Below are 56782 nucleotides of genomic sequence, written 5' to 3'. Positions count from 1 at the left end.
ACATCGTGCTGATCTTCGGGATCGTCCTGTCGGCGTTCCCGCTGTACTGGATGTTCGTCGTGGCGACGCGGACCAACGCCGTCGTCGGCGCGGTGCCGCCGCCGTTCATCGCCGGTCAGCACCTCGGCGACAACCTGCGCCGGCTGTTCGACAACGAACAGGCGCACTTCGCCAAGGCCCTGGTGAACTCCGCGATCGCCTCGGCCGTCGTCGCCGCCTCCACGGTGTTCTTCGCCTCGCTGGCCGGCTTCGCCTTCGCCAAGCTGCGCTTCCGCGGCCGCAACGCGCTGCTCGTGGTCATCGTCGCCACCATGATGGTCCCGGTGCAGATGGGCATCATCCCGCTGTACATGGTGATGGTGCACCTGCACTGGACCGGCAGGCTCCAAGCGGTGATCGTCCCTTTCCTCGTCACCGGCTTCGGCGTGTTCATGATGCGGCAGTACGCCTCGCAGGCCATCCCCGACGAGCTGATCGAGGCGGCCCGCGTCGACGGCGCGTCGACGTTCCGGATCTTCTGGAGCGTGGTGCTGCCCGCGCTGCGCCCCGCCGCCTCCGTGCTGGCGCTGTTCACCTTCATGTCGACCTGGAACGAGTTCATCTGGCCGCGGGCCGTACTGAACCCGGACAACCCGACCGTGCAGTACTCCCTGGCGCTGCTGAACAACGCGTACTTCAACGACTACACGCTGATGTTCGCCGGCACCCTCGTGGCGACCATCCCCCTGTTCGTCGTCTTCGTCGTGTTCGGCCGCCAGATCATCGGCGGAATCATGGAAGGGGCCGTCAAGGCATGACGATCCAGAAATCACGGGCGGAGACCGAGATCAGGTTCCCCACCGACTTCGTCTGGGGCGCGGCGACCGCGGCGTACCAGATCGAGGGCGCCGTCACCGAGGACGGGCGCGGCCCGTCGATCTGGGACACCTTCGCCCACACGCCCGGCAGGGTGCTCGGCGGCGACACCGGCGACGTCGCCACCGACCACTACCACCGGTTCCGCGAGGACGTCGCGCTGATGGCCTCCCTCGGCCTGACCGCGTACCGGTTCTCGATCTCCTGGTCGCGCGTACGCCCGGACGGCAGCGGGCCGGTCAACCCCGAGGGCCTGGACTTCTACCGGCGGCTCGTCGACACCCTCCTGGAGGCGGGTGTTCGGCCCTGGCCGACCCTGTACCACTGGGACCTGCCGCAGGCCCTGGAGGACGCCGGAGGCTGGCCGGTGCGCGACACGGCGTACCGCTTCGCCGAGTACGCCCAGCTGGTGTCCGACGCCATCGGCGACCGGGTCGTCAACTGGACGACGATCAACGAGCCCTGGTGCGCCGCCTTCCTCGGGTACGCGTCCGGCGATCACGCGCCGGGCCGCCGCGATCCCGAGGAGTCCGTGCGCGCCGCCCACCACCTGCTGCTCGCCCACGGCCTGGCGGCGCGGGCGCTGCGCGGGGAGGGCGTCAACGTCGGCGCCTCGGTCAACCTGTACGCCGTGTCGCCGGCGAGCGAGGCCCCCGAGGACGTCGACGCCGCCCGGCGCATCGACGGGCTGCAGAACCGCTTCTTCCTCGACGCCCTGCTGCGCGGCCGGTACCCCGAGGACGTCCTCGCCGACCTCGACCGGTTCGACCTGGGCGTACGGGACGGCGACCTGGACCTCATCGGCGGGTCGGTCGACCAGCTCGGCATCAACTACTACAACCGGTTCTTCGTCACCGGTCAGGAGGGCGCGGCGCCCGCGATCACGTCGCCGTTCGCTCAGGCGTCGCCGTGGCCGGGCAGCGAGCACGTCGGCTTCGTCCAGGTGGGCCGCCCGGTCACCGCGATGGGCTGGGAGATCGACGAGTCCGGGCTCGCGGAGGTCCTCACCCGCGTGGCGGAGGAGTACCCGTCCGTGCCGCTCTACGTCACCGAGAACGGTGCGGCGTTCGACGACGTCCTCGCGGACGGCGAGAACGGCGAGGGGTCCCACGTCAGCGACCCCGACCGCGTCGCCTACATCGACGCCCACCTGCGCGCCTGCCACACGGCGATCAGCGCGGGCGTCCCCCTGCGCGGCTATTTCGCCTGGTCGCTGATGGACAACTTCGAGTGGGGGTGGGGGTACGCCAAGCGGTTCGGGCTCGTCTACGTCGACTTCCTGACCCAGGCGCGGATCCCCAAGACCAGCGCACAGTGGTACTCCTCGGTCATCGAGCAGGGCGGGCTCGGCAGAATGAGCCCGTGAACACTCTCGACCGACCATCGCGTCGCCCGCCGTCACGGGCACTTCCGCCGGACGAGAGGCTGTTCCTCCCGCTGCGGCCGGAGACCACGTGACGGGCGGGCGGCGACCGACCCTCGAGGCCGTCGCGGCGCGGGCCGGCGTCGGCCGCGGCACCGTCTCCCGGGTGATCAACGGTTCGCCGAAGGTCAGCGCGGAGGCGCGCGAGGCCGTGCTGCGGGCCATCGACGAGCTCGGGTACGTCCCGAACCGCGCGGCGCGCGCCCTGGTCACGCGCCGTACGGACACGGTCGCGCTGTTCGTGTCGGAATCGGAGGAACGCGTCTTCGGCGAGCCGTACTTCGCCGGGATCATCCGGGGGATCAGCGCCGGCCTCGCGGACACCGGGCTGCAACTGCTCCTGGTGATCGCCCAGTCGGAGGACGAGCACGCGCGGTTCGAGCGCTACCTCACCGGCCAGCACGTCGACGGGGTCCTGCTGATCTCGCTGCACGGTGACGACCCGCTGCCCCACCACCTGGAGGAGAACGGCGTGCCGACCGTGCTCGGCGGCCGGCCCGCCGGGGTCCTGCCGGTGAGCTGCGTGGACGCCGACAACCGAGGCGGTGCCCGCCAGGCCGTCGAGCACCTCGTCGGCCTGGGACGCCGCCGGATCGGCATCATCACCGGCCCGCAGGACATGCAGGTGGGCGTCGACCGTCTCGACGGGTACCACGACGCCCTGACCGCGGCCGGGCTCACCGGCCGAGTCGCGTACGGGGACTTCAGCGAGGAGTCCGGCGAGAGTGGGATGCGCGAGCTGCTCGCCCTCGACCCGGAGCTGGACGCCGTGTTCGCGGCGTCCGACCCGATGGCGGTCGGCGCCATGCGGACGCTCAAGGAACGCGGAATCCACATCCCCAGGGAGATCGCGGTCGTGGGGTTCGATGACTCCTCGACGGCGAGGCACACCGACCCGCCCCTGACCTCGGTGCACCAGCCGCTGGAGGCGATGGGCCGGGAGATGGCGCGGCTGCTCCTCGCCCGCATCCGCGGCGAGGAGCTCGAGCGCCCCGTCGTCATCCTCGACACGCATCTGGTGGCCCGGGCGTCCTCCCTCGGCGGCGCGAAGTCCGGAGCGCGCTGAAAGCCCGTGCGAAACGCGAAACTTGGGGAAGACTGTGCCGATGCAGTCGCTTCTGGCCGGCCGGTACCGCCTCCACGAGCGGATCGGCCGTGGTGGCATGGCATCCGTGTGGCTGGCCCGTGACGAGGTGCTGGTCCGGCAGGTCGCGGTCAAGCTCATCGACCCGCACCTGGCGCGCGACCCGGAGTTCCGGGCGCGGTTCCGGGACGAGGCCCGCGCCGCCGCCGCGCTCTCCCACCCGCACATCGTCACCGTGCACGACTACGGCGAGTCCGACGGCACGCCGTACATCGTCATGGAGCTGCTGACCGGCTCGACGCTCGCCGACGTGTACCCCGTGCCCGACGCCGAGCGGGTGATCGGCCAGATCGCCTCGGCGCTGGCCGCCGCGCACGGGGCGCGGATCGTCCACCGGGACATCAAGCCCAACAACGTCTTCGTGACGTCGGCGGGGGTGAAGGTCCTCGACTTCGGCATCGCCGGTGACGCGCGGATGGGAACGCCCGACTACCTCCCGCCTGAGCACGACCTGTCGCCGTCCGCCGACGTGTACTCCCTCGGCGTCGTGTGGTTCGAGGCGGTGAAGGGCCGTCGCCCGCAGCCGGGGGAGACCCTGGGCGGTCTCCAGGCGCGCTGTGTCGCCCACGCGGCGCCGGACCGGCCCGGTGCGGCCGAGGTCGCCCGGGAGCTCGGCGTGGGCGACGAGCCCGCCGTCGATCCCGAAGCCGTCACGCCGAGAAGGGCCTCGCATCCGATCACGCGGGTGCTCACCGCGCCGGCCGTCCGGCGGCGCCGGGTGCCGGTGGCCGCCGGTGCCGCCGCCGCGGTTACGACGGCGGTGATCGCCGTGGTGCTGAGCTCCGGCGACGTCGGTCCCAGGGCGGCGATGAGCTCCCCGTCCGGTCCGGTGGCGTCCTCGGCCCAGTCCGGTGTCCCGGGACCCGCCACGCCCGTCACACCCGTCGCGACGCCGGAGAGCAGGTCCGCTGGGCCGTCGACGGAGTCTCGCATGTCCAGCCCGGCGTCCCCGCCGCCCACCACCCGGCCGGCCCGGGCCCGCACCACGCCGAACCCCGCCGACGTGATCGACGCGCTGACCCGGATGCGGCGGACGGTGGACGAGGGCATGGCCGTCCGGGAGGTCCGCGCCGACGTGGCCGTGGACCTCGACAACCTCATCACCACCCTGACGAACGAAGTGGCCGCCGGACAGCACGTCGACCTGCGGCAGCGGGTGGCGGACCTCCGCCAGAAGATCTTCACCCGGCGCAGAGAGGGCGGCCTGACCAGGGGCCGTGCCGACACGCTCCTCTCCGAGCTGCCCGCCGTCTGATCTACCGGGCGGATCCGCCGAGTCCGAGCAGGGTGTAGGCGGCCATCGTGCAGCCGTCGACGATCTCGCCGTCGCGGATCAACCGCTCCAGATCCGGCCGGGGGACCCAGCGCTGCGTCATCTCCTGCTCCTCGGGGTCGCGGTCGGCCGCCTCACCCGGCGTCAGGCCGGTCGCGAGGAAGACGTCGCAGCGCTGGCTGGTGAATCCTGGGCCGATCGCGAACGAGCCGATCCGCTCGATCGCCGCCGCGCGCAGGCCCGTCTCCTGGACCAGCTCCGCGCGGGCCAGCTCCTCGGTGCTCGTCTCCCGGTCATCGGGCCAGGTGCCCTGCGGGAACTCCAGCGACCGGCGGGAGAGCGTGTAGCGGTACTGCTCGACGAGGTGGAACCCGTCATTCTCCATCGGAATGATCAACGCCGCCGTGGGCTTGTCCACCACGCCGTAGATGCCGGGGGAGCCGTCCGGATGCCGGATGTCGTCCTCCCGAACCGTCATCCACCGGTTGCGGTACACCACGCGACTGGAGATCTGGATCATGCCGTCAGCGTCTCACGGGGACGCTCAGAGATCGCGGATCAGGTCGATGTTCGGGGTCTCCTCGGGGTCCTCGCGCTCGGTCTCGAGGAAGGCCGTGACGCACTCGACGGCGACGTCGGGGGCCAGGCGCTTCAGGCTGAGCGCCAGGACGTTCGCGTCGTTCCAGAGCCGGGCGTTCCGGGCGATCCACGGCTCCCAGGCGAGCGCGGCGCGTACGCCGGGGACCTTGTTCGCCGCGATGGACGTGCCGGTGCCGGTCCAGCACATCAGCACGCCGTAGTCGGCCTCGCCGCTCGCCACCGCGCGGCCCGCCTCCCGCGAGAAGTCGGGCCACCTGTCGAGATCGTCGATCACCCGCAGGTCGGCCACCTTGCGGAGGTGCTCGATGACGGCGCGGGTGCATTCGTTCTCGTCGTCGGCGCCGAAGACCACCTTCATACGGCCACCCTGCCACGCCGCCATGGCGTCGCGCGAGGCCGACGGCTGGTAGACATTGGGGCGTGACCGAGGAGCCCACCTGGGCGATGCAACTGGCCCTGCGCATCGAGAAGGCTTCGCCGCCGACCCATCTGGCGATCTGTGAGGCCGCGGCGATGGCCGTCGTCGGCCTGCTCACCGACCCGCGTTCGGCACCCGATGGGGAGTGGCACGACGCGGTGGCGGCCTGGGAGGCACGGCACATCCGCAAGGTGGCGCGCCGGGCCCGAGGCGCGCGCTGGGACGCCCTCGCCGCCCTGCCCGGCGTGCTGGTCGACCACGATGGCGCGCCGGCGCGGGCCTTCGTGCCCGGACCGGTCACGGAGGTGCCGCCGGAGATCTCCAGGCTTCAGGTCGGCGGCACCGACCTGGCGCGTGACGACGAGCCGAAACCCCCGCCCGAGCCGCCGTACGCCCTGGTCACGTTGAACCCCGGCGTCGGGATGACCACCGGCAAGGCCGCCGCACAGTGCGGGCACGCGGCCCAGTTGCTGCTGCGCGCCCGCGGTGAGTGGCCGGGCCTGCGGGTCCGTGTGCTTGAGGCCGACGACTGGGCCCGCAGCGTGGCCGAGGCCGACGTGACCGTACGGGACGGCGGCTTCACCGAGGTGGCCCCCGGCACGATGACCGCCGTCGCCCGGCTCATCTCGTAGCGGTCACGCGGCCGACTGAGCAGCCGCACGGCCGCCGGCAGGGCGGCGGCGGGACCGACCGTCTGCGGGACCTGGCCGTGGGCCGCGCCGATCACCGTGTCACCGAGCCGCAGTGGCGCGGCAGAACGATGAGGAGCTCCTGGCCGCGATGGACCCGGAGGGGGTGGCGACGCTCCACCGTGCCCTCGACCGGATCGCCGCCGCGACCGGCCTGCCCAGCAGATCGTCCGTGACCAGCGCGGAACCGGGGGGCACCGTGATTAGGGGACGCCCGTCCGGGTAGGCGCATCAACATGCGCGTCGTCGTGACCGGAGCGACCGGGAACGTCGGGACCAGCGTGGTCGAGGCCCTCGCACGGGACCCCGGCGTCGACTCGGTGCTCGGCCTCGCCCGGCGTGAGCCCGACTGGACGGCTCCGAAGACCGAATGGGCGGCCGCCGACGTCGCGACGGCCGACCTCGTCCCCTTGATGCGGGGCGCCGACGCGGTCATCCACCTCGCCTGGGCGTTCCACCCGACCCACGACTCCGCGGCGACCTGGCGGACCAACGTCGTCGGGAGCGCGCGCGTGTTCGACGCGGTGGCTGCGGCGGGCGTGCCGGCCCTGGTGTACTCCTCGTCGGTCGGCGCGTACTCCCCGGGCCCGAAGGACCGCGCCGTCGACGAGTCCTGGCCCACGCACGGCTGGCCCGGTGCCTCCTACACCCGGGAGAAGGCCTACGTCGAACGCGTGCTGGACGCCTTCGAGAACGCCCACCCGGACCGCCGGGTCGTACGCCTGCGGCCCGGGTTCATCTTCAAGCGGGAGTCCGCCCAGGAGCAGCGCCGGATCTTCGGCGGCCCGTTGGTGCCGAACCTCCCGGCCGGGCTGCTGCCGATCGTCCCGGACATTCCGGGCCTGCGGTTCCAGGCGCTGCACACCGCCGACGTCGCCGAGGCCTACCGCCTCGCGGCGTTGGGCGACGCACGCGGCGCCTTCAACGTCGCCGCCGAACCGGTCGTGGGCACCGCCGAGCTCGCCGAGCTGCTCGGAGCACGGCCGGTCCGTGTCCCGGCATCGCTCGTGCGCGGCGTGATCTGGGCGGGCTGGCACCTCAACCTCGTACCGGCCTCACCGGGGCTGTTCGACGCCGTGCTGCGGCTTCCGATCATGGACATCGGCCGGGCACGCCGCGAACTCGGCTGGTCTCCCCGGCACTCCTCGCTCGACGCGCTCCGGGAGTTCCTCGACGGCCTCCGCGCGGGCGCCGGCCTCCCGACGCCGCCCCTGACCGCCCACCCGCCCGGCGGCCGACTCCGCGAACTGCTGACCGGACGCCGCTGATCTCGATCCGGCCACACCGACCGCCTGCGGGTCCGGCACGTCCTTCACCCGGTCAGGCGGTGCGGACGGCGGACAGCGCCTCGAGAAGACCGTCGAGAGAGACCGGCAGCCCCGCCAGGTTCGCGGCCCGGCTCGCCCAGCCCGTGTCCGGGTGCGGTCGGCGCGCGGAATGCTCGGTAAACGTGACCGCGAAGCGGGAGGAACAACCCAGAATCTCGCGCGCGATCCCGGCTTTACCGAGCAATGCCGCCTCACCCGTCCCGGTCGAGCAGCGTTTCGCTCGCATCGGCGGCATCGGCGGCATCGGCGGCGGCCGGCGGCTCGGCACCGCGCGGGCGGACGGGGAGGTCATTCCTCGTGGCGCCGGCGTCGTCCGTGGCGGGGTCCTCACCCTCGGACTTCTTACCGGCGGATCCGCCCCTGCGGACGGTGAGGTCCTGGCGGGTCGCGTCGCTCGGGGGCTCGGCGCCGTCCCGGCGGGCGTCGTCGTCGTCCGAAGCGTCGATGTCGCGGCGGGCGGCGTCGTCTTCCGAGTCTTCCGAGGCGCCAACGTCGCGGCGGGCGGCGTCGTCGTCCGGAGCGCCGACGTCCCGATGGGTGACATCGCTCTCCCTGATTCCGGCGTCCCGGTGGCCGGCATGTCGCGTGGGCTCGGCGACGTCTCGACGGGTGACGTCGCTCCGCGACGGACCGGCGTTCCGGGGCGGGGGGTCGCCGGCCGGTTCGCCGACGTCCTCGCGGTCGGCGTCACGGCCCTGCGCCCTGAGATCCCGGCGGGTGGTGTCGCTGCTCGGACGTACGGGCGCCTGTTCGGGCGCGACCCGCGGTTCGGGCGTCGCCTCTGCCGTGGTGACGGAGGGGCCGAGCGGCGCGGCCAGGGTGGCGAGCGCCGGCTGCGGGGGAGCCGAGACCACCGCGTCCGGGGCGCCGGGACGACCGGAGACGCGCGTGGCCCCGCTCCAGCGGTAGGTCGCCGCCAGCAGCCCGCCGAACGCCACGAGGAACAGACCGTGCTCGGCGAGCCGGGGGACGTCCCCGGCGACGCCGGCGACGACCGCCAGCACCAGGAACTCCGCCAGCCACCCGGCGAGCGCGACCAGCAGCCAGACGTCGCGGCGGCGGCTCACGGCGAGGACGGCGACGAGGGTGAGCAGCAGCTCGCCGACGGCCGACACGCCCAGCAGGGCGGTCACCGCCCCGTCGCCCACGCCGAGCATCCGGGCGGCGTCGCGGTGGCGCCCGGACCAGTCGAGCAGCGAACCCACCCGCGTGGCGCCGAAGACGATCAGAAACACGCCCACCGGATAGTGCAGGCGGTGCCACCCGGCACCCGGGACCGGCGAGTGTGATCCCGCGTCGAGTTCCATATGCGCCTCTCTTCTCCTCTACCGCCGACTACCGCCGACTAAGACGTGCGCACGGCCTGCTGAGTTGGCGCAGGGCGGAACATCCCGGTTAAAAGTCTTGCCTGCGAGCATGCCGGTCGGGAGAGGAAACGTGCCACCGGAACGGACCTTCCTCACCCCCTTCGGGCGCGCGTCGGGGAAGTTCATGCGTGTTCGGTGCTGCGCGTTGCGTGGTGTACATCACATCGGAATGCTGTCCACGGTCGGGACGGATCCGTTCCAGGAGGGGTGATCCGAGCGTGTCGAATGAGACCGCCGCCTTAGCGCGGACACGCATCACATATCTCGAAAGCCTCGGCGACGAGCTCCGGGGGCGGGGCTTCGCCGTACGGCTGACGGTGCCACGGGTCGGACCACCGAGCCTGCATGTGGTGAACCCACAGGTGTCGGTTCTCGCCGAGCACATCCTCGCCGAGAACTCCGACGATGGCTGGTGGTACTGGTGGTCGTGGGCCGAGCGGATCGCACGCGTCGATGATCTCGACGTCGTCGTCGAACGCGTCCTGCGGGTGCTCGCCACAACGGGAGAGCACGACTGAGGAGGCGGTGCTGGAGGCGACGAAAGGCCTCCAGCGCCGGCGTCAGATTCGCGGCAGGCCGAGAGTGCGCTCGGCGATGATGTTGCGCTGGATCTCGCTGGAGCCGGCATAGATGGTGTCGGCGCGGCTGAACAGGTAGAGCCGCTGCAGCTCCGACAGCTCGTACGGTCCGGCGTCGGCGACCAGGACCTCGTCGCCGAGGGCCGCCACGGCGAGCTCGCCGAGCCGCCGGTGCCACTCCGACCAGTACAGCTTGGCGATCGACACCTCGGGCCCGGGCTCGCCGGCAGCCAGGGACGACATGGTGCGCAGTGCGTTCAGGCGCATGATCTCCAGTTCGATCCACGACTGGACGAGCCGGTCGCGCAGCACGGGATCCGCCGCCGCGCCGCTGCGCCGGGCCGCGGCGACGACCTGCTCGAACTCCCGCCGGAACCCGATCTGCTGACCGAGCGTCGAGGCGCCGCGTTCGTACCCGAGGGTCGCCAGGGCGACGCGCCAGCCGTCGCCGGGTGCGCCGAGGATGTTCGCCTCGTCGGTACGGGCGCCGTCGAAGAACACCTCGTTGAACTCGCTGGTGCCGGTCAGCTGGACGATCGGCCGTACCTCGACGCCGGCCTGGCGCATCGGCACGAGCAGGTACGACAGGCCGTGGTGCCTCCGGGAACCCGGCTCCGTACGGCAGAGGACGAAGCACCAGTCCGAGAGGTGCGCGAGGGAGGTCCAGACCTTCTGCCCGGTGATCACCCATTCGCCGGCGTGTGGCTCCGCCCGCGTCCGCACGTTCGCAAGGTCCGATCCCGCCCCCGGTTCGGAGTAGCCCTGGCACCACAGCTCGTCGCCGCGCTGGATCGGCGGCAGGAATCGCCGCCGTTGCTCCTCGGTACCGAAGTCGATGATCGTCGGTCCGATGAGGCCCTCGCCGATGTGGCCGACGCGGTGGGGCGCGTTCGCGCGGGCGTACTCCTCGTGGAACACGACCTGCTGTTCCAGCGTCGCGTCGCGCCCGCCGTACGCCTTGGGCCAGCCCAGGCAGGTCCAGCCCGCCTCGCCGAGCCGGCGTTCCCAGGCGCGGCGCAGGTCGAACCCCTCGTGCTCGCGTCCGGGGCCCCCGAGCCCGCGAGCCCCGGCGAACTCACCGGTGAGGTGCGCCTCGAGCCAGCCGCGCACCTCGGCCCGGAAGCCCGTGTCCATCACCGGTTCAGCCGTCGAACCGGCCGTAGGAGCCCTTGTAGAAGACGAGGGGATCGCCGTCGTGGTGTTTGTCGAGATGGTGGACCTGGGCCACGACGATGACGTGGTCGCCGGCGACGTACTCCGCCTCGACGGAGCACTCCAGCCAGGCGAGCGCGCCGTCGATCACGGGGCTGCCGCCGGGGGACTTGGTCCACTCCAGGCCGGCGAACTTGTCCCCGCCCTTCGTGGCCAACTGCAGGCAGACCTCGCGCTGCGGCTCGGAGAGGATGTTGACGCAGTGACGGCCGGCGTCGCGCAGCCGGGGCCACGTGGAGCTGGTGTGCGCGACGCAGAAGGAGATGAGCGCCGGGTCCAGCGACACCGAGGTGAAGGAGTTGGCGGCCAGGCCGGTGGGCCGGCCCGTCTCCGGATCGATCGCGGTGATGGCGACCACGCCGGTGGCGAAGCGGCCGAGGATGTTGCGAAAACGCATCGTGTCGATGTCGGTGACCTGCTCGGTCGCGCCCGGACGTGGCGTTCCGTTGGGCGAGTGGGGTGCGCGCCGTGGCGTGTTCTGGCCGGAGGATCGCGCAGCCGAGCCTCGGGGGATCGACGTGGCGGCGGTCGCGCCATCGGGCATGACCGGTTCCCTTCTCTTAGCCAAGCGCTTGCTTGGACGATAGGCGGCCCCGTCCGGGGGTGTCAAGCTGACCGGATGCCGCCCACTGCTCCACATCTCCCAGTAAAGCGTCGCCGTATCCCCCGAATTCCGGACGAGCGGTGAAATCGGCCGAAAGTCCTACGCCTCACGCACCTCAGTGTTCGGCGTTCCGGTAGACCCGCGTTGGTTGCTAGGGTTGACCGAGCGCTTGTTCAAACGACGAAGGGCGGCTCATGGGGTTGCGGGATCGGGCGGCGATCGCCGGGGTCGGGTACACGCCGTTCAGCAAGGACTCCGGCGTCTCCACGCTCACCCTCGCGATCGACGCGATCCTCGCCGCGCTGGACGACGCGGGGCTGGCCGTCGACGACGTCGACGCGCTCGCGACCCACCGTGTCGGCGACTCGACGCCGCCGTGGGTGGTCGCCCCGGCGCTCGGGGTCCCCGAGGTGAGCTGGTACCTCGACCAGTTCGGCGGGGGCAGCGTCTCGCACGCGGTGATCGGGCAGGCGGCCATGGCGGTCGCCACCGGCGTCGCCCGCACCGTCGTCTGCTACCGCGCGATCAACGCGCGCTCGGAGTTCCGCATGGGCGGCACCGGCCGCGGCGCCGCCCCGGTCTTCGACGCGCAGTACCAGGCGCCGTACGGCTACTTCGCGCCGCCGCAGCAGTTCGCGATGGCCACCCGTGCCCACATGATCAAGTACGGCACGACGCACGAGCAGCTCGGCCACATCGCGGTCGGCCAGCGCGCCAACGCCGTGAAGAACCCCCGCGCCCTGAAACGCGACCCGATCACGCTCGACGACTACCTGGCCTCCCGGTGGATCGCCGAGCCCCTCCGGCTGCTCGACTGCTGCCTGGAGACCGACGGGGCCTGCGCGGTCGTCGTCACGTCGGCCGAGCGCGCCCGGGACCTGGCCACCCCGCCGGTCCTGATCTCCGGTGCGGTCTGGGGCGGCGGCGACAGCTTCTTCTCCGGTCAGGGCGGCGACTTCACCGTCTCCGAGGCCGCGCGGATCGCCCCCCGCCTGTACGCGATGGCGGGGGTCGGGCCCGAGGACATCGACGTCGCCGAGCTGTACGACTGCTTCACCTACTCGGTCCTCGTCCAATTGGAGGACTACGGCTTCTGCGCCAAGGGGGAGGGCGGCCCGTACGCCGCCTCCGGCGCGACCAGCCTCGACGGCCCGCTGCCCGTCAACACCCACGGCGGCTTCCTCTCGGAGGGATACGTGCACGGCATCAACCACATCGCCGAGGCCGTCGCGCAGCTGCGCGGCACGGCCGGCGACCGGCAGGTGAGCGGCGCCGAGGTGGCGCTGTCGACGGCCCAGCCCGGCTACGTCCTCGCCGGCACGTCGGCGCTGATCCTCCGGACGGACGCATGAGCCTCGCCGAGCGGCCGAGGCCGCAGGTCGACCGGGACTCCGTGCCGTGGTGGGAGGCCGTCCGGCGGCACGAGCTGCTGGTCCAGAAGTGCGGCGGCTGCGGCACGCTGCGCTTCCCGCCGCGCGCCATCTGCGGCCGGTGCCGGGCACGGGAGAGCGGCTGGGTCCCGATCGAGGGCACCGGGCGGGTCGCGAGCTGGATCGTCTGCCACCAGGTCTTCATGCGGGCCTTCGCCGACGAGGTGCCGTACGCCGTGTTGCACGTCCGGCTCGACGATGCCGAAGATCTTTTCATGTACGGTGATCTCACCGAGGGTGACCCGGCCGAGGTCACGGCGGGCATGCCGGTCGAGGCGGTCTTCACCGACGTGGACGAAGACCTGACGCTCGTCCGGTGGCGGCCACGATGAGCCGCCCGGCACGTTGAGCCGTGTTTTTCGCCGGGTCGGTGTGTCGCATTGGGGGCGATCCGGTATTTTCGTGAGCCGTGGGCCGATGCCATCGCACGTCTCCGCCCAGCTCACAGGCGTCACCTGATCACGACGGCGCCCCCATATCGCGCCGCTTTCCCCCGTAGCCCAGGAGGCTGCTTGTTCTTCGGCATCATCCTCGCCTTGGTGGCGACGGTCCTGTACAACGCCGGCTTCGTCCTCGAGAAGCGGGCGCTGCGCGACCTGCCGCCGATCGACGCGCACCGGGTGGGCCACATGGTCCGCGTGCTGTGCGGCAGCCGGGCGTGGGTGACCGGGTTCCTCGTCATGGGCATGGGCCTGCTCTGCCAGGTCGGCGTCATGTCGCTCGTGCCGCTCAGCGTCGGGCAGCCGATCCAGCTCGCCGGCCTGGCGCTGCTCGTCGTGTTCTCGGCGGTGTTCCTGGGCGAGCGGACCACTTCGCGCGAGTGGACGGGGCTCGGCGTGCTCGCGCTGTCGCTGCTGCTCGTCTGCATGTCGATGGAGCCGACCCGGCTCGGGGTGCGCGCCGACACCGGCGTCATGCTGGCCGTGTCGGCGGGCACAGTCGTGCTCGGCCTCGGCGCCTTCCTCTCGGCGACGCGCTCCGGGCGCCGCACCGGGCGGCCCGTTCCCGGCGTGCTGTACGGTGCCGCCGCCGGCCTGCTGTACGGCGCGGGAGCGCTGCAGACCAAGGGCGTCGCCGGCTTCCTCGCCGACGGGTCCGGCGGTTTCATCGGGCGGACGTTCGCGTCGCCCTACCCCTACCTGTACCTCCTGCTGTCGGGAGCGGGCCTGGCGCTGTTCCAGACCGGGCTCCAGCGCGGCCGCGCCTCCATCGTGGTGCCGGTCTCGAGCGTCGTCGGCAGCGTGTACACCGTCATGGCGGGCACCGCGGTGTTCGGTGAGCCGCTGCCGCACGATCCTCTCCGGCTCGGGCTGCGGACGGCCGGGTTCGCCGCCTCGATGGTCGTGGTCGTGCTGATGCCCCGGCACGACGAGGAGCCGGTCGAGGTGCTCGGCGCCCCCGCGCTGGTCACCGACCGCATCGGCTGAGCGCCGTCGCGGTCCCGGGCCGGTCTTCCCACCGGCATGCGCCGCGCCTACGCTCGGTCCGCCCGGTTCCGCGGTGATGCGCGCTGCTCCGGCACAGTGAGGCGGTCTCGATGCCCGGATTGATGGAATTGGCACGCGGCAGCGGCCTCAGCGGGCGGCGGTGCGGGCGCGGAGGGCCTGCTTGTCGACCTTGCCGTTGACGTTGGCGGGGAGCGCGTCGACGAGCGTGACGCGCCGGGGGACCTTGTAGTTGGACATGTGCTCGCGCGCCCAGTCGATGATCTCGGCCGGCTCGACCGGGGCGGCGGGGACGACGAACGCCCAGCCGACCTCGCCCAACGTGTCGTCGGGCACGGCGACCACGGCGGCCTGGGCGATGGCCGGATGGTGGAGCAGCAGCGCCTCGATCTCGGCGGGGTAGGCGTTGAAGCCACCGACGATGAACATGTCCTTCTTCCGGTCGACGATCGCGAGGTCGCCCCGTTCGTCGAGCGTGCCGATGTCGCCCGTGTGCAGCCGGCCGTCGGCGTCCACGGCCTCCGCCGTGCGCTCCGGATCGTCCCAGTAGCCGCGCATGACGCCGTACCCGCCGACGAGGATCTCCCCGCGTTCGCCGGCCGGCAGGTCCTTCCCGTCGTCGTCCACGATGCGCACGGTCACGCCGGGCACCGGTCGCCCGGTGGTGGCGGCGATCACCTCGACCGGGTCGTCGGCCCGCGTCATCGACACGACGGTGCCCTCCATCAGGCCGTACGCGTTGATCATCCGGTCCAGGCCGACGCGCTCGACCAGCCGCCGGATCAGCTCCGGCGGCACCGCCGCCGCCCCGCAGATCGCCACCCGCAGCGAGGACACGTCACGGCCGTCCAGCTCCTCCAGGATCCGGTGGAACAGCGTCGGCGGACCGGCCAGGACGCTGATCCGGTCCCGCTCGATCATGTCCATCAGGGCGTCGGGCGCGAACACCGAGATCGGCATCATCGTCGCGCGTTTGAGGACGCAGGCCAGCAGCCCGGCGTTGATCCCGAATCCGTGGGAGAACGGCGCGATGATCGGATAACGGTCGTCCGCGCGCAGCGTGACGATCGACGCCCAGTCCCAGTAGCCGCGCAGCAGCTGCGCGTGGGGCAGCATGACGCCCTTCGGCGCGCCGGTCGTGCCGGACGTGGCCATGACCTCGGCCAGGTCGTCCGGGCGTACCGCCAGCGCGCGCTCCTCGGCGTCCGCCACCTCCTCGCCGCCCGCGAGGAGGTCCTCGTACGAGAGCGCCGGCGGCCGGGCTCCGGTCCCCGCCAGGGTGACGACTTGCCGCAGCTCCGGCAGGTCGCCGAACGGGCGGCCCCCGACCGGCCCGCCGCAGGTCTCCTGCAGTGCGCCGAGGTAGGAGAAGCCCAGGAACCCCTCGTCGACGAAGAGCGCCCGCGCGCCGGTCCTGCGCAGCATGGCGGCGGCCTCGATCCCGCGGAACCGCGTCGACAGCGGCATGATGATCGCCCCGGCGTCCCAGACGCCGTACGCGATGACCGCCCAGGCCGCGGAGTTCGGCGCCCACACGGCGACCCGGTCGCCGCGCTGGACACCGAGCGCGATCAGGCCCCGGGCCACGCGCGCGGCCTCCTCCCGCAACGCGCGCAGCGTCAGCGTCGTGTCGCCGTCCACGACGACCACGTCATCCGGATGGCGCACCGCCTGATCGCGCAGCATCCGCGGGATCGTCCCCCAGTCCGGCACCGGTTTCATGACCTGCCTCCGCTCGGAAAACGGGCCGGGTCACTCCGCGACCGCTGACCGGTCACGGCCGAGATGGTGGCCGCGCAGATCGGTGACCGAACCCGGCCGGGCCTGCTCCGCGACGTCGTCCTCGACGACGACCTCGATGGTCACCGGGGTGATCGCGACGAGGGCCTGGTGGATGCGCGACCGCCACATCGGGCTCTTCACGAGCGTCGCGCGGTTGAACGTGACGTGCAGCGCGGCGGCGTCGAGCGTGCCCTCGCGGGCGGCGCGCAGGTCCCAGTGGGCGATGCCGTCGATCCGGGACAGGGCCTCGGCCACGCGCGGGATCGACAGCCACCGCCCTCGCAGGAGGATGTGCTCGCCCACGGTGTGCTCCGGAGCGGGAATCCCCGCGCCCTCGGTCAGGCGCACGACCTGCCCGGTGCGCAGCGTCGTGCCGGCCAGCGTGGAGTGCCAGGCGGGAGTGACCACGATCTCCGCCGTTCCGGGCGGGTACGGCGGCTCCAGCAGCACGTCCTTGCCGATCGGCGCGAGGCCCAGCAGGCCGTCGCGGGCCGGGGTGTACGCGGCGTCGCGCGGGGACCGGTACGCCGACGGGAGCCCGAAGTACGGGTCGGCGTACAGCTCGCCCACCTCCGCCTCGAATTCGGACGCGAGCTGTCCGGCGGTGCCCGGCGACGGGATCTCGCCGGTGAGCAGGACCCGGCGCAGGCCGAGGTCGAGCGGGTCGAGGAGGAACTCCAGGTGCAGCCGGGCGAGCAGGTCCATCGCCCCCGTGGGCGTCGCGACGAGGGTGGTGGCCCGTACGGCCTCCAGCGCGTGGTGCAGGCGCAGCCGCCCCCGGGGCCCCGGAGCGGCCGCGGCCTGGGCGATCTCCGCGCACGCCTGCGCGATCAGCGTGCCGGTCGCCTCGCCGTCGTTGCCCAGCGCGACCACGACCCGGTCGGACGGGCCGACGCCCGCGGCGCGCAGCGTCGTCGTCGCGATGTCCAGCGCGGCCGCGCGGTCCCCGGCGGTCAGCGGCACCACCACGTCGGCCTCGGGGGAGACGAGCAGCAGCCCCGCCGCGTCGCGGGGAGTCGCGAGGGCGCCTCGGGTGCTCCAGGTCATGCGCTCTCCTTCGGTCAACCCATCACCTCGTCCATGAACAGCCGCATCGATCCGGTCACGTGCTCGTTCGCCAGGCCGCCGACCTGGGCCTGGAGGATGAGATCGGTGGCGCCGGCGGCCTGGATGCGCTCGACGGCCTTACGGGAGCCCTCGACGTCGTCCACGACGACCATGTGGTGCTCGCGCAGCGTCTCCATGGCCTCCTCGGGCGGCAGGCCGGCCGCGAGCTGGCCCAGCACCCGATGCGTCGCGTGCCGGGCGTCGTAGTAGTCCGGGGGAGTGACGAGGTTCACCTGGCGGCGGATGTACCACAGGATCGCGTCGGCGGCCCTGGAGATCGCCTCGTCCTTCGACGGCGCGACGTGCCAGGGGATCATCAGCGCGACACGCCGGGTCTCCGGGTCGAACCCACTGCTCGCCAGGCACTCCTTGTACTTGGCGATGTCCTCGGCGACGTCGTCGAGGCCCTTCAACATCGTCATGCCGAGCAGGTTGTAGCCCTTGCGCGCCGCCGCGAGGTAGCCGTCGAGCGAGGTGGAGGCGACCCAGACCGGCGGATGGGGCTCCTGCGCCGGGCGCGGGTAGACCGCGACGCCCGGCACCTCGAAGAACTCGCTCGACCGCGTGACCGGCTCGCCGTCGGCGTTCCAGATCGCCAGCACCGCATCGAGGGTGTCCTCCCAGATCTGCCGGGACTGCTCGAAGGGACGCTGGAACGCCTGGTACTCCAGCGGGGACGCCCCGCGCCCGGTGCCGAACTCCACCCGCCCGCCGCTGAGGACGTCGAGGGTCGCGACTCGTTCGGCGGTGCGGACGGGATGCTGGAACGGCAGGAGCACGACGCCCAGGCCGAGGTGGATGCGCTCGGTCCGCTGCGAGCAGGCGGCGAGGACGAGGTCGGGCGCGGACGAGTGGGAGAACCCGCGCGTGAAGTGGTGCTCCACGAACCATGCCGTGTCGTAGCCGAGGCGGTCGGCCAGAACGACCTGGTCGATGACGTTCTCGAAGGCCCGCCGCTCGACCTCGCGGGTGCGCCCGCGCACCTCGAGCTCGTAACCCACGCTGACCCGTAGGGACATCACGCCTCCGGCAGTGTGCTGCTCCAAAATGACCAAGCGCTCGCTTGGGAAGCGTAGCAGCGGGATCGTACGGCAACAAGCCGTGAGAAGCGGTCACGCGGGTGCGACGTGTCGAGTGGGCCGGACGGATTCCGCGGCCCCAAGGCCAGGTCAGGGCCGGGCGGATTCCGGGGAGTCGGGAACCGGGGGAGCGGGGGCGGCGCAGACCATCGTGAGCGACGGGGTGTACAGCGACGTTCCCAGGTCGCCGAACGTCTTCCGCAGGCGGAGGCGTGTCCCGTCGTCCTCGCCGACCTTGACCGCCAGCCAGGCGAGCCAGCCGGCGCCGATGACGCCCCAGAAGGACACGAGCCGGTACAGGGCCACCGCCGCCCCGGCCGGGACGGCGAGTGCTCCGAAGGCGACCAGCGACGCCGCCAGGCTCGCCTCGATCGCACCGAGCCCGCCGGGCAGCAGCGGCAGGACACTGCCGGCGGCCTGCGCGGCGAAGTACGCGAGCGTGACGGCGTAGAGCGGGGTGTGCACGCCGACCGCGCGCTCGGCGGTCGCGAGGGAGAGGATGTCGAACGCCCAGTTCAGTACGGCCATCAGGCCGAGCACGCCCCAGTCGCGTGGGCTCAGGCGCAGCGCGCCCCGGCCCTGCCACATCTCGGTGAGCGGAGCCATGAGCCGGTGCCGCAGCAGCGGACCGAAGGCGCGCAGCGCCAGGCGGTTCACCGCTCCCCGCTTCCAGTTCCAGAGCAGGACGAGCGCGCCCGCCGCGCCCACCAGGGACGCCAGACCCGTGATGGCGAACGACCGGGAGTTCGGTTCGGCGATCAGCGCGGTCAGGCCGACGGCGGCATAGCCGAGGTTCATCACCACGCCGCCGAGCACGATCACGGCCGTCGCCGACCGCGCCGTGGCTCCGGCGCGGCGGAACTGACGAAAGCCGAACGCCACGCTGACCGCCGGACCCACCGGGAGCGTCGTCGAGAGCGCGTTGCCCGCGTACGTGATCTGCAGCGCCCTGGGCAGCGACATCCGGACTCCGCCCGCCCGCAGCAGCCGTCGCTGCACGCGCGTGAACATGCTCATGGAGGCCAGCTGGGTGAGCACCACGACGGCCAGCCAGCCGGGGTTCGCGTGCGCGGCGGCGTGCACCAGGGCTCCGGCGTCGGGCAGCTGGTCGCGGAACGCCCAGGCGGCCACGCCGATCGCCCCGAACATGGCCGCGCGCCCCGCCCAGCGCAGCCACCGGCGCCGCGCCGACGGGCGCGGCACCGATGAGGTCTGGGCAGGCGTCAGGGAAATGTCGATCACTGGGGGGCACCTCGTGGGGAGTCTCCTCGGAGCAACGAGCCGCGTCCGGGCCGCATTCCCGGCGACCGCCGTCCGGGCCGACCGGAGGCCGGGCCGGACGGCGGCCACAACCCCACGGCTGCGGCCGGCCGGGCGCGGTGGGACTCCGGGCTGCCGACCAGCGGGCGGTAGCAACCCCAGGGCCGTGGCCGGCCGGGTGGGGTGGAGGGGTCCGGGCGCTCCCGGGCAGCGGGCGGCTAGAGCCCCACGGCCGCGGCCAGCCGGGCGCGGTGGGACTCCGGGCTGCCGAACAGGCGCGCGGACGCGGTCGCCCGCTTGAAGTGCAGCTGGGCGTCGTGCTCCCAGGTGACGCCGATGCCGCCGAGGACCTGGATCGTCTCGCCCGCCGCGTGGAGATGGGCCTCGGCGCAGTACGACGCCGCGAGCGCGGCGTACACCGGCAACGACTCCGGCTCGTGATCGGCGACCCGCGCGGCCTCGTACGCGGCCGAACGCGCCGACTCGACGCGCAGCAGCACGTCGGCCAGCTTGTGCTTGATCGCCTGGAAGGAGCCGATGGGCCGGCCGAACTGGACCCGCGTCTTCGCGTACTCGACCGCCGTCTCCAGGCACCACTGCGCGCCGCCCACCTGCTCTGCGGCGAGCGCGGTCAGGGCGATGTCGCGCAGGCGGGTCACGTCTCCGTCGATCGGCTCGGCCGGTGTGCGGTCGAACCGCAGGCGGGCCAGCCGCCGTGTCTGGTCGAGCGTCACGTACGGGGTCCGCGCGACGTCCGCGCCCCGTACCGCGTACACCCGGCCGCCGGCCGCGCAGACGATCACGTCGGCCAGGTGCCCGTCGAGGACGTACGGCGCGGTGCCGGTCAGGCGATCGCCGTTCGCCGTGAGGTCCCCGTCGAGGACGACGGTCGCGATGAGGGAACCGTCGGCGATCCCGGCGAGCAGGTGCCCGTCGCGTACGGCGTGCGCCGCCAGGACGGCCGTCGCCAGGTACGGGACGGGGGTCAGCGCCCGGCCGAGCTCCTCACAGACGACCGCGAGCTCGCCGAGCCCGCACCCCGCCCCGCCGTGCTCCTCGGGAACGGCCAGCCCGGTCAGCCCGAGTTCGCCGGCGAGCCGCCGCCACAGCGCCGCGTCATGCGCCGCCGGGTCGGCCATGAGCCGCCGTACGGCGGTGGGCGGGCACGCTTCGGCCAGGAAGGCGCGGACGGTCGCTCGCAGGTCGTCGAGTTCGTCGCTCACCGGAGGATGATAACCAAACGATTGGTCAAGAGATAAGGGCTGATCACCGTGATCGCGGCGTACTGAGGAGCCGCATCTGCCGGTGACCATGCTGAACGGCCGCTCCGCGGGCAGCGCGAGGCCCGGCCGGCGACGCCTCAGTAGCCGCGCGTGCGGCGGGCGGCGGGACGGGCGCCGCGACCGGAGACGCCCAGGCCGACCCGCTGGAAGGCGCGCACGAACTCACCGCCCAGGTTCACCCCCGCGCCGAGGGCCAGCGCGATGGACATCCCGCCGATCAGGCTCAGCACGCCGTCCTGGGGCAACCCGAGGTTCAGCTCGATCATCCCGCGGTACAGCGCCGTGCCGGGCAGCAGCGGCGCGATCGAGGGCACGATGTACGGCAGCGCGGGCTCCTGACGGCGGCGGGCCAGCAGGTTCCCGAGGAGCCCGACGAGGATCGCGCCGACCGCCGAGGCGAGCACCGGCGTCACGCCGGCGCCGCGGGCCAGGACGTACACCACCCAGATCAGCGCGCCGCCCAGTGAAGCGGCGGGCAGCACCCGTCGGGGGACGGCGAGGGACACCGCGAACGTCAGCGACACGGCCGCCGCCGCGATGACCGTCACCGGCAGCAGGGCGACGGGAGCCGAGGGCAGGTCGCCCACGTCGACCTGGATGCCCAGGCGAACGGCGAGGTACACGACCATGCCGAGCCCCGACACGATCGCCGCCACGATGAAGAACACCTCGAGCAGCCGGGCGCCCGCGCTGATGAGATCGCCGGTGATGCCGTCCTGGATGCTGGCGACGAGCGGCCGTCCCGGCAGCAGCGCCAGGATCGCGCCGGTCACGATGGCCGACGCGTGGGCCGGGGCGCCCACCGCGAGCACCAGCGAGGCGCTCGCCGCGCCGATGGCGGCGGCCACCGTCAGCTGGAAGAACTCCGCGACGCCACGACGGGCCAGGGCGGCCGCGGTCCGGTCGCCCAGGACCGTGGCAACGAAGGCCGTGCCGGCGACGAGCGGGCCGCCGCCCACCATGACGCTGGCGGAGGCGGCGATCAGGCCGAAGCAGACGACGATCAGCCAGGGCGGGTAGGGCGGCGGCATCCGCTTGATCTCCGCGAGCCGGCGGTGGGCCTCCTCGACGTCCAGAACGCCGAGAGAGGCCTCCAGGACTAGCGAGTGCAGCGCGACCAGGCGCCAGTACGCGGGAAAGCGGCGCCGGATCGCGCGCCCGCCGGTCACCGGCAGCGCGCCGTTGCCAGGGTGGACGTTCACCGTGATGACGGTGAAGCTGACCGCGACGTCCGCGCGGGGCAGCTCGTACGCCACCGCGAGGCTGAGCATCGACTCGTTCACGCGTTCGGTGGCCTCACCGCTGGCCAGCAGCAGCTCGCCGACGCGCAGGACGAGGTCGAGGGCCCGAGGAGAGACGGAGTCGCCGGCCTCCTCATCGGGAGGTTCGGCGGACACCTCGCCCATCAGCGTCCGCCACGTGTCCCGGAGTCGATTCGCCGCCACACCCATAAGTCGGCCCGTAACCTCCAATATCGGTCGTCCCGGGCAGGCTATCGCTCAGGGGGAAACGGACGGCTGTTTCTCAAGGGGAAACGGGCGGCTAACGCTCCGGCTTGGGAGACAGGGCGCTCGAGGGAAGGCCCGGGAAGGCCTCCGTCGGCGGCGAACCCCGCCAGCGGACCGCGCGCACCGCGGCCTCCTGCATCGCCAGGGCGGCGTAGCGGCGAACGGCCGGATCGCTCACCCCCGCGAGCACCGCGTACCCCGCGACCACGCCGTCCTCCAGCGCGGCGGCGAGTCGTGCGGCGCCGCTCGCGGACGTGACCTTGAACGGCAGCCGGTAGGCGGCGGCCGCGGCCACCGGACGGCCGCCGGCCGCCTGGACGTAGCCGCGCAGGCGGTCGCGCCGGGCGCGATGGGCGTTCCACATCTGTGTGACGCTCTGGCGCTGCGCCGGCGAGACGTGACCGCCGAGAACGCCGTATCCGAAGACGGCGACGTGCTCGGCCGCGAGCGCCGCCTGCAGCGCGGCCACTGTGTCCTGCGCGCCCATCACACGCCTCCGGCCAGGGCCTGGGCGTGGCCGGCCTCGCAGGCGCCGATGGAGGCGAGCAGCTGGGCGAGCCCCGGGCCGGCCCGGCGTACGTCGTCGGCGCGGGCCGTGGCGGCCTTGTGCTCGGCGGACCGCAGCGCCGCGAGGGCGCGTGACTCACCGTCCGGCGCCGTGGCCGTGGCCCCGGGGGACGGTGGCGCCGTGCCGGTCTTCGTGCCGGGGACGTAGTGGCGTCTCAGGACCGCGAGGTGCTGCGTGTGGTGGTCGTGCAGCGGCTTGAGCCGGTCGGCCAGCGTCTGGTGCGCGCCGAGCACCGCCTCGTACAGGGCGATGAGGGCCGTCTCGCTCGCGATGGCGGCGGTCAGCACGGACACGTCGGGACCCGGCACCGGAGCCTCCGCCTGCCCCACACTGGTGCATCCGGCCAGCGCGGTCAGCGTCGCCGCGGAGCCACCGAGCATCACCGCGCGCCGCGTGGGATTCGAGAACCGCAGCGCGTCCAAGCGTGCCTCCGTTCGTGATCTCTTGCACTCCGCTGCGCAAGCATTCCACAAGGCTGTACCCGGCTGCTGGCGATGCGGGCACCCGGCCCCCTCGGCTGTGGATAGTCTTGGGTGCGGAGTGGGCGCATCGGGCGGCCACCGTCCCATCAGGCATGAAGGAGGCCCACATGAGCGTGGACGGCCGCCATGGCAGCGCTCAGGCGGGCCGGCGCGGGTCCGGGCACGAGACGCGGGCCGCGCTGATGCGACTACTCGAACCGGTGGTCGCCGGTGCCGGGTTCGACCTCGAGGACGTCATCGTGACCCCCGCCGGCAAGCGCCGGCAGGTGCGGGTCATCGTCGACGCCGACGGAGGGATCAGCCTCGACGGCGTCGCGGACGTCAGCCGGGAGATCTCTGCGCTCCTCGACGACAGCGACGAGATGGGCTCCGGGCCGTACGTCCTGGAGGTCACCTCACCGGGCGTCGACCGGCCGCTCACCCAGCCACGGCACTGGCGGCGCGCTGTCGGCCGTCTCGTCCGCGCGACGCTCTCCGAGGACGGGGAGATCACCGGCCGGGTCACGAGCGCCGACGACACGACCGTCGTTCTGGACGGTGACGGCCAAGAGCGCCGGCTGGGTTACGACGAGCTCACCCGCGGACTGGTCCAGGTGGAGTTCAACCGCCGGGGCGATGACGCCGCCGGCGACGAGGACTAGGGGGGAGGCCTCGTGGACATCGACATGACGGCCCTGCGGAGTCTCGAGAGTGAGAAGGACATCTCTCTCGATCTCGTGGTCAAGGCGATCGAGGAAGCACTGCTCATCGCGTACCACCGGACCGAGGGCGCGGCGCCCAAGGCACGCGTCGAGCTCGACAGGAAGACCGGTCACGTCACCGTTTGGGCGACGGAGACCGACGAGGAGGGCGTCGGCGTACGCGAGTACGACGACACACCGACCAATTTCAGCCGGATCGCGGCGACCACCGCGAAGCAGGTCATCCTGCAGCACCTGCGCAACGCCGAGGACGAGCTGACGTTCGGGGAGTACGCCGGGCGCGAGGGCGACATCGTGGCGGGCGTGATCCAGCAGGGCAGGGACCCGCGCAACGTCCTCGTCGACCTCGGCAAGATCGAGGGCGTGCTCCCTCCGGAGGAGCAGGTGCCGGGCGAGAGCTACGAGCACGGCGAGCGGATCCGTTCGTACGTCGTGCAGGTCAAGAAGGGGCACCGCGGGCCGCTGATCAAGCTGTCCCGCACCCATCCCAATCTTGTGAAGAAGCTGTTCGCGCTCGAGGTCCCGGAGATCGCCGACGGCACCGTGGAGATCGCGGCGATCGCCCGCGAGGCCGGCCACCGCACGAAGATCGCCGTACGGTCCCGGAAGTCGGGGGTCAACGCCAAGGGCGCCTGCATCGGGCCGATGGGCAGCCGGGTCCGCAACGTGATGCACGAGTTGCACGGCGAAAAGATCGACATCGTCGACTGGTCGGACGAACCGGCCGATTTCGTCGGGAATGCCCTGTCTCCGGCGCGGGTTAACCACGTCGAGGTCGTCGACGCCGAGGGGCGCGTCGCCCGGGTGGTGGTCCCCGACTACCAGCTGTCCCTGGCGATCGGTAAAGAGGGGCAGAACGCCCGTCTGGCCGCCCGGCTCACCGGGTGGCGGATCGACATCCGGCCGGACACCGAGGCCGGGTCTTCCACCGAAGGGGAGCATGCGGCAGGTCCCGCCGACGCGTCGACGCGGTAGACTCATGAATCGTGGCCGAGCGGCCCCGCGGCGCACGTGTGTGGGCTGCCGGGTTTGCGCGGCCAAGTCCGACTTGCTACGCCTGGTCGTGATCGAGGGCTCCATCGTCCCCGATCCGCGAGGGCGGCTGCCGGGCCGGGGTGCCTCCCTGCACCCCGATCAGGCATGTCTCGAGCTGGCTGAGCGTCGTCGGGCGTTCTCGCGGGCGTTTCGCCTGCCGGGTCCGCTCGACGTCAGTGCGCTACGGCACTGGCTCGAGTCACAGCAGGGCGGTTCTGTAAGCGACGTCTAGTCGGAAGCAGGTCGAGATTGCTATGAGCGCTCGATGAGCACGCAGCGATGATTACCGCAAGGTAGCGACGGTCCGAGGACGCGTTTCCCCGGGCCGAGTAGGGAGTGCAGTGGCAAAGGTCCGGGTGTACGAGCTCGCCAAGGAGTTCGGTGTAGAGAGCAAGGCCGTCATGGCCAAGCTCAACGAAATGGGCGAGTTCGTCCGTTCGGCGTCCTCGACGATCGAGGCGCCGGTCGTACGCAGACTTAAAGAAGCATTCGGTGGCGGACCGGCAAAGCCGTCCGCCGACAGAAGGTCGGCCCCGGTTCCGAAGCCGGGTCCGAGGAAGCCGGTTCCGGGTCCGAAGCCGGCCGCGCCGAGGCAGGAGCCGAAGCCGGAGCCGACGCAGGAACTGAGGCCGGAGCCGACGCAGGAACTGAAGCCCGAGCCCAAGCAGGATCTGAGGCCCGAGTTCAAGGCGGAGGCCGCGCGCCCTGAGGCGCCGTCCGCGCCCCAGGGTCCGAAGCCGGGTCCCCGTCAGCCGGCGCCGCGTCCGGCGACGCCTGATTCCGCTCCCGCCGCCGAGCGTGGCGGAAGCACCGCGCCCAGGCCCGGTCCCCGTCCGGGGCCCGCGGCCGGTCGGCCCGGTTCCTCGCCGAAGCCGGGCCCGAGCTCGCGCCCGGGTGGCACGGGCGGTCCCGGTGGTGCCGGCGGCTCTGGTGGGCAGCGTTCCGGCGGGGGACGTCCCCGTCCGGGCAACAACCCGTTCTCTTCGACCAACACCGGCATGGGCTCGGCCAAGCCGGGTCCGCGTCCGGGTCCCCCCGGGCAGCGTGGCGATCGCCCCGCGGGTCCGCGCGGCGACCGTCCCGACCGTCCCGGTGGACCCCGTGGTGACCGTCCCGGCGCACCGCGTGGTGACCGTCCCGCGGGCGCGCCGCCGCGTCCGGGGGCTCCCGGTCGTCCGGGTGCGCCCGGCGCCGGTGGTCCGCGTCCGAACCCGGGCGGCATGCCGCCCCGGCCCGGAGGTGGAGGCGGAGGCGGCCCGCGGCCCAGCCCGATGAACATGCCGTCCCGTCCGCAGCGTGACAGCGGTGGCCCCGGCGGTCCCGGTGGTGGCGGCCGCGGTCGTCCCGGTGGCGGCGGTGGCGGTGGCGGTCGTCCCGGTGGCGGCGGTGGCGGTGGCGGTCGTCCCGGTGGTGCCGGTCGTCCCGGTGGCGGCGGTGGCTTCGGCGGCCGTCCCGCGGGTGCCGGCGGTGGTGCCGGTCGTCCCGGTGGCGGCGGTGGCTTCGGCGGTCCGCGCCCCGGTGGCGGCGGTCGCGGCCGTGGCGGCACGCAGGGCGCGTTCGGCCGTCCGGGCGGGCGTCCCACGCGTGGCCGCAAGTCCAAGAAGCAGCGGCGTCAAGAGTTCGACAACATGCAGGCGCCCTCGATCGGCGGCGTCCGCGTCCCGCGTGGCAACGGCCAGGCGATCCGCCTGCCGCAGGGTGCCTCGCTCACCGACTTCGCCGAGAAGATCGGCGCCAACCCGGCGTCGCTCGTCGAGGTGATGCTGCACCTCGGTGAGATGGTGACGGCGACCCAGTCGGTCAGCGAGGAGACGCTGCAGATCCTCGGCACCGAGCTGGACTACAACATCCAGGTCGTCAGCCCGGAGGACGAGGACCGCGAGCTGCTCGAGTCCTTCGACATCGAGTTCGGTGAGGACGAGGGCGGCGACGAGCACCTCGTGTCGCGTCCGCCGGTCGTGACCGTCATGGGTCACGTCGACCACGGTAAGACGAAGCTGCTCGACGCCATCCGTAACGCCAACGTGGTCGCCGGCGAGGCCGGCGGCATCACCCAGCACATCGGTGCCTACCAGGTCGCGACCGAGGTCGACGGCCAGGAGCGCAAGATCACCTTTATCGACACCCCGGGTCACGAGGCGTTCACCGCCATGCGTGCCCGTGGTGCCGAGACGACCGACCTGGTCGTGCTGGTGGTCGCCGCCGACGACGGGGTGAAGCCGCAGACCACCGAGGCGATCGACCACGCCAACGCGGCCGGAGTGCCGATCGTCGTGGCGGTCAACAAGGTGGACAAGGAGGGGGCGGACCCGCAGCGGGTGCGCGCCCAGCTCACCGAGTACGGCCTCGTCGCCGAGGAGTTCGGTGGCCAGACGCAGTTCGTCGACATCTCGGCGAAGCAGCGGCTGGGCATCGAGGAGCTCCTCGAGGCGGTCGTGCTGACCGCCGACGCCGAGCTCGACCTGCGGGCCAACCCCGAGCAGGACGCGCAGGGCGTCGCGATCGAGGCGCACCTCGACAAGGGCCGCGGCTCCGTGGCGACCGTGCTCGTACAGCGCGGCACGCTCCGGGTCGGCGACTCCATCGTCTGTGGCGAGGCCTTCGGCCGCGTCCGGGCGATGCTGGACGAGAACGGCAACAACCTCGAAGAGGCGCTGCCGTCGCGTCCGGTCCTGGTGCTCGGCCTGTCGGCCACCCCCGGCGCCGGCGACAACTTCATCGTCGTCGACGACGACCGGATGGCACGGCAGATCGCCGACCGCCGTCAGGCGCGCAAGCGCAACGCCGAGCTGCTCCGCAGCCGTGGTCGCCGCACCCTCGAGGAGCTGTTCAAGGACCTCGAGAAGGGCGAGCTCCAGGAGCTGCTGCTCGTCGTCAAGGGTGACGTGTCCGGTTCGGTGGAAGCCCTCGAGGACGCACTGCTCAAGATCGACGTCGGCGAGGAGGTCGGTCTGCGGGTGATCCGCCGCGGCGTCGGCGCCATCACGCAGGACGACGTGAACCTCGCGCTCACGTCCGAGGGCACCGTCATCATCGGCTTCAACGTCCGGCCCGAGCGCAACGCGCAGGAGCTGGCCGACCGCGAAGGCGTCGACATCCGCTACTACTCGGTCATCTACCAGGCGATCGAGGAGGTCGAAGCCGCACTCAAGGGCATGCTCAAGCCCGAGTACGAAGAGGTGCGGCTCGGCACCGCGGAGATCCGCGAGATCTTCAAGGTGCCGCGCATCGGCAACGTCGCCGGTTCGATGGTCCAGTCCGGCACGATCAACCGCAACAGCAAGGCGCGGCTGGTCCGGGACGGTGTGGTCATCTCCGACAACCTCACCGTGTCCTCGCTCCGCCGGTTCAAGGAGGACGCGACCGAGGTCCGCGAGGGCTTCGAGTGCGGTATCGGCGTCGGGTACGGCGACATCAGGATCGGTGACATCATCGAGACCTTCGAGATGCGGGAGAAGCCGCGCGGCTGATCCTGATCGGACGAAGGGCCCGAGAGGCCTGATCTGACGTGGCGAGAGGTGGCGTGCGGCTTCGTCGCCCCCCACCTCCGCTGTTGGCACTCGGGTGACGACCGATAGCGGATGGCCGGAACCGATCGCGGGGGATGACCGTTGTGTATGTGGGATCGCTGACTCTGGACCTGCTGCTCGGCGACATACAGTCGCTCAAGCAGAAGCGCGCCGTCATCCGTCCGATCGTCGCCGAGATACGGCGGCGGTTCCCGGCGGTCGCGGCGGCCGAGACCGGCCACCTGGAGCTGCACCGTCGCGGGGAGATCGCCGTGGCGGTCGTGTCCGCCACGGCGGGTAACTGCGTCGAGGTGCTGGAGGCGTGCGAACGCCTCGTCGCCGGTCGGCCGGAGATAGAACTGCTGTCCGCCAGACAGCGGCTCTTCAGTGATGAGGAGTCCTGAGTGACGTTCGCGAGGCATCGGTGAGGGCACGTCCCGGCCGGAACCGGTCGAGCGGGCGAATGACGATGGAGGAACTGTGACCGACCCCGCGAGGGCTCGTAAGCTCGCCGATCGCATTCAGCAGATCGTCGCGGAGATGCTGGAGCTGCGGATCAAGGATCCGCGGCTCGGCTTCGTCACCGTGACGGACACGCGGCTGACCAACGATCTGCGGGACGCGACGGTCTACTACACGGTGTACGGCAGCGACGCCGAGCGCGCCGACAGCGCCGCGGCGCTGGAGAGCGCCAAGGGCGTGATCCGCTCGGAGGTGGGCAAGCGCACGGGAGTGCGGCACACGCCCAGCCTGACCTTCGTGCCGGACGCGCTGCCGGACAACGCCCGCCAGATCAACGACCTGCTCGCCAGGGCGCGCGCCGCCGACGAGCGGGTCGCGAAGGTGGCGGAGAACGCCCGGCCCGCGGGAGACGCCAACCCGTACCGGGAGACGCTCGTCGAGGACGATGTTGACGAAACCGACGGCGGCGGTGGCGGCGACGCGGGATACTCCCGGTCGTGAACTCCGCGCCGGGTAAGGTCGCAGCCATCGCCGCCGATGAGTGGGACAGGGCGGTCGATTCGATCCAGCGGACGGACGAGGTGTGCCTCGCCTGCCACGTCTGTCCGGACGGCGACGCGCTGGGTTCGATGCTGGCGTTCGCACAGGCGCTGCGCGCGCTGGGCAAGCCGTTCACGGCCTCGTTCGGCGACGCCTTCGTCGTGCCGCGGATCCTGCGCTTCCTACCCGGCCTCGATCTGCTCACCGACCCGGCCGACTTCCCCACCGAGCCGGACGTGATGATCACGTTCGACGCGGCCGGCAGCGATCGTCTCGGCAGCCTCGCGGCCAATGCGGGCAAGGCGCGGGAGCTGATCGTGATCGACCATCACGCGTCGAACACGTGGTTCGGCACCACGCATCTGGTCGTCCCGGGCGCCGCCGCCACCGCCGTGGTCGTCGAACACCTGATCTCCCGGCTCGGCGTGCCGCTCACCCACGACATCGCGCTCGACCTGTACGTCGGGCTGGCCACCGACACCGGCTCGTTCAAGTACCGGTCCACGACCCCCGAGGTCCACGCCCTCGCGCAGCGGCTGCTGGCGACGGGCATCCGGCCGGAGCGGGTCGCCCGCGAGGTCTGGGACCGCGCCCCCTTCGGCTACCTGCCGGTCCTGGCGGCAGCGCTCGGCCGGGCCCGGCTGGAGCCGGACGTCGCGGGCGGGCTCGGCATGGTCTGGACGACCGTGACGCGCGCCGACCGTGCCGCTCACGGCCTCTCGTACGACCTGCTCGAAGGCGTCATCGACGTCGTCCGCCGTACGGACGAGGCCGAGGTCGCCGTCGTCTTCAAGGAGGACGACGAAGGCGCCTGGCAGGTGTCCACGCGGTCGAAGGGCCGCATCGACGTCGGAATGGCCTGCGTGGCCCTCGGCGGCGGCGGCCACCCCACCGCGGCGGGCTTCACCCTGCACGGCGAGGTCGAGCCTGCCGTCGCACGGCTGCGCGGGCTCCTCAAGGAGATCGAGGTCGCCGCGCGCTCATGAACGGACTTGTCATCGTCGACAAGCCGGCCGGCTGGACCTCCCACGACGTCGTGGGCAGGATACGCCGGCTGGCGGGCACCCGCCGTGTCGGGCACGCCGGCACGCTCGACCCCATGGCGACGGGCGTGCTGGTCGTCGGAATCGAGAAGGCCACCCGGCTGCTCGGGCACCTGGCGCTCACCGAGAAGACCTACGAGGCCGTCATTCGGCTCGGGCAGTCCACCAACACCGACGACGCGGAGGGTGAGCCCATCGCCACGGCCTCGGCGGCCGAGGTCACCGAGGACGCCGTGCGCAACGCCGTGGTCGACCTGACCGGCCCGATCGAGCAGATCCCGCCGCAGGTCAGCGCGATCAAGGTGAACGGACAGCGCGCGTACAAACGGGCCCGCGCCGGCGAGGACGTCGAGCTCAAGCCGCGCACCGTCAGCGTGTACGAGTTCGGGCTCGGTGAGCTGCGCCGCGAGGGCGACCTCCTCGACGTCACCGCGACCATCACGTGTTCCAGCGGCACCTACATCCGGGCGCTCGCCCGTGACCTGGGGACGGCCCTGGGCGTCGGCGGGCACCTGACCGCCCTGCGCCGCACCCGCGTCGGCCCGTACGACCTGTCGATGGCGCACACGGTCGACCGGCTCGCCGAGGAGTTCACCGTGCTGCCGATGGAGGAGGCGGTGGCCGCCGCGTTCCCGCGGCTGGACGTCTCCGAGGACGACGCGCGCAAGATCGCCCACGGCGGCCGGCTGGCCGCGACCGGGCTCGGCCGGGGCCCCATCGGTGTCTTCGCTCCCGACGGCACCCTGCTGGCCCTCGTCGAGGAGCACGGCCCGGTCGCCAAGCCCCTCGCCGTGTTCGTGTCCTGAGACGGGCGGCGCCGCCGAGGGTCCACGGCGGTGATCCTCGACGCGCGCCCCGGACCGGGCGGAAGACTCAGGCGGGCCGCCGGCGGCGGGCGCGGTAGGCGGCGACGTTGGTCCGGTTGGCGCAGCCGTCGGAGCAGAACCGGCGGCGCCCGCCGCGGGAGTCGTCGGCGTACACCCGGTCGCAGTCGTCGGCCGCGCATACGCCGATCCGGTCGATGCCGTGGTCGCAGAGCAGCTCGGCGAGGTTCATCAGCGTCGTGGCGCGGACCCGGTGCGCCAGGTCCACCTCGGGCGGCGCGTGGTGGACGTGCAACCCCAGTTCGTCGTGGTCGGCCAGGTGCGGATGCATCGGCACGTCCGACAGCAGATCGTTGAGCAGCCCCACCGCGGCGTCGAGGCTCTCGGCCTCGAAGAAGGAGCGGAGCGTCCGCGCCCACGGCCGCAGCTCGGCGGCGGTCGCCGGAGTGAAGCGCTGCACGAAGAACCCGTGTTCGCCGAGGACCGCGCGCAGCGCGTCGTCGCCGTCGTCTCCCTCGCGGCTCGTCACCGCGTTGACGAGGGCGGCGGCGGCCCCTACCCCATGGCTCTTGTAGCCGGTTATCCGCATTGCCCCATCTTCCCGGATGTGCTTAGGTGTAAGTGTCTTCTCAATCTATTCGATTACACCCGACGCGACGCATAGGCGGAGTCTTCCGGTGAGCGAGTGCCCGACCTGTGGCTGGCCCGAGTCCGACGTCTACGAGGTGCTCTCCCGGCACTTCACCTCCGAGGGCGTCGTCACCTACAGTCGCTGTGTCTGCGGCGAGATCCAGGTCCGCCTGCGCCCCTACGCCTCCGACCGCCCGCTGTAGCCCACCTGCCTTCCCCGCGTGTCGTGTTTCCGAGGCGGCGGCCCCGACGGCGTCAGGCGAGCCGCTTCAGCCGCGGCCACAGGCGGTCCCAGGGCACGCGTTGACCTCGGCAGATCCAGATCGGCTGCCCCTGCTCCTCGTTGTCGATCCGCACGCCGTCGTCGACTCTCCCCGCGACCTGGACGTCCGACCAGTACCGCGTGAGGACCTCCCGCTCCGCGGGCAGGACGAGAACGGGCGCATCGTCGTTCCGAGGCCGTCCGAGGTACCACAGGCCGTTGTGGCCGCTGTAGGCCTTCGGGAGGCCGTACGCCGCGCCGTACCGGTCGATCGCGCCGGCGACGCCGTAGTCGCCGGCCAGGATGACGTAGCCGGGGCGATACGCCTTCGCCACCGCCGCCGTGAGCTCCCGCCAGCCGACGGTCTCGCGGGCGTCGTAACTGATCGCCGCCTCCGGCGTCGCGTGCAGGGTCCGCAGCGGATATATCGGGAGCAGCAGTCCGACGGTCGTGAGCGCCACGACGCCGAACATCACCGACCGCAGCCGCCACCGCTCGACGACCTGGGCGCCGGCCGCCCACAGCGCGGGGTACGCGCCCATCATGTAGTAGTGCTTTCCGCCGGTGATCAGGAAGACGAGCAGGAGGAACGCGTACGCCCAGACGAACAGCCGCCACGGCCCGCGCCACAGGCGCACCAGTCCCGCGATCCAGATCGGCGCGGTGAAGACACCGGTGTCGACCACCTGCCAGGGCAGGAAGCCCAGCCGCCCGCCGTCGGTGTCCTTGGCCGCGATGATCCGGCCCATCTCCAGCTGCGGCCAGCCGTGCCGGCCCTGCCACCACAGTCCGGGCAGCCAGGCGAGCACGGTCACCGCCGCACCGGCGTACAGCAGCGGGCGGCGCAGCAGGTCGCGCGGGCCGGCCAGGAGGACTCCCAGGGCCAGCGCGGCGAGGAAGAAGACGATCAGGAACTTGATCTGCAGTGCGACGGCCGTGACGAGGCCGACGCCGAGCAGCAGACGGTCGTCCCGCACCCGTACCCAGCGGGTGACCAGGAAGGTCACCGCGGTCCAGGCCACCACATCGAAGATCGTCGGCTGCATGAGGTGCCCGCCGACCGCCAGGGCGGGCGTGACCGCCCACGCCAGGGCCGCGACCGTCTGGGCGCGCGGACCGCCGCCCATCTCCCGGGCGGTCAGCGCGGTGAGCACCGTCCCCGCCATGAACGCCAGCGTCGCGGGCAGGCGCAGCAGGACGAGCGAGCCTCCGGCGAGGGCGGCGTACAGCGGGACGAGCGGAGGCTGGTCCGGATACCCCCACGCCGGATGGGCGCCGACGACGCGGAAGTAGAGTTCGTCGCGGTGATAGCCGTACCGGGCGCTCAACGCGGTCAGTACGACGCCGGCTGCGATGCTGATCGCCAGCACGGGTCTCCAGGCGAGGGGCATGCCCTGATCATGAGCCGAAACCCATCCGCTGTCATCGGTGTGGCAGGCTTTAGACGACCGCGAAAAGGGGTGGACAGGTGCGACGCTGGCATGGCCTCGACGAGGTGCCCGCCGACTGGGGCAGGTCCGTCGTCACCATCGGCGTGTTCGACGGGGTGCACCTGGGGCACCAGCGCATCGTCGCCCGGGCGTCGGAGTTCGCGCGCGAGCTCGGACTGCCGGCGGTGGTGATCACGTTCGATCCGCATCCGGACGAGGTCGTGCGCCCCGGCACACACCCGCCGCTGCTGTGTACGCCGAAACGGCGCGCCGAGCTGCTGGCGGGCCTGGGGGCCGACGCCGTCATGATCCTGCCGTTCACGCTGGAGCTGTCGCGGATGGGGCCCGACGAGTTCGTCCAGTCGGTCCTCGTCGACCGGCTGCACGCGGCCCGCGTCGTCGTGGGGGAGGACTTCCGCTTCGGCCACAAGGCGCGCGGAGACGTCGCCCTGCTGCGGGAGCTGGGGGACAAGTACGACTTCGAGGCGGAAGGCGTCCCTCTCGTCGCGAACGGGGAGCCGATCTCCTCGACACGGATCCGCGAGCGGCTCGCCACCGGAGACGTCGACGGGGCCGCGCAGCTGCTCGGCCGTCCACACCGGGTGGAGGGCGTCGTCGTACGCGGCGCGCGCCGCGGCCGTGAGCTCGGCTTCCCGACCGCCAACCTGGAGACGCTGCCGCACACGGCGATCCCGGGCGACGGGGTGTACGCCGGCTACCTGAACTGCGCCGGCTACGGCCGGGTCCGGAGCGACGGCTCGGCCGGATTCCCGGACGCCTGCTGGCCGGCGGCGATCTCCATCGGCACCAACCCGACGTTCGCGGGGGAGGAGCGCACGGTCGAGGCGTACGCGCTGGACCGCGACGACCTCGACCTGTACGGCGAGCACGTGAGCGTCGACTTCACCGCCCGGCTGCGCGACACGCTGAAGTTCGATTCGATCGAATCGCTGATCGAGCAGATGCGGCGTGACGTCGAGCGCGCCCGGGAGCTCACCGGCTCGCGCCCAACGGGGACGCGCGGGGAACATCCCGGCAGACACCCGCGTTGAGCTTGATAATGGGCTGCTCGGCATGACGTGGTACCGTGATTTGCCGCTGGGGAAGTGACCGGCAGTCGCTGGCTGCCCCCGCGAAGGGCGAGACGGCTCACCGTCATGGCCCATTCACCCAGGAGACTGTGGGTACGCATGGTTTCCGGGTGCATTCGAACTCCATACCGCGTACCCGATAGAGAAGGAGAGCTGTGTCGCTGGACACCGCCGCCAAGAAGCAGATCATGGCCGAGTACGCCACCGCCGAGGGTGACACCGGGTCGCCCGAGGTTCAGGTCGCCGTGCTCACCAAGCGGATCAACGAGCTCACCGAGCACCTCAAGACCCACAAGCACGATCACCACAGCCGTCGTGGCCTGCTTCTGATGGTCGGCCGCCGTCGTCGTCTTCTGAAGTACCTGCAGAAGAAGGACATCAACCGATACCGGCAGCTGATCGAGCGTCTCGGCCTCCGCCGATAACGTCCGGGAGGGAGCGGCGCATGCCGCTCCCTCTCTTCGTATAACTCCACAGAACCCGCTACCGCCCGCCCGTACGGTGTGTCGGGGGCCGGTCCTCGGTAGTGGCCCTCGGATCCCCAAGACGCGATCCGACGGCTTCGATCGAAGACCGGCACCTCTTACCAGAGCGCTGCACCTCCGGGTCCGGATGCGGGGTCGACCCAACCAAGGAGGTTTCACATCGTGGATGGTGTGAAGATCGCCGAAGCCGTCATTGACAACGGCTCATTCGGCCAACGCACGATCCGGTTCGAGACCGGACGGCTCGCCCGCCAGGCGGCCGGTTCCGCCGTCGTCTACCTGGACGACGAGACGATGGTCCTGTCCGCGACCACCGCGTCGAAGAAGCCGAAGGAGAACCTCGACTTCTTCCCGCTCACGGTCGACGTCGAGGAGCGGATGTACGCCGCCGGGCGCATCCCCGGCTCGTTCTTCCGCCGCGAGGGCCGGCCGAGCGAGGACGCCATCCTCACCTGCCGGCTGATCGACCGGCCGCTGCGCCCCTCGTTCAAGAAGGGCCTGCGCAACGAGATCCAGATCGTCGAGACGATCCTCGCCCTGCACCCGGACCACCTGTACGACGTCGTCGCGATCAACGCCGCGTCGATGTCCACGCAGATCGCGGGCCTGCCGTTCTCCGGCCCGATCGGCGGCGTGCGTGTCGCGCTGATCGAGGGCCAGTGGGTGGCGTTCCCGACCCACCCCGAGCTCGAGCGCGCGACGTTCGACATGGTCGTGGCCGGCCGGGTGCTCGAGGACGGCGACGTCGCGATCATGATGGTCGAGGCGGAGTCGACGACGGGCACGCTGAACCTCGTCGCCGAGGGCGCGGTCGCGCCGACCGAGGAGACGGTCGCGGAGGGCCTCGAGGCCGCCAAGCCGTTCATCAAGGTGCTCTGCCAGGCGCAGAGCCGCCTCGCCGAGCAGTCGTCCAAGGAGACGGCCGACTACCCGATCTTCCTGGACTACCAGGACGACGTGTACGCCGCCGTCGAGGCCGCCGTCCGCACGGAGCTGGCGCAGGCGCTCACGATCGCGGGCAAGCAGGAGCGCGAGACCGAGCTGGACCGTGTCAAGGCGCTGGCCGCCGAGAAGGTCGGCCCGGACTTCGTCGAGCGCGAGAAGGAGATCAGCGCCGCGTTCCGCGCGCTGACCAAGAAGCTCGTGCGTGAGCGGGTCATCGCGGAGAAGGTCCGCATCGACGGCCGTGGCGTGAAGGACATCCGCCAGCTGACCGCCGAGGTCGGCGTCGTTCCCCGCGTGCACGGCTCGGCGCTGTTCGAGCGCGGTGAGACCCAGATCATGGGCGTGACGACGCTGAACATGCTCCGCATGGAACAGATGATCGACACGCTCAATCCCGACCGCACCAAGCGCTACATGCACAACTACAACTTCCCGCCGTACTCCACCGGTGAGACCGGCCGCGTCGGCTCGCCGAAGCGGCGCGAGATCGGGCACGGCGCTCTCGCCGAGCGTGCGCTGCTCCCGGTGCTGCCGACGCGTGAGGAGTTCCCGTACGCCATCCGGCAGGTGTCGGAGGCGCTCGGCTCCAACGGCTCCACCTCGATGGGCTCCGTCTGCGCCAGCACGATGTCGCTGCTGTCGGCGGGCGTGCCACTCAAGCAGATGGTCGCCGGTATCGCGATGGGCCTGATCAACGAGGGCGACGAGTACGTCACGCTGACGGACATCCTCGGCGCCGAGGACGCCTTCGGCGACATGGACTTCAAGGTCGCCGGCACCCGTGACCTGATCACGGCTCTGCAGCTCGACACGAAGCTGGACGGAATCCCGGCCTCGGTCCTGGCCGGGGCGCTCAGGCAGGCCAAGGGCGCGCGGCTGGCGATCCTCGACGTCATGCAGGAGGCCATCGAGGCCCCCGGCGAGATGAGCCCGAACGCGCCGCGGATCATCACGATCAAGGTCCCGGTCGACAAGATCGGCGAGGTCATCGGCCCCAAGGGCAAGATGATCAACTCGATCCAGGACGACACCGGCGCCGAGATCACGATCGAGGACGACGGCACGATCTACGTCGGCGCCACCGACGGCCCGTCCGCCGAGGCCGCGCGGCAGGCGATCAACTCGATCGCCAACCCGCACATGCCGGAGGTCGGCGAGCGCTACCTCGGCACGGTGGTGAAGACCACCACGTTCGGCGCCTTCGTGTCGCTGCTGCCCGGCAAGGACGGCCTGCTGCACGTCTCACAGATCCGCAAGCTGCACGGCGGCGCGCGGATCGAGAACATCGACGACGTCATCAAGGTCGGCGAGAAGATCCAGGTCGAGGTCAGCGAGATCGACTCCCGCGGCAAGCTGTCGCTGGTGCCGGTCGAGGTCGTCGAGCAGGAGGCGGCGGCCGCCGAGGCCAACGGCTCCGGCGGCGACGACGCGGCGGCCCCCGCGGAGGACGGCGCCGAGACCGAGCGTCCGGAGCGCCGCGAGAGCCGCGATGGGGGTGAGCGCCCCCGCCGGCGACGTACCCGAAGCAGTGGCGGCGGCGGCCGGGGCGACAGCGACCGCAACTCATGACGGTTCTCGCCAGAGAGCAGGAGCCCGGCTCCACCTTCGTCGTACACCCCGGCGCCGACGGCGCCGGGGTGGTCCGGCGGACCGTCCTGCCGGGCGGGCTGCGCGTCGTCACCGAGACCGTGCCGACCGTGCGTTCGGTGGCCTTCGGCATCTGGGCCGGGGTCGGCTCGCGCGACGAGTCGATCGAGGACACCGGCGCGAGCCACTATCTCGAGCACCTGCTGTTCAAGGGCACGCGCAAGCGCACCGCGCTGGAGATCTCCTCGCTGATGGACGCGGCGGGCGGCGAGATGAACGCCTTCACCGCCAAGGAGTACACCTGCTACTACGCGCGGGTGCTGGACTCCGAGATGCCGCTGGCCATCGACGTCGTCTCCGACATGGTGACGAACTCCCTCATCGAGCCGCAGGACGTCGACGCCGAGCGCGGGGTGATCCTCGAAGAGATCGCCATGCACGACGACGACCCCACCGACGCGGTGCACGACGAGTTCTCCGAGGCGCTGTTCGGCGACACTCCGCTGGGCCGGCCGATCCTCGGGACGGTCGAGTCGATCAGCGGGATCGGCCGGGACCGCATCGCGCGGTACTACCGGGACCGCTACATCCCGCAGAACCTCGTCGTCTCGGCCGCCGGCAACGTCGACCACGACGAGGTCGTGCGCCACGTCCAGGCGGCGTTCGAGGGCGTGCTCGGCGATCGCGGGCAGCTGCCCAGCACGCCGCGGATCGGCGGGCCCGGCGCGGTGCCGAGCTCGGGTGTGCGGTCGATCGTCCGCCCCACCGAGCAGGCCAACCTGATCCTCGGCACCGTCGGGATCACCCGCACCGACGAGCGGCGCTTCGCCCTCGGCGTGCTGAACGCCGCGCTCGGCGGCGGGATGTCCTCCCGTCTGTTCCAGGAGATCCGCGAGAAGCGCGGCCTGGCCTACTCGGTGTACAGCTACAACTCCCAGTACGCCGACACCGGCATCTTCGGGGTGTATGCCGGGTGCCTGCCGGCCAAGGTCGACGAGGTCCTCGAGATCTGCCGCGAGGAGGTCGCCAGTGTGGCCGAGCACGGCATCACCGAGGAGGAGCTCGAGCGCGGCAAGGGCCAGCTGCGGGGATCGTTCGTGCTGGGCCTGGAGGACACCGGGTCGCGGATGAGCCGCATCGGCAAGAGCGAGCTGGTCTACGACAGCCTGCTCTCGGTCGACGACATCCTGGCCCGCATCGAGGCCGTCACGCTGGACGACGTCCGTGCGGTCGGCCGCGACATCCTGGGCCGCCCGATGACCCTGACCGTCATCGGACCGTTCGAGGGCCGCGACTTCACGCTCTGACCACCGACCGCCGAGGTTCGGGGAAGCCATGACGACGGCCAAACCGACGGCCGAGGAGATCAGCGAGCTGCTGGGCGTCCGCCTGGACCATCTAGCCTGGCGGACGTCCGGCCACGGTGAGGGCATGTTCCAGGTCGCCATCATCCGGAGGGATGAGGCGACCTGGATACTCGTCCGCATTTCCGGAAAGCCCGACGTCCAGGTCTACAGCGAGCACGAATGGGAGTGCTTCTTGGACGGCGCACGCCGAGGCGAGTTCGACGATCTGGTGTGATGGTCCTGGTAGTGCGCACCTGACCGCTGTCTTCACGGCTTGCGCATTATCGTGTGAATCACAAGTTTCCCTGCGCGATATGCTGGGTGGCCCGCCACGCCAAGGGAGGATTGGTGGAGGGTGACGCCTACGGGGCGACGATCGCCAAGCGGCGGCTCTCGCGCATCTTGACCGACCTGCGCCTGCGTACCGGGCATACCGCAAACCACATCTGTGACACGTTGACGTGGGGACGCGGCAAGGTCGGCCGCTTCGAGGCGAACGTGTGGAAGCGGCCGGAGATGAGCGACATCCGCGATCTCCTCCGGGTCTATGAGGCCGACGAGGCGACCCGGCGCGAGGTAGAAGAACTCGCGATTCGCGCGAAGCCCCGCGCATGGTGGCGCGACTCCTACTACCAGGACGTCTTCGAGGACAGCGAGTTCCCCGGCTTCGAGAGCGACGCCTCCGAGATCCGCACCTGCATGCCGCTGATTCTGCCCGGATTGCTGCAGACTGAGGCGTACATCCGAGCGCAGATGGAAGTCGGAACCCGGAACGCCGAATGGTGCGAGCGTGCGCTGCGCGGACGGCAGCGCCGTCAGGCGATTCTCGATCGTGACGAGAACGCACCCAAGTTGATCGCGGTCATCACCGAGGCGTCTCTGCGCTACGACTGGGGCAGCGCGGATGAGCGCCGCGATCAAATCCAGCAGCTGATCAAGGCCGGTCAGCGTACCAACGTCGAGATCCGAATCCTGAGATTCCAGGATGGCTTCCATCCAGGGATGAACAGCTTGATCAACGCCTTCACCTTCCCCTATCCCGACGAGCCGCCCATGGTCTATCTGGAGACCGATACGTCGGCGAAGGAAGTCGACCTCAGTGAGGCGAAGTCCTATTTGGACCTCTTTGAACGCATCCGTGCTACTGCCGCCTCAAATGCGGAGAGTAGCGCCTTCCTGAGTGCTCTCATAGAGACCTTGGAGTAGCGAGTGATGGACCTGTCTCAGGCCACTTGGCGCAAGGCGAGCGCCAGTACCGGAAGCAACGGAGCGTGTGTGGAGTTGGCGACCAACCTGCCCTCGGGGTTTGCCGCCATGCGGGACAGCACCCGGCCCAGCGCCGGCACTCATGTGACCACCAGTGCGGCTTTGCGCGCCCTGCTGGACGACGTCCGTGCCGGCACCCACGACATGTAGTCGTCCGCGCAACGTATTACGAAGATCCTCCGGGCTGCCTTCCCGGGGGATCTTTTTTCTCCATGTCTTAAGGTCTTTGTAGTGCTCAAATATTGACTTATCGGGGCAGTCTCGACGCTTTGGCGTGGTCAACGTAACTTCTTTGCTGATAGCGCTGGCGGCTCATCACTGTGCTTCCTACTCTGTGATTCACAGATACATCACTCGATGAGAGTGAATATGAAGCATGGTTTCCGACCCGATCCCGCGCATGCGGTGCGATGACTACGACCCTGGCAGGGAAGCCGATGACGAACGCCTCCGCATCGATCATCACAGGCGGCTGCCCCGTATGGCCGCTTCCCCATACGCGCGCATGCGCCGAGGCCGCGCGTGCGATCGTCCGTGCGACGCTGGCCGACCTGGTACCCGACCGGCTTGACGACGGTCTCCTCATGGCGAGTGAGCTCGCTACCAACGCCTGGCTCCATGGCCTGCGGGGCGTCGAGCTTGACGACCGGGACGCACCAGCCGCTGGGCGGTCCGAACTCGCGATCTATCGGCGCGGGCCGGAGACCTCTGGCGAACTGGTCATCACGGTCTTCGATCCTCGCCCCGACCTTGATGCCGTGACCGCAGCGATCCCGGCGAACCCTCTGGCCGGGTTGCCCGACAAACCGCTACAGGAATCGCTGCCGCCCGCGGTCATCGACCAATTGCTGCGCGACCTGCCGGACAACCCGCTGCCCGAATCACCGGCCGCTGTCATCGACGGCCTTCCGTCGCAGTGGTGGTCGGGCCGACGAGGCCTCGACACCGTCAGGGCGCTGTCGGGCGGCCAGCACGGCGCTCGCCGCCAGGCCCCCGGCCATCCGTCTCAGCCCTTCCGACTCCGTACGCGCTCTTCGCGACCACTTGACCGCCCGTGGCGTGGGCGGCATGTACCACAACGACCTGCACGGCCAGTCCGTGCTGTCCCTCCGGCACCTGACCGTCTGGTGCCGTGACGAGGGTTTCACCTGGACGGACGGATCCGCGGAGGCAGCGCAGGTCCCGTACTTCGACCTCGTCGACGCCGTCGAGGAGATCCTCCGTATCAACGAAGACCGCGAATACGCCGCGCTCGAACCCCGCCCATGACCAGCGTGGCTGCGCCCGATGCCTACAGTCCTCACTGGTGGTGAAGTCGGTCCTGCTCGCAGATAAGTCTCTCATTGCGAGCGAACCTCCATGCCGGCCCACGTGGGAGACGGTCGGTCCACCGGGGGCCCTCAGCGGGGCGATTGCAAAGGCACGGCGTCTGGACTGCTTGGCCAATGTCGGCCTCAGGCGTGCAGTGTCGGTGATCGTTTAAGCGTAGATGATCACTGCACTTCAGTGCCTAGACCGGGTCTGTCCAGCTAACGGCTCTGTCGCTCTTTCGGCTCTGTCGCTCTTTCGGTGGTAGCGGAGGGTGAGGCTATTGAAGAAGGATGCGGTGGCGCAGGAGACGGAAGCCCGCCCGGCCATACATCTGCCTCTTGATCAGCTTCGTTTTGGTGTTGACGCCCTCGGTGCCGCCGTTGTGGTATTCGCTGGTCAGGGCGGCGCGGACGGCGTCCTGATCGAGTCGCAGACCGCGGACGAAGGAGTGGACGTGCGGCAGGTTCGCCTCTTCTGCGGAGTGGATCCATTCCTCCAGCCGGTCCCCGTTTTCGTCGGCCGGGGTGAGGAGTTGGGCGAAGGCGCGGACCAGTGCGGCGAGTTGGCTTATCTCCGGGCAGGCTCGGGTGGTCTTGTGGAGGAGTTCCTGCTGGTCGGGCCTGAGGGTGTCCGGGCGGGTGAGCAGCAGCCGCGAAAGCCTGCGGGGTGAGAGGGCGGGGCGATCGTCCTCGACGCGGCCTTGGGTGATGTAGCGGTAAAGGAGGTTCTGGCTGCCGGTGTAGCCGCGTTCCCTGATCTCGCGCAGAAGCTGAAGGACGGGGACCGCGGGGTCCTCAGCCCGGCGTTTACGCAGGTACTCGCGGTAGGGATCGACAAGGGTAGGACGGTACTGGGGCGCCCGCCGCATCTGTTCGGGCTCGGCGATTCGCGCGTAGCGTTTGACGGTGTTCAGGGCGAGGTTCAGCCGCCGGGCGCACTCCAGAAGGCCGACGCCCGCATCGAGCAGGTCGTGGACCTGGTGCCACCGCTGCAGGGTGGTGGTCTTTCCGCCGTCGAGTTTGCGGACCCGGGAGGCGGTGGCCCAGCAGCCGCTGTGAACAGCCACTTCCTTACCGACGGCCTGGGCGAAGTTGTGCCAGATGTGCCACCGGTCGCCGACCTGGAGGGCATCGGGCAAGGCTTGGTGCACGGCTTCGGCGTAGCCGGCGGCGCCGTCACGGCAGACGATCTGAACGCCCGGATTCTCACGCAGCCACGCTGCAAGGGTGTCGGACCTACGGTCGGGCAGGACATCGACCCGCCGGCGGGTCTCGGCGTCGATCAAGATCGTGGCATAGGTCTGAGAGCGTCGCAGCGAGAAGTCATCCACGCCCAGCACCCGCGGCGTCGCCACCATCGGCAGCGGGATCCGCAGCAGGGCCCGCAGCGCGGTATGACGACAGATCCGCACTCCCAGCGCGGAGAACACGCGGGCACTGGCCCGGCCCGCTAACTCCCGCACCACCGCCCCGACCTGGGCCGCCAGGCGAACTGTCCGTCTTTGGTGACGCTCCAGCACCCCAGCGACCTGTTCCCGGAACGTCCGCCGGGGGCACCGCCAGTCCCGGCAGACCAGCCGACGCAACCGCACGTTCACCACCACCTGCCGCCCGTCGACCGGGACATCGGCCACGGTCCGTTCGCACCACGCATGAACATGGGCCGTCCCGACCCCGCATCCCGGGCACGGCACGGGCATCTCCCGGCTGCGGGCCCGCACCCGGATGAGCTCACCGTCGTCCGTCACATCATCGATGATCAGGCCCGACAGACCCGAAAACACCACATCGACAAGCTGGTTGATCCCAAGCACGCCTCAGCGTGACAGGACGAGACGCTCCGTTACCACCGAAAGAGCGACAGAGCCGAAAACCGTACAGTCCCTGCATTCGCTGCAGGCGCGGGAGCCTTTGGATTCGATGGCGGCCGCCAGGTCGAAAAGCCAGGCGAAGAGCCTTGGTGGAAAACCGGTCATCCCTTCGAGGCTCCGGACATCACGGTCAACAGGCATGGTCAGCTCACCAACGGCAGATACACGCTTGATTCGACCGGGATGGATCCTCATCTAAACGGCACGCCGGGCAAGAGTCAGTTTGGTTTTCACGTAAACTCGGGGAAGGCCACGCTCGATGGGGCTGCCTACGCAGATGAGCATGGTCTATGGGTGAATAACAAGGCAAAAGTGCCCGTCTCGAACGGTGTGGTTGGATCTCTTGGAGACGGGACTCCGACAAGCTGGATTAACGTATATCGTACTCGAACGGGCTTCGTTCATGGATCGCCAGGTAACCCACCGTGATAAATATTAATGAGAGTCTTCGGCGCGCCGCGTCGGCCGCTGCTACTTGGTCCCCCGGGTCTGCGCGCGAGGTTGCTGGCAACCTCGCGCGCAGGGCTTCGGCTGAGATTGATTGGGATGAGGGTGCGGGAGAAGGCTGGTTGCGCATAATTCATGGCAATCAGGTTATTGGCCTTGTCTTGACTTCTCTGCCATTTGCTTTTATTCAAAGCGGCGGTCAGATTGATTTTAAGGGGGGTGATGAGAAGCTAGTTGTTGTCGTTATCGATGAATTTGACGATATCCAACTATCATGTTCCCTCTCAGTTTTGTGTGACGTGTTCGGTAGTCCGGATAGGTTCAGATTGCTCGATCCGGAGGGTTTCTCTGTGAACGATCTATGGTATGCGACCGTATGAGCAAACGAGGTTGAGTTTAGAAATCCTGGATGCATCAAAGCTTCGGCTCACGGTGCCGCCTGCGCCAAAGGCGCCTCATGGAATGCCCTCGCTGGTGCATTCGCTTTAGGCGCGGGAGTTTTCGTATTCGACGGTGGACGCGAGGGCGAAAAGCCGAGCGAAGATCCTTGGTGGAAGAAGGGAGATAAATCCAGTGGGCTAGGCTAGGGAGGCATCTGAAGCGGCTTCACGGGCGGCTGATGATCCGGCAAGTATCTTCGTCAAGGATAAGCATCTATCATCTTTTGAGGGAAGATAGGAATAATTGTGGCTGACGACGGGCGGGTGATCAATGCATTTCGATTCAGGGTAACATGATGCCATGAAGATGCTCTATCAAGATCTCAATGAGCGAGACCTGAAGGGGAGGACGCTTGCAGATCTTCTGGTGCATATTGAAGCCGACTTCCAAATAATCGACGGCTCTGAGGTGATCTATTCAGAGCGATCCTTTCCGGTGGCAGAACTGGCGCGCGAACTTGCCTTCTGGCTCTCAAATAATGGAGATAGAAAGCCCGACTTTCATTTCTCGTCCCTATCGTTCGAGTGTCCAGGCGCTGTTAAGTTTATTCAAACCTCCATCGGCTGGATGGCAGAGTCTATGTTTGTAACCGGCGTGCAAAGCTCTCCAATTCCCTGGAGTGAGCTTGTTGTCTGCATAGATGAGTTCATTGCGGCGGTACGACGTGATGTGAGTAAGCTTGGGATTGATCCGGGATTCATAGTGCATTAATGCTAGGGGCGTAAGAGCCCGAGGACTTTCGTAGGGAAGCTAGCATCTGTGGAGGTTCCAGTAATCTCCAGTCTTCTCGACGGAAGTGTTGATCTTAGCTGTAGGAGCTCGAGGCGGGTGCCTGGGCCTTACGCCATCTATCGAAAGAGGGTGGATGTCGATGGTAATGCACTCTTTGCTAATAAGACTACGGTCGCTCCAGATGGAAGTGTCGTACATATCAACAGAAATAGGGAGGATAATTAGAGGTCATGTATGAGCCTCGCGAATATCAAGCCCTGACCGATCTAAATGGGAATATCGCGGACTTGGCTTGCGCCGTGCGTGATTCCAAGGCGTCCGGCGGCGAGGAGGTTGTGGCATTTGGTCGCAAGAACGCTATAGCGGTTCTTGAGAAATTCGTCGCAGGCCATGTTTCGGCTGACGAAATCTCGGAATGGGCCGAATTGATTCATGGCCTTGATGGGATTGGCATAGAAAAAGGGTTTGAAGATATAGTCCTGAAGTTCTTGTTCGAAGTTTCTACGCCCGAAATATGTGGACGGGTGTCGGTGGAATTGGCTCGACGGTGGATTGCACGTCTACGGGAGTGCGGCCAAGCAGCTGAAGGGGAGTGCAAATTCGATATCGGGTGGCTATAGGTATACTGAATTAGTCAAGTAAGTGTCTGGGGTGATCCGGCCAAGCCGTGGAACGGATGGTTGCACCGATGTACGCCGGTCCTGGTCTATTGTCCCCGTGCCCGCCGATGCCTCGTCAGGAGGACCATGTAACTCGGATGACTTAGTGGTCTGTTTACCTTAAGATTCGAAGTCTTTCATCGCGTCGGCTCACGCGCGTTCCTGCTGCCGGAACAACGCGCGGGAGATGGTCTGGCCGGTGGCCACCACCACGGGCGCGAGCGTGCCCGGTCTTAAGCCGGAGTCCCCCAGCACGACCGACACGGCGGCCATGACCTCGCCCGTCGCGTCCCGTACGGGCGCGGCCACCGACACCGTGTTCTCGGATCGAGCCACCGGTCGCTCATGGCGACGCCCGTCCGGCGCACCTCGGCGAGCGCCCGGCGCAGGTTGATGGCCGAGTTATGGCGAGCCAGATAGTGTTCCTGGACGGCCACCGCCGCGTATGCCAGGAGCACCAGACCGTCGCCGGTGGCGTGCGCCGGGCTCCGTCCGCCGGTCGCGCGCTTGGGGGCTCCCGCGCGGATCCGCTCCACGAGCACCACGTCCATGCCGTCCAGCACCGTCAGTAGGACCAGCTGCCCGGTGGTACCGGACAGGTCCTCCAGAAACGGCATCGCCACCTCCCTCAGCTCCAGCCTCCGCGGGGCCATCGCCGCGACGGCCCAAAGGTGCAGCCCGATCTGGTAACGGCCGTTGTGGCTGCGTTCGAGCGCGCCCCAGGACACCAGTTCGCGGACCAGCCGATGGGTGGTGGTCAGCGGTATCCCGGTCCGCCGGCTGACGTCCGAGAGGGCGAGCGGGGCCGCACTGCGCGGCCTGAGGGACGTCTTTGACAGGGCTCAAGGCCTCGGCGCCAACGATCCAGGCGGCGGCCTGCCCGGTGTGGGCAGACCGCCGCCGTACGCGGCGGACCGTCAGCGCTTGATGTAGACGCTGGTGTTCAGGCGCAGGTCGGCCGAGGAGGAGCCGACGGAGAGGGCGCGCCGGCCCGTGCCCACGGTCCAGCGGTGGCTCGTGCTGTTCCAGTAGCTGAGTTGGCGTTCGCTCACGTCGATCCGTACGCGGCGTGACTCACCGGGCCGCAGTGCAATCTTCTGGAAGCCGGCGAGTGACCGCACCGCCTGAGGCTCGGACACGCCGGGGGCGGCACCGACGTAGAGCTGTGCCACCTCCTGTCCCGCGCGCCGCCCCGTGTTCGTGACGGTGAACGTCGCCTCCAGCCCGTTCCGGCCTGGCCGCACCGAAAGCCCGTGATAGGAGAAGGTCGTGTAGGACAGGCCGTGGCCGAAGGGGAACAGCGGCCGGACCTGCTCCTTGTCGTACCAGCGGTAGCCGACATAGATGCCCTCGGAGTAGTCCTCCTGCAGGTTCACCCCGGGGAAGCGCCTCGGGTCCCCGGCGACCGGCGTGCGGGCTTCGGAGGTTGGGAACGTTTGGGTGAGCTTTCCGGACGGATCGACGTCCCCGAACAGCAGCCGGGCGGTGGCCTCGGAGCCTTCCTGACCCGGGTAGTACATGTCGAGGACGGCGGCGGTGCCGTCCAGCCACGGCATGCTTACCGACGAGCCGGTGTTGAGGACCACGACCGTACGCGGGTTCGCCTTCGCCACCGCGGCGATGAGCGCGTTCTGGTTCCCGGGCAGCGACAACGACGACCGGTCGGAGCCCTCGGTGCCCTCGTCGTAGGCGAAGACCACCGCGGTCGTGGCCTTCTTCGCGGCCGCGGCCGCCGCCGCGATGTCGGCCTTCACGGTCTGCGGCGTGGACCAGGCGAGCCGCACGCTCTGCGCCGCGTCGGCCGGCGCGGTCGTCTTCACGGCGAGGGTGTGCTTACCGGCGGTGAGCTTCAGCGTGACTGGCGCGTTGGTCAGGCCGTCGGTGGTCGGGATGAGGCTGCCGCTGAAGAACCCGCCCGCGGTGACGACGTCCTTGCCGTCGACGGTCACCGTGCCGCTGCCCCCGGACGTCTGCAGATCCAGCCGGTAGTCGCCGGTCTCCGGCACCGTCAGGGTCCCGGAGTACGAGAACGACTGGCCGGCGGGCACCTTGTCGCCGCCGGTGCGGTCGATCGGCGTCGCGGGCGACAGCGCCGACGCGGGGACCAGCACCCCGTCGAGGTTCTCACCGACCGAGTAGTCGACCCGCGCGCCGCTTCCGGCCCGTGCCTTGATGGCGTCGAGGGGAGCCTTCGCGGACTCCGGGATCACCCGGGCGCTGCCGCCACCGCCGATGAGCGGTGTCCGGGCCGTCGGGCCGACGACCGCGATGCTCTTCGCCGCACCGCCCGTGAGGGGCAGCGCGCCGTGCTGGTTGCGCAGCAGGACCGCGCCGGACTCGGCGACGGTCTGCGCCACCCGCGCGCCGCCCGCCGCGTCGCGGGACGGCCGCGACTGCTTCTTGAGCAGCCCGAAGCGCTCCATCTGGCCGAGGATCCGGGCCACGGCCTGGTCGAGAGCGGACGTCGGGATCTCGCCCTTCTGCAGCGCGGTACGCAGAGGCTCCTTGAAGTACGCCGTGAAGATCGGACCGTACGCGTCGCCCGGCATCTCCTGGTCCAGGCCCTTGGCGATCGCCTCAGGGGAGTGGGTGGCGCCCCAGTCCGACATCACCCAGCCGCGAAATCCCCACTGCTCCTTCAGGATCGACTTCAGGAGCTGCTCGTTCTCACAGGCGTAGGAGCCGTTGACCTTGTTGTACGAGCACATGACCGCGCCGGCGCCCGCCTCGATGGCGGCGTTGAAGCCCGGCAGCTCGATCTCGTGCAGCGTCTGCTCGTCGACGTTGACGTTCACCGCCGGGCCGAACACGCCGCGGTCGGTTTCCTGGTTGTTCTCGGCGTAGTGCTTGACGGTGGCGATCAGCCCCTGGGACTGGATCCCGCCGACCTCGGCGGCGACGGTCCGGGACGAGACGAGGGGGTCCTCGCTGAACGTCTCGAAGTTCCGGCCCGCGTACGGCACCCGGATGGTGTTGACCATGGGGGCGAGCAGGACGTCCTGGCCCAGCGCGCGTCCGTCCCGTCCGATCACCCGTCCGTACGCGCGGGCGAGCCCCTCATCGAACGACGACGCCAGCGCGACCGGCGCCGGCATCGCCGTGGCGTGGGCGGTCACCCGCACACCGGCCGGGCCGTCGGTCAGCCGCAGTTCGGGGATGCCCAGGCGCTTCACGCCGGGGATGTATCCGGCTTCGCCCAGCGACTTGGGGTCGCTGGTGCCGCTGACGAACGTGAGCTTCTCGTCCAGCGTCATGGCGCTGACCAGCGACCGTACCTTCGCCGACCATGCCGACCGCCCTGCCGCGGGGTCGGCGATGGCCGGGCCGGCCGTGGCCGAGCCGAGCAGCGCCGTCAGCGCGGTGAGGGCGGTGACGCGGAGCGCTCGGCCCGATCGTCGCCGGAAGACGGGTCGTCTCATGGAGATCCTTTCTCTTGCCCCGGGCGGGGAGCCGTCATCGCGCGCGCAAGCCCGGATGACGGTGGATTCAGCGGGGGGTGCTGTGGCGGGCCCGAGAGCCTCGGAACCCGCCACGTCCCCTGCACGGGGTTGATCAGCTCGGCGTTCCGATGCCGCGGGCGGTCATCAGGCCGGTCGCGCGGGCCGAGGCGCCGGGAGCCGACAGGCCGTCCCAGAAGTCGCAGTTGTGCTCCGCGCGGTACTCGCCGAAGGAGATGCGGGTGCTCTGCCCTCCGGGCCGCAGCGAGAGCACGGCTTTCGCCCTGAGGTCCGGCCAGTACGCCAGGCGGTGGAGCGGCGAGTTGGGAGTGCCGCCGCGCGTGAACGAACCCCAGTAGTGACTCATGTCGTCGGCGAGCCGGCGCTGGGCGGCGGTGAAGTACGGCGTGATCGGGGTGCCGTTGTCGAAGCTCGGGAACAGGTAGGGCAGCTCACCCGCGTGCGGCGCGCCCCACTCGTACCCCTCCGGCTTGCCGGGGGTGAGCCCCGGGAACTTCCGGTCGTCGAACTGGTACTGGTAGGTGCGGGTGTGGCGGGCGATCTGCTGGGCGAGACTCAGCGCCGGGCATCCCCCGATGCCGGCGACCAGGCCGGCGTCGGTCATGATCGCCGCGATGGCGTAGGCGGGAGCGTACGGGCCGGTGTAGGCGCTGACGGGGTAGCGCTTGAGCACCTCGGACGCCTTGTCCCCGTACACCGACCTGACCCAGGCCTCGTACTGCTCCGGCGTGTACCCGAGGAAACCGAGGGCGAAGGTCCGGCCCTCGTCGTGGTTGGCGCCGATGACCACCGGCACCCGGGCGAAGTGACCGGTGCTCACCGCGTCCGCGGGCGCGGTCGGCAGAGGATCACCGCCGTGCACCAGGGAGGTCTGGATGCGTGTGCTCGCGTCCAGGAGCTCCGCGACGGGCTTGGCGCGGAGGCACGCCAGTGCGGTGGCCGGGTCGGCGCAGCCGACCGAGCGTGCGAACGCGGTGCCCTGCGACTCGGCCTGCTCCCGTGGCTCCGACGGGCAGGAGCCGCTCTGTATGATCGCGCGCTTGAAGAGTCCCGCCGAGCCCGGCGCGGCCAGGTGCGCGCACACCGACATCCCGCCCGCGGACTCGCCGCCGACGGTCACCGCGCCGGGGTCGCCGCCGAACGCCGCGACGTTCGTCCGCGTCCAGCGCAGCGCGGCCTGCTGGTCGAGCAGCGCGTAGTTCCCGCTGAGCCCCGGCAGTGTGAGCAGGCCGAAGACGTTCAGCCGGTAGTTGGCGGTGACCACGACGACGTCGTTGTCGGCGGCGATCTTGGCCCCGTCGTACTGCTGGGCGCCGCCGTTCTGCAGGCCGCCGCCGTAGATGTAGAACAGCACCGGCAGCCGGCGGTGCGCACTGCGCGCGCCGGCGGGCCGGAAGACGTTGACGTAGAGGCAGTCCTCGGCCTCCGAGCGCGGTCCGTTGCCGCTCGGGAGCTGTGGACAGGGCGGACTGAACCTGGTGGCCTGGCGCACGCCGGACCAGCGCGGCGCGGGCGCGGGCGGGGCGAGGCGGCGGTCCCCGACCGGGGGCGCCGCGAACGGGATGCCGAGGAACTTGTCGACACCCTGGACAGTGCTGCCCCGGACGAGGCCCTTGTCGGTCCTGACGACGGTCCCGTCACCGCCGCCGGACGCCGCGGCCTGCGCCGGGGGGACGAGCAGGGCCGGCAGCACGAGGGCCGCCCCGATGACGATGGAACGAATCGATCTTTGACGCGGTCGTCGGCGGATCATGTGTACCTGCCTCTCAAGCCGCCCTCAGGCCGCGGACACCGAGGTGTCGCCACCTCGCCTTTCCGCAGCGGGACGACATAATCGGCCCCCGATCACGAGTGGTTGCCTTCGGCACCGGACTCCGGTTCGATCTGCAAGAGGAGACTAAGTACCAGCATCTGACCGGTCAATGAGATTAAATAAGGACATATTTTGTCCAATCCTTGACGAAAATCATTAATGTCAAATACTGGACGTAACTCTCGAGAGAATGCCAAGGTTTTGCGTATGACCGACTCAGTCGAGGCGCACCGGAGGCCGACCGCCGTGGGCCTGATCCTGAACGAGCTGCGCGGGGAGGTGTTCCTCACCCGGGCGGAACTGATCGAGCGGACGGGCCTGTCCCGGTCGTCGGTGTCCGGGGCGGTGGCGGAGCTGTTGTCGGCCGGGCTGCTGGCCGAGCGCACCGCCGGCCCGGATCCCGGGAAGCGCCGGCCGGGCCGTCCGGTCGCCGGGCTGTCGCTCACCTCCGCGGCCGGGCTGGTCGCGGCCGTCGACTTCGGGCACAGCCATCTGTCGGTCGCCATCGCCGACATGTCCCTGCGGGTGCTGAACGAGCACACCATCGACTTCGACGTCGCCGGTAGCAAGGACGCCGCGCTGCGAGCGGCCGAGGAGCAGATCCGCGCCGCGCTCGCGCCGCTGCCGGATTCCCGGGGACCGGTCGCGGTCGGCATGGGCCTTCCGGCACCGGTCCTGGCCGCCGACCACAGCGTGGTGACCAGCTCGATCCTGCCCGGCTGGGGTGGTTCCCGCCCAGCCGCCGAACTCAGCGACCGGCTCGGGCTGCCCGTCGTCATCGACAACGACGCCAACCTCGGGGCACTGGCGGAGGCCCGGCTCGGCGCCGGCCGCGGCCTCCAGGATCTGCTTTACCTCAAGGTCTCGTCCGGCATCGGTGCCGCCCTGATCCTCGCCGGACGCGTGCACCACGGCTTCCACGGCCTGGCCGGAGAACTGGGGCACATACCGGTGGGCGCTGCCGGCGGCGCGGGGCGGGCGTGCCGGTGCGGCGGCCACCGCTGCCTGGAGTCTCTGGCGTCGTCGGCCGCGATCCTGGAGGTGCTCCGGCCGTCCTTCGGCACCCTCAGCCCAGCCCGGCTGATCGACCTGGCCGACGCCGATCCGATCGTCCGGCGTGCGCTCACCGACGCGGGCCGGGCCATCGGCATCGTTGTCGGCGACCTCGCGAACATCCTCAATCCGGCCGCGGTCGTGCTCGGTGGGTTGCTGGCCGACGCCGCCGAGCCGGTGCTCGCCGGACTCCGCGAGTCGCTGGACCGGCGCACCCATCCGGCGGTGGGCGACGGGATGCGCCTGGTGGCCGGTGAACTGGGGGAACGCGGGAGCAGCCTGGGCGCCCTCATACGCGCGACGGAGATCGCCGTCCCGGTCGTCCGGCCGATGTCGCAGGCGCGCGCATGACCGCCGGGGGCAGGTCCCGGCACCACGAGCGGCTGCTGGCGCTGATCCCGTATGACACCGCCGTGACGATGGCGGACCTCGTCCGGATCAGCGGGCTGAGCCGGCCGACGCTTGCCGACATGCTCCACCGGCTGCAGGCGGAGGGGGCCATGCTGTGCGAGCCCGCCGTCGCGTCCGGTGGCCGGGGACGGCCCGCGCAGCGCTGGCGCAGGCGGCCGCCTGGGGGGATGTTCGCCGCGCTCGCGTTCTCGCGTGACTCCGTCCGGGTCCGGGTCGCGAACGCCGATGACCAGGCGTTCGCGGAGCGCGAGGAGACGCTGGATGTCGCTCTCAACGCCAGGGGCGCGCTGGACGGCGGCCACCGGCTCCTAAACGAATGCCTGGCGACATTGGACTCGGACGTGGAGTCGCTCACGAGTCTCACCCTGGGCCTGCCCTGTCCCGTCGGCGACGGGAACCAGCCGCAGACCCGTGGCCTCCTGCCGGACTGGGTCGGCTTCCGGCCGGTGGAGTGGCTGCGGGACCGGCTGCCCGGCGTCCGGATCACGGCGGAGAACGACGCGAACCTGGCCGCTGTCGGGGAGATCCTCGACGGCGCCGGGCAGGGCTGCCGCGACCTGGTGTACATGAAGCTGGCCCCCGGTATCGGCTCGGCCTTGGTCATTGGAGGGCGGCTCTACCGGGGCGCCGCGGGCTATGCCGGCGAGATCGGCCACGTCCAGATCAACGAGATGGGCCACCCGTGCGTGTGCGGGGCCCGCGGTTGCCTGGCCATGGAGCTGTACATCGCCGCCCGGCACAGTACCGGCGGCGAGGGCGGGCTGCTGGCCCTGACCGAGCTGTTCCGGCGCTGCGACGCCGGAGACATCGCCGCCGGGCGTGTGCTCGGCCGCGTCGGAGGGCTGCTGGGCGAACAACTCGGCGCGCTGGCCAACATGATCGACCCCGAACGCGTCGTGGTCAGCACGGCCGACGTGCCACCGCACCCCGCCCTGCTGGCCGGGATCCGGGACGGGATACGCCGCACCGCGCTGCCCGCCGTGGGTGACCTACCGGTGATCCCCTCGCCACTCGGCATCCGAGCGGAGCCACTGGGCGGGATCGCGCTCGCGCGGGGCGCCCACCTCAGCGGCCTTGCCCACTTCACCGCCTCACCGGAGCGGGGCCGCCGGGGACCCGGCGGCGTGTAGGAGCGCAGAGGATTCGCCGCCGGCCTCGGCCCGCTCGCCCACGACGAGGGTGCATGCCGGCTTGGCCGTGTCCACGCCGGTCTTGGGCGGTTTCTCCGTCAGCGCCGTGCGCACGGCGCTGACGCGTGGTTGATCTCTCCGGGGCGAGCCACGGAGCGCGACGTCCGGGGCTCGGCGATAGGCTCGGCTGGGCTAGCGGACGGGAGGACGTTGTGATCAAAGTTGGGGTGCTGGGCGCGCGTGGGCGTGTCGGAGCCGAGCTGTGCCGCGCGGTCGAGGCGGCGGATGACCTGGAGCTCGTCGCGGCGGTGGACGCCGGTGACTCCCGGGAGCCCCTCGAGGCCGCCGAGGTCGCCATCGACTTCACGCATCCCGACGCCGTCATGGACAACCTGCGCTGGTGCGTCGAGCACGGCGTGCACGCCGTGGTGGGCACGACCGGGTTCGACGAGGAGCGGCTCGCCGCCGTGCGCGGGTGGCTGGCGGAGCGGCCGGGGACGAACGTCCTGATCGCCCCCAACTTCGCCGTGGGCGCCGTGCTGATGATGCACTTCGCGCAGAAGGCCGCGCCGTTCTTCGACTCGGTGGAGATCGTCGAGCTGCACCACCCGAACAAGGCGGACGCGCCCAGCGGCACCGCCCGCCGTACCGCCGAGCTGGTCACGGCCGCGCGGGTGAAGGCCGGGGTCGGCACCTCTCCGGACGCGACCACGACCGGCCTGGAGGGGGCGCGCGGTGCGGACGTGGACGGCGTCCACGTTCACTCCGTCCGCCTCGCGGGCCTGATCGCGCACCAGGAGGTGCTGCTCGGCGGGCACGGTGAGACGCTGACGATTCGGCACGACTCGCTGAGCCGCGAGTCGTTCAGCCCGGGCGTGCTGCTCGCCGTCCGTCGCGTCGCCGAGATGTCCGGCCTCACGATCGGGATCGAGTCGCTGCTCGGTCTCTGAGACCCCCGAAGACGTACGACGGCCGCCCGCCCTGCTTCCCATGCGGGGTCGGCGGCCGTCGTCCTTCCCCGACGCCGTCGGCGGCGGAACGACCGTGCGGCGCTCAGGCGTTCAGGCGGGTGAGCAGCGTCGAGATCAGGTCGTGCACCGACTCGGTGGAGCCACGCCGGAGGTATGCCTGGACGCGCCCCAGCACGTCGACGCGTGTCCCGTGGCCGAGCCCCGCCCGCAGGTGCAGGGGGCCCGAGCGTCCGGGCGGCCCGAACCACCAGGCGGCGTCCCGGGTGTGCCGCCGCAGCACCTCGCCCGCGTACGCGCCGGCCGGCACGAGGAGCTCCCCGTCGGTGAACGTGTCGTCCTCGTCATCCGGGCGCAGACCGTGGAGGCGCCGCCGCTCCTCCAGCGCGTCGTCGAGGAGTACGAGCGACTCCACCGAGCCGTCGAGCCCGTGCCCGGCGGTGAGGCGGGCGGCGTTCGCGCCCTGCAGGGTCTCCAGGTCCGGTGAGCCGTCGGGCAGGTTGGGATGGCGGGCCGGCCGCCCGGTCGCCGGGCGCGGGCGAAGGGGGCTGCCGATCGTCGCCGCGATGTCGCGGTCCCAGAGGAACTGCAGCACGCTCACCGGCGGTTCGCCGGTGCTGTGCACGAGAACGGTCGAGCGGCGTCCCTCTCCGCTGATCCGCTCGGCGTGCGCCAGCGCGCCCGCCACCTTGATCATCAGCTGGACGTAGTCGAGGGCCTCGCGCTCCGGTGCCCAGTCGTCCGCCACGAGCCAGAGAGCCTGGTCGCCACCGGGGGGACCGGTGACGAGGTCGACGCTGTCGAGGTCGGCGAGGCCCACAGGATGAACTCCGTACGGGGGAAGTGTTCGCTGCGGCGAACATTGTCGCGCCGTTGGGCATCCGTGTGCACTTCGACCCGCCGTCGGACGCGAACGCCGAGGCGCGGACACGCCTCGTTCACCGCTGGACCGGCCCGCTCGCCGACGACGCCACCACCGTCCTCCTGGAGTGGAGGCCCGACGGCCCGCAGCGGCAGTATCTGTCCTGACCCGCCTACGCCACGACCTCACTGGGCTGCGGCTCGCGCTCGATGCCGGCCGCGGCGTACGCCTCGACCTCGTCGAGCGTCTCCTTCTCCAGCAGGACGTCGGTCAGCGCGTCGAGCCGGTCGCGGTTCTCGCGCAGCGTCCGGAGGGCCTCGGCGTAGCACTCGTCGACGATCCGGCGGGTCTCCTCGTCGACCGCGTCGAGGGTGCTCTGGGCGATGTACTGCCCGGCCGGCTCCGCGCCGTCCGACGGCAGCACTGAGAGCCGCCCGACCTTCTCCGACATGCCCCACCGGCCGACCATCGCGCGGGCGATCCGGGTGACCTGCTCCAGGTCGCTCTCCGCGCCCGTCGTGACGACGCCGAAGACGACGTCCTCGGCGGCCATTCCGCCGAGCGCACCGATGATCCGGCCGCGCAGGTAGTCGCGGTCGTAGGCGTACCGGTCACCATCCGGGGTGGAGACCGTCACGCCCATCGCCCGCCCGTGCGGCACGATGGTGATCTTGCGGACCGGGTCGGCGCCGGGGAACAGCATGCCCAGCACCGCGTGCCCGGACTCGTGGTACGCCGTGCGCCGGCGTTCGTCCTCGGGGATCACGATGCCGCGCGCGGTGCCGAGCTGCACCTTGTCGAGCGCGGCGGTGAACTCCTTGAACCCGATCGTGTCGCGCTCGCGCTTGACCGCCAGCAGCGCCGCCTCGTTGGCGAGGTTGGCCAGGTCGGCTCCTGTCATGCCGGGCGTCATCTTGGCGATCGCGGTCAGGTCGACGTCCGGGGCGAGCGGCAGCCCCTTGGTGTGCACGCGCAGGATCTGCGCCCGGCCGCCGAGGTCGGGCGGGGAGACGGCGATCTGGCGGTCGAAACGGCC

At 70.6% G+C, this 56782-nt stretch carries 56 protein-coding genes and 1 pseudogene (2 of these 57 cut by a window edge); 34 read left to right on the top strand and 23 right to left on the bottom strand.

Annotated elements, in window-relative coordinates; translation table 11 throughout:
- The 4 genes from NE236_RS16015 to NE236_RS16000 all read left to right on the top strand — a co-directional run.
- A protein-coding gene (locus NE236_RS16015) for a carbohydrate ABC transporter permease (protein WP_252842762.1) crosses the window boundary here: on the top strand, nt 1-797 show its 3' portion. It extends 79 nt beyond the left edge of the window; only the last 797 of its 876 coding nucleotides appear in the window; its start codon lies off the left edge, out of view; its stop codon occupies nt 795-797.
- The gene (locus NE236_RS16010; RefSeq protein ID WP_252842761.1) at nt 794-2221 is read left to right on the top strand and encodes a GH1 family beta-glucosidase; all 1428 of its coding nucleotides are present in this window, start codon (nt 794-796) and stop codon (nt 2219-2221) included. The genes NE236_RS16015 and NE236_RS16010 overlap by 4 nt, the downstream gene beginning before the upstream one ends.
- Nucleotides 2222-2309: 88 nt before the next feature.
- The gene (locus NE236_RS16005; protein WP_252842760.1) at nt 2310-3344 is read left to right on the top strand and encodes a LacI family DNA-binding transcriptional regulator; all 1035 of its coding nucleotides are present in this window, start codon (nt 2310-2312) and stop codon (nt 3342-3344) included.
- Nucleotides 3345-3384: 40 nt separating this feature from the next.
- Nucleotides 3385-4677 (top strand): protein kinase domain-containing protein, encoded by a 1293-nt coding sequence (locus tag NE236_RS16000; RefSeq protein ID WP_252842759.1) that lies wholly within the window; start codon nt 3385-3387, stop codon nt 4675-4677.
- A 1-nt stretch (nt 4678) separates the two neighbouring features.
- On the opposite strand, the gene NE236_RS15995 is transcribed toward NE236_RS16000, so the two are convergent.
- The gene (locus NE236_RS15995) at nt 4679-5215 is read right to left on the bottom strand and encodes an NUDIX domain-containing protein (RefSeq protein WP_252842758.1); all 537 of its coding nucleotides are present in this window, start codon (nt 5213-5215) and stop codon (nt 4679-4681) included.
- 24 nt (nt 5216-5239) lie between these two features.
- Nucleotides 5240-5653, bottom strand: a complete 414-nt coding sequence (locus NE236_RS15990) for an RpiB/LacA/LacB family sugar-phosphate isomerase (RefSeq protein WP_252842757.1) — start codon at nt 5651-5653, stop codon at nt 5240-5242.
- A 62-nt stretch (nt 5654-5715) separates the two neighbouring features.
- On the opposite strand from NE236_RS15990, the gene NE236_RS15985 reads away from it, so the two are divergent.
- From NE236_RS15985 to NE236_RS15975, 3 genes are all read left to right on the top strand, one after another.
- The gene (locus NE236_RS15985) at nt 5716-6345 is read left to right on the top strand and encodes a peptidyl-tRNA hydrolase (RefSeq protein WP_252842756.1); all 630 of its coding nucleotides are present in this window, start codon (nt 5716-5718) and stop codon (nt 6343-6345) included.
- Between the two features lie 112 nt (nt 6346-6457).
- The gene (locus NE236_RS15980) at nt 6458-6628 is read left to right on the top strand and encodes a hypothetical protein (protein WP_252842755.1); all 171 of its coding nucleotides are present in this window, start codon (nt 6458-6460) and stop codon (nt 6626-6628) included.
- Between the two features lie 10 nt (nt 6629-6638).
- Complete coding sequence (locus tag NE236_RS15975; protein ID WP_252842754.1) at nt 6639-7670, top strand: SDR family oxidoreductase; 1032 nt, start codon at nt 6639-6641, stop codon at nt 7668-7670.
- Nucleotides 7671-7722: 52 nt separating this feature from the next.
- Here NE236_RS15975 and NE236_RS15970 read toward each other — a convergent pair whose 3' ends face one another.
- On the bottom strand, nt 7723-7914 hold the full coding sequence (locus tag NE236_RS15970; protein ID WP_252842753.1) for a hypothetical protein: 192 nt from the start codon (nt 7912-7914) through the stop codon (nt 7723-7725).
- A gap of 7 nt (nt 7915-7921) precedes the next feature.
- Nucleotides 7922-9037 carry a hypothetical protein gene (locus NE236_RS15965; RefSeq protein ID WP_252842752.1) on the bottom strand — a complete coding sequence of 372 codons (1116 nt, stop codon included), beginning with the start codon at nt 9035-9037 and terminating at the stop codon, nt 7922-7924.
- Nucleotides 9038-9315: 278 nt separating this feature from the next.
- On the opposite strand from NE236_RS15965, the gene NE236_RS15960 reads away from it, so the two are divergent.
- Nucleotides 9316-9615 carry a hypothetical protein gene (locus NE236_RS15960; RefSeq protein ID WP_252842751.1) on the top strand — a complete coding sequence of 100 codons (300 nt, stop codon included), beginning with the start codon at nt 9316-9318 and terminating at the stop codon, nt 9613-9615.
- A gap of 42 nt (nt 9616-9657) precedes the next feature.
- Here NE236_RS15960 and NE236_RS15955 read toward each other — a convergent pair whose 3' ends face one another.
- Both NE236_RS15955 and NE236_RS15950 read right to left on the bottom strand, forming a co-directional pair.
- Nucleotides 9658-10809, bottom strand: coding sequence for an acyl-CoA dehydrogenase family protein (locus NE236_RS15955; RefSeq protein WP_252842750.1), 1152 nt, complete (start codon nt 10807-10809; stop codon nt 9658-9660).
- A gap of 7 nt (nt 10810-10816) precedes the next feature.
- Nucleotides 10817-11284, bottom strand: a complete 468-nt coding sequence (locus tag NE236_RS15950) for a flavin reductase family protein (protein WP_252842820.1) — start codon at nt 11282-11284, stop codon at nt 10817-10819.
- 401 nt (nt 11285-11685) lie between these two features.
- Between NE236_RS15950 and NE236_RS15945 the strand changes: the two genes are divergently transcribed.
- The 3 genes from NE236_RS15945 (at nt 11686) to NE236_RS15935 (ending at nt 14348) form a co-directional block, all read left to right on the top strand.
- Nucleotides 11686-12843 carry a thiolase C-terminal domain-containing protein gene (locus tag NE236_RS15945; RefSeq protein ID WP_252842749.1) on the top strand — a complete coding sequence of 386 codons (1158 nt, stop codon included), beginning with the start codon at nt 11686-11688 and terminating at the stop codon, nt 12841-12843.
- Nucleotides 12840-13253 (top strand): Zn-ribbon domain-containing OB-fold protein, encoded by a 414-nt coding sequence (locus NE236_RS15940; protein ID WP_252842748.1) that lies wholly within the window; start codon nt 12840-12842, stop codon nt 13251-13253. Before NE236_RS15945 ends, NE236_RS15940 begins: the two co-directional genes overlap by 4 nt.
- 180 nt (nt 13254-13433) lie before the next feature.
- Nucleotides 13434-14348 carry a DMT family protein gene (locus NE236_RS15935; protein WP_252842747.1) on the top strand — a complete coding sequence of 305 codons (915 nt, stop codon included), beginning with the start codon at nt 13434-13436 and terminating at the stop codon, nt 14346-14348.
- 147 nt (nt 14349-14495) lie between these two features.
- Here the strand turns inward: NE236_RS15935 and NE236_RS15930 are convergent, their stop codons facing one another.
- The 8 genes from NE236_RS15930 to NE236_RS15895 form a co-directional block, all read right to left on the bottom strand.
- Nucleotides 14496-16088, bottom strand: a complete 1593-nt coding sequence (locus NE236_RS15930; RefSeq protein WP_252842746.1) for an AMP-binding protein — start codon at nt 16086-16088, stop codon at nt 14496-14498.
- Between the two features lie 30 nt (nt 16089-16118).
- Nucleotides 16119-17195 carry a phenylacetate--CoA ligase family protein gene (locus tag NE236_RS15925; RefSeq protein ID WP_252842745.1) on the bottom strand — a complete coding sequence of 359 codons (1077 nt, stop codon included), beginning with the start codon at nt 17193-17195 and terminating at the stop codon, nt 16119-16121.
- 14 nt (nt 17196-17209) lie between these two features.
- The gene (locus tag NE236_RS15920; RefSeq protein ID WP_252842744.1) at nt 17210-18277 is read right to left on the bottom strand and encodes an LLM class flavin-dependent oxidoreductase; all 1068 of its coding nucleotides are present in this window, start codon (nt 18275-18277) and stop codon (nt 17210-17212) included.
- Nucleotides 18278-18424: 147 nt separating this feature from the next.
- Entirely contained in the window at nt 18425-19576 is a 1152-nt protein-coding gene (locus NE236_RS15915; protein WP_252842743.1) for a lysylphosphatidylglycerol synthase transmembrane domain-containing protein, read from the bottom strand.
- 236 nt (nt 19577-19812) lie between these two features.
- Complete coding sequence (locus NE236_RS15910) at nt 19813-20817, bottom strand: acyl-CoA dehydrogenase family protein (protein ID WP_252842742.1); 1005 nt, start codon at nt 20815-20817, stop codon at nt 19813-19815.
- Between the two features lie 137 nt (nt 20818-20954).
- A complete protein-coding gene (locus NE236_RS15905) occupies nt 20955-22328 on the bottom strand; it encodes a threonine/serine exporter family protein (protein ID WP_372494352.1) in 1374 nt (457 codons plus the stop codon).
- A gap of 91 nt (nt 22329-22419) precedes the next feature.
- Nucleotides 22420-22872, bottom strand: coding sequence for a ferritin-like domain-containing protein (locus NE236_RS15900; protein ID WP_252842740.1), 453 nt, complete (start codon nt 22870-22872; stop codon nt 22420-22422).
- On the bottom strand, nt 22872-23375 hold the full coding sequence (locus tag NE236_RS15895; RefSeq protein ID WP_252842739.1) for a hypothetical protein: 504 nt from the start codon (nt 23373-23375) through the stop codon (nt 22872-22874). Before NE236_RS15895 ends, NE236_RS15900 begins: the two co-directional genes overlap by 1 nt.
- Nucleotides 23376-23542: 167 nt before the next feature.
- Here NE236_RS15895 and rimP point away from each other — a divergent pair, with 167 nt between their 5' ends.
- The 8 genes from rimP (at nt 23543) to truB (ending at nt 31531) form a co-directional block, all read left to right on the top strand.
- Complete coding sequence (gene rimP / locus NE236_RS15890) at nt 23543-24076, top strand: ribosome maturation factor RimP (RefSeq protein ID WP_289850429.1); 534 nt, start codon at nt 23543-23545, stop codon at nt 24074-24076.
- 12 nt (nt 24077-24088) lie between these two features.
- Nucleotides 24089-25111 (top strand): transcription termination factor NusA, encoded by a 1023-nt coding sequence (gene nusA / locus NE236_RS15885; protein WP_252842738.1) that lies wholly within the window; start codon nt 24089-24091, stop codon nt 25109-25111.
- Nucleotides 25077-25403, top strand: coding sequence for a YlxR family protein (locus NE236_RS15880; protein WP_308209103.1), 327 nt, complete (start codon nt 25077-25079; stop codon nt 25401-25403). The genes nusA and NE236_RS15880 overlap by 35 nt, the downstream gene beginning before the upstream one ends.
- A 109-nt stretch (nt 25404-25512) precedes the next feature.
- A complete protein-coding gene (infB, locus tag NE236_RS15875) occupies nt 25513-28641 on the top strand; it encodes a translation initiation factor IF-2 (protein ID WP_252842736.1) in 3129 nt (1042 codons plus the stop codon).
- Nucleotides 28642-28775: 134 nt separating this feature from the next.
- Complete coding sequence (locus NE236_RS15870) at nt 28776-29084, top strand: DUF503 domain-containing protein (protein ID WP_252842735.1); 309 nt, start codon at nt 28776-28778, stop codon at nt 29082-29084.
- A gap of 76 nt (nt 29085-29160) precedes the next feature.
- On the top strand, nt 29161-29643 hold the full coding sequence (gene rbfA / locus NE236_RS15865; protein ID WP_252842734.1) for a 30S ribosome-binding factor RbfA: 483 nt from the start codon (nt 29161-29163) through the stop codon (nt 29641-29643).
- Entirely contained in the window at nt 29640-30668 is a 1029-nt protein-coding gene (locus NE236_RS15860) for a DHH family phosphoesterase (protein ID WP_252842733.1), read from the top strand. The genes rbfA and NE236_RS15860 overlap by 4 nt, the downstream gene beginning before the upstream one ends.
- Nucleotides 30665-31531, top strand: a complete 867-nt coding sequence (gene truB / locus NE236_RS15855; protein WP_252842732.1) for a tRNA pseudouridine(55) synthase TruB — start codon at nt 30665-30667, stop codon at nt 31529-31531. Before NE236_RS15860 ends, truB begins: the two co-directional genes overlap by 4 nt.
- Before the next feature lie 67 nt (nt 31532-31598).
- On the opposite strand, the gene NE236_RS15850 is transcribed toward truB, so the two are convergent.
- The gene (locus NE236_RS15850; protein ID WP_252842731.1) at nt 31599-32138 is read right to left on the bottom strand and encodes a CGNR zinc finger domain-containing protein; all 540 of its coding nucleotides are present in this window, start codon (nt 32136-32138) and stop codon (nt 31599-31601) included.
- Nucleotides 32139-32226: 88 nt separating this feature from the next.
- Between NE236_RS15850 and NE236_RS15845 the strand changes: the two genes are divergently transcribed.
- Nucleotides 32227-32382: a hypothetical protein gene (locus NE236_RS15845; RefSeq protein WP_252842730.1), complete on the top strand. Its 156-nt coding sequence runs from the start codon at nt 32227-32229 to the stop codon at nt 32380-32382.
- A 52-nt stretch (nt 32383-32434) separates the two neighbouring features.
- Here NE236_RS15845 and NE236_RS15840 read toward each other — a convergent pair whose 3' ends face one another.
- Nucleotides 32435-33832, bottom strand: a complete 1398-nt coding sequence (locus NE236_RS15840) for an ArnT family glycosyltransferase (RefSeq protein WP_252842729.1) — start codon at nt 33830-33832, stop codon at nt 32435-32437.
- Between the two features lie 77 nt (nt 33833-33909).
- On the opposite strand from NE236_RS15840, the gene NE236_RS15835 reads away from it, so the two are divergent.
- The 8 genes from NE236_RS15835 (at nt 33910) to NE236_RS15800 (ending at nt 41860) form a co-directional block, all read left to right on the top strand.
- Nucleotides 33910-34923: a bifunctional riboflavin kinase/FAD synthetase gene (locus NE236_RS15835; protein ID WP_252842728.1), complete on the top strand. Its 1014-nt coding sequence runs from the start codon at nt 33910-33912 to the stop codon at nt 34921-34923.
- 194 nt (nt 34924-35117) lie between these two features.
- Nucleotides 35118-35387, top strand: a complete 270-nt coding sequence (gene rpsO / locus NE236_RS15830; protein WP_252842727.1) for a 30S ribosomal protein S15 — start codon at nt 35118-35120, stop codon at nt 35385-35387.
- 222 nt (nt 35388-35609) lie between these two features.
- A complete protein-coding gene (locus NE236_RS15825; RefSeq protein WP_252842726.1) occupies nt 35610-37961 on the top strand; it encodes a polyribonucleotide nucleotidyltransferase in 2352 nt (783 codons plus the stop codon).
- Entirely contained in the window at nt 37958-39286 is a 1329-nt protein-coding gene (locus tag NE236_RS15820; protein ID WP_252842725.1) for a M16 family metallopeptidase, read from the top strand. Before NE236_RS15825 ends, NE236_RS15820 begins: the two co-directional genes overlap by 4 nt.
- 28 nt (nt 39287-39314) lie before the next feature.
- Nucleotides 39315-39560, top strand: a complete 246-nt coding sequence (locus tag NE236_RS15815) for a DUF397 domain-containing protein (protein ID WP_252842724.1) — start codon at nt 39315-39317, stop codon at nt 39558-39560.
- 113 nt (nt 39561-39673) lie between these two features.
- Nucleotides 39674-40531, top strand: a complete 858-nt coding sequence (locus tag NE236_RS15810; RefSeq protein WP_252842723.1) for a helix-turn-helix domain-containing protein — start codon at nt 39674-39676, stop codon at nt 40529-40531.
- A gap of 6 nt (nt 40532-40537) precedes the next feature.
- Nucleotides 40538-40741: a DUF397 domain-containing protein gene (locus NE236_RS15805; protein ID WP_252842722.1), complete on the top strand. Its 204-nt coding sequence runs from the start codon at nt 40538-40540 to the stop codon at nt 40739-40741.
- Between the two features lie 918 nt (nt 40742-41659).
- On the top strand, nt 41660-41860 hold the full coding sequence (locus NE236_RS15800) for a hypothetical protein (protein WP_252842721.1): 201 nt from the start codon (nt 41660-41662) through the stop codon (nt 41858-41860).
- Between the two features lie 319 nt (nt 41861-42179).
- Here the strand turns inward: NE236_RS15800 and NE236_RS15795 are convergent, their stop codons facing one another.
- A complete protein-coding gene (locus NE236_RS15795; RefSeq protein ID WP_443612858.1) occupies nt 42180-43715 on the bottom strand; it encodes an ISL3 family transposase in 1536 nt (511 codons plus the stop codon).
- A 1245-nt stretch (nt 43716-44960) separates the two neighbouring features.
- On the opposite strand from NE236_RS15795, the gene NE236_RS15790 reads away from it, so the two are divergent.
- Both NE236_RS15790 and NE236_RS15785 read left to right on the top strand, forming a co-directional pair.
- A complete protein-coding gene (locus NE236_RS15790; protein WP_252842720.1) occupies nt 44961-45371 on the top strand; it encodes a DUF7878 domain-containing protein in 411 nt (136 codons plus the stop codon).
- A gap of 251 nt (nt 45372-45622) precedes the next feature.
- Nucleotides 45623-46012, top strand: a complete 390-nt coding sequence (locus tag NE236_RS15785) for a hypothetical protein (protein ID WP_252842719.1) — start codon at nt 45623-45625, stop codon at nt 46010-46012.
- A 189-nt stretch (nt 46013-46201) separates the two neighbouring features.
- Here the strand turns inward: NE236_RS15785 and NE236_RS15780 are convergent, their stop codons facing one another.
- The 4 genes and pseudogenes from NE236_RS15780 to NE236_RS15770 form a co-directional block, all read right to left on the bottom strand.
- Nucleotides 46202-46387 (bottom strand): IclR family transcriptional regulator C-terminal domain-containing protein, encoded by a 186-nt coding sequence (locus NE236_RS15780; protein ID WP_252842718.1) that lies wholly within the window; start codon nt 46385-46387, stop codon nt 46202-46204.
- 14 nt (nt 46388-46401) lie between these two features.
- Nucleotides 46402-46890: pseudogene (locus tag NE236_RS45055) on the bottom strand (IclR family transcriptional regulator); the annotation flags it as partial.
- A 78-nt stretch (nt 46891-46968) separates the two neighbouring features.
- Nucleotides 46969-49470 carry a glycoside hydrolase family 3 C-terminal domain-containing protein gene (locus NE236_RS15775; RefSeq protein ID WP_252842717.1) on the bottom strand — a complete coding sequence of 834 codons (2502 nt, stop codon included), beginning with the start codon at nt 49468-49470 and terminating at the stop codon, nt 46969-46971.
- 133 nt (nt 49471-49603) lie between these two features.
- A complete protein-coding gene (locus NE236_RS15770) occupies nt 49604-51202 on the bottom strand; it encodes a carboxylesterase/lipase family protein (protein ID WP_252842716.1) in 1599 nt (532 codons plus the stop codon).
- Nucleotides 51203-51529: 327 nt separating this feature from the next.
- Between NE236_RS15770 and NE236_RS15765 the strand changes: the two genes are divergently transcribed.
- The 3 genes from NE236_RS15765 (at nt 51530) to dapB (ending at nt 54866) form a co-directional block, all read left to right on the top strand.
- Nucleotides 51530-52726 (top strand): ROK family transcriptional regulator, encoded by a 1197-nt coding sequence (locus NE236_RS15765; protein ID WP_252842715.1) that lies wholly within the window; start codon nt 51530-51532, stop codon nt 52724-52726.
- Nucleotides 52723-53916 carry an ROK family transcriptional regulator gene (locus tag NE236_RS15760; protein ID WP_252842714.1) on the top strand — a complete coding sequence of 398 codons (1194 nt, stop codon included), beginning with the start codon at nt 52723-52725 and terminating at the stop codon, nt 53914-53916. The genes NE236_RS15765 and NE236_RS15760 overlap by 4 nt, the downstream gene beginning before the upstream one ends.
- A gap of 212 nt (nt 53917-54128) precedes the next feature.
- Nucleotides 54129-54866: a 4-hydroxy-tetrahydrodipicolinate reductase gene (gene dapB / locus NE236_RS15755; RefSeq protein ID WP_252842713.1), complete on the top strand. Its 738-nt coding sequence runs from the start codon at nt 54129-54131 to the stop codon at nt 54864-54866.
- A gap of 103 nt (nt 54867-54969) precedes the next feature.
- Here the strand turns inward: dapB and NE236_RS15750 are convergent, their stop codons facing one another.
- Entirely contained in the window at nt 54970-55704 is a 735-nt protein-coding gene (locus NE236_RS15750) for a hypothetical protein (protein WP_252842712.1), read from the bottom strand.
- A gap of 53 nt (nt 55705-55757) precedes the next feature.
- Between NE236_RS15750 and NE236_RS15745 the strand changes: the two genes are divergently transcribed.
- Nucleotides 55758-55913: a hypothetical protein gene (locus NE236_RS15745; RefSeq protein WP_252842711.1), complete on the top strand. Its 156-nt coding sequence runs from the start codon at nt 55758-55760 to the stop codon at nt 55911-55913.
- 5 nt (nt 55914-55918) lie between these two features.
- Here the strand turns inward: NE236_RS15745 and ftsH are convergent, their stop codons facing one another.
- Nucleotides 55919-56782 carry the 3' end of an ATP-dependent zinc metalloprotease FtsH gene (gene ftsH / locus NE236_RS15740; RefSeq protein ID WP_252842710.1) on the bottom strand. It continues 1107 nt past the right edge of the window, so the window shows 864 of its 1971 coding nt (coding positions 1108-1971); its start codon lies off the right edge, out of view — the gene reads right to left on this strand; the stop codon is at nt 55919-55921.

The organism is Actinoallomurus purpureus (assembly GCF_024055795.1).
In the GTDB taxonomy this organism is placed as follows: domain Bacteria; phylum Actinomycetota; class Actinomycetes; order Streptosporangiales; family Streptosporangiaceae; genus Actinoallomurus; species Actinoallomurus purpureus.
This window is presented reverse-complemented; position numbering and strand designations above follow the sequence as displayed.

Coding starts and splice junctions, on each gene's coding strand:
- NE236_RS16010 (WP_252842761.1), top strand. CDS start 794: ATGACGATCCAGAAATCACGGGCGGAGACCGAGATCAGGTTCCCCACC.
- NE236_RS16000 (WP_252842759.1), top strand. CDS start 3,385: ATGCAGTCGCTTCTGGCCGGCCGGTACCGCCTCCACGAGCGGATCGGC.
- NE236_RS15995 (WP_252842758.1), bottom strand. CDS start 5,215: ATGATCCAGATCTCCAGTCGCGTGGTGTACCGCAACCGGTGGATGACG.
- NE236_RS15990 (WP_252842757.1), bottom strand. CDS start 5,653: ATGAAGGTGGTCTTCGGCGCCGACGACGAGAACGAATGCACCCGCGCC.
- NE236_RS15975 (WP_252842754.1), top strand. CDS start 6,639: ATGCGCGTCGTCGTGACCGGAGCGACCGGGAACGTCGGGACCAGCGTG.
- NE236_RS15965 (WP_252842752.1), bottom strand. CDS start 9,037: ATGGAACTCGACGCGGGATCACACTCGCCGGTCCCGGGTGCCGGGTGG.
- NE236_RS15955 (WP_252842750.1), bottom strand. CDS start 10,809: ATGGACACGGGCTTCCGGGCCGAGGTGCGCGGCTGGCTCGAGGCGCAC.
- NE236_RS15950 (WP_252842820.1), bottom strand. CDS start 11,284: ATGCGTTTTCGCAACATCCTCGGCCGCTTCGCCACCGGCGTGGTCGCC.
- NE236_RS15945 (WP_252842749.1), top strand. CDS start 11,686: ATGGGGTTGCGGGATCGGGCGGCGATCGCCGGGGTCGGGTACACGCCG.
- NE236_RS15940 (WP_252842748.1), top strand. CDS start 12,840: ATGAGCCTCGCCGAGCGGCCGAGGCCGCAGGTCGACCGGGACTCCGTG.
- NE236_RS15930 (WP_252842746.1), bottom strand. CDS start 16,088: ATGAAACCGGTGCCGGACTGGGGGACGATCCCGCGGATGCTGCGCGAT.
- NE236_RS15925 (WP_252842745.1), bottom strand. CDS start 17,195: ATGACCTGGAGCACCCGAGGCGCCCTCGCGACTCCCCGCGACGCGGCG.
- NE236_RS15905 (WP_372494352.1), bottom strand. CDS start 22,328: ATGGGTGTGGCGGCGAATCGACTCCGGGACACGTGGCGGACGCTGATG.
- NE236_RS15900 (WP_252842740.1), bottom strand. CDS start 22,872: ATGGGCGCGCAGGACACAGTGGCCGCGCTGCAGGCGGCGCTCGCGGCC.
- rimP (WP_289850429.1), top strand. CDS start 23,543: ATGAGCGTGGACGGCCGCCATGGCAGCGCTCAGGCGGGCCGGCGCGGG.
- NE236_RS15880 (WP_308209103.1), top strand. CDS start 25,077: ATGCGGCAGGTCCCGCCGACGCGTCGACGCGGTAGACTCATGAATCGT.
- NE236_RS15870 (WP_252842735.1), top strand. CDS start 28,776: ATGACCGTTGTGTATGTGGGATCGCTGACTCTGGACCTGCTGCTCGGC.
- truB (WP_252842732.1), top strand. CDS start 30,665: ATGAACGGACTTGTCATCGTCGACAAGCCGGCCGGCTGGACCTCCCAC.
- NE236_RS15850 (WP_252842731.1), bottom strand. CDS start 32,138: ATGCGGATAACCGGCTACAAGAGCCATGGGGTAGGGGCCGCCGCCGCC.
- NE236_RS15840 (WP_252842729.1), bottom strand. CDS start 33,832: ATGCCCCTCGCCTGGAGACCCGTGCTGGCGATCAGCATCGCAGCCGGC.
- NE236_RS15820 (WP_252842725.1), top strand. CDS start 37,958: ATGACGGTTCTCGCCAGAGAGCAGGAGCCCGGCTCCACCTTCGTCGTA.
- NE236_RS15815 (WP_252842724.1), top strand. CDS start 39,315: ATGACGACGGCCAAACCGACGGCCGAGGAGATCAGCGAGCTGCTGGGC.
- NE236_RS15805 (WP_252842722.1), top strand. CDS start 40,538: ATGGACCTGTCTCAGGCCACTTGGCGCAAGGCGAGCGCCAGTACCGGA.
- NE236_RS15800 (WP_252842721.1), top strand. CDS start 41,660: ATGTACCACAACGACCTGCACGGCCAGTCCGTGCTGTCCCTCCGGCAC.
- NE236_RS15790 (WP_252842720.1), top strand. CDS start 44,961: ATGAAGATGCTCTATCAAGATCTCAATGAGCGAGACCTGAAGGGGAGG.
- NE236_RS15785 (WP_252842719.1), top strand. CDS start 45,623: ATGTATGAGCCTCGCGAATATCAAGCCCTGACCGATCTAAATGGGAAT.
- NE236_RS15775 (WP_252842717.1), bottom strand. CDS start 49,470: ATGAGACGACCCGTCTTCCGGCGACGATCGGGCCGAGCGCTCCGCGTC.
- NE236_RS15765 (WP_252842715.1), top strand. CDS start 51,530: ATGACCGACTCAGTCGAGGCGCACCGGAGGCCGACCGCCGTGGGCCTG.
- NE236_RS15760 (WP_252842714.1), top strand. CDS start 52,723: ATGACCGCCGGGGGCAGGTCCCGGCACCACGAGCGGCTGCTGGCGCTG.